Below are 51188 nucleotides of genomic sequence, written 5' to 3'. Positions count from 1 at the left end.
TCCCCTAGGGGGGGATGAAGGGCGCCGGAGGAGCAATCCTCCGGCGCCTTCTTTTTGATGTCAGTTCAGTCCACGGCCAGGATGACGTGGGACGCCTTGAACAGCGCCACCGCCTCGTCACCGGGGTTAAGGGCCAATTCGTCCGCAGCGTCGCGCGTGACCACCGCGGTGATGCTTTTGCCGTCGCCGATATCCAGGGTGAATTCGGAACTGACCGGCCCGTCTTCACGCCGACTGACCGTCCCCTGGATGCGGTTGCGGGCCGAGATCGCCAGTTTCTGCCCGGCGGGGGCCAACATCACGAATGACGACTTGACCAGGGCCATCACCTCGCGACCGGCGGCAACGCCAAGGTCGCGCACGCTCTCCCCCGTTATCACCGCCGTCAAGGTCGCGCTGGATGACAGGCGCATGATCACCTCGGCGTTGATGGAGCCCGAGCGCACTTCGTCCACCACACAGCGGAAGGCATTGCGGGCGCTGGTCTTCATCCCCAGGCTCCACAACAGGGACAGGGGATCGACGGTGCCGTTTCCGCCCCCCAGGGCCGAAGCGACACGGCCGAGACGGTCCTCCAGCAAACGAAAGGCCGCGATCAAGGCGCGGCCATCTTCGGTCAAGGTGGCGCCGCCACCATGGCGGCCACCGGTCTGGCTGGCGATCGCCGGGCGCGGCAACAGGTTGTTGACCGCATTCAACGCATCCCACGCCCCTTTATAGCTGAGGCCGACCGCCTTGGCGGCCTTGGTGATACTGCCATGCGCGGCAACCGCCTCAAGCAGGTCTATGCGGTCGCGGCCGACCAAGGGCCGCCCCTCGCGCCGCAAAGCCAGCATGGCATCGATCTTTATATCGGACATGGCAACACCCGCATCGTCATATAGTTTTGTTATATGACGATGCGGGTGCCCCTGTCAGCAAGCAAGGACTGTCGAGCTTACTTGGCGATCATGACCTCGGTCGACTTGACGATGGCCGAAACCTCGTCGCCGACCTTGAGATCCAGATCTTCGATGGCATCCACCGACACCAGAGAGGTGATGCTCTGGCCGCCCACGTCGACCTTCACCTTGGCCACGACCTGACCCTTGGTGATTTCCAGAACCTTGCCCTTGAGGGCATTGCGGGCACTGAGCTTCATTGCTGTCTCCATCGTCGAAATGAAAGGGGCGCGGGCCCGTTTACGTCTTGAATAATTAACCCGCGAACACAAACAGTCAATATCACGCCACAACACACAACGCAAACAAACGTTATATAACAATGTACCATACTGAAAATAGCGAACAAGTTAAAAACTTAAATACTTAATACAAAGTACACATCACGCGGAATAACGCCGGCATATGATGAGCATAATCCGATCATATTTTTTTTGATGAATGCGACGCCCCATGCGGTCCGCGTTCTTTTCCACGATACAACCCCAACGGCACAGTTTTTAGCCATGCCGCCAAGGCGGTTGCTTTTTGTGCATTCAGTGATGCCAGAGCCTTGCGTTATGTCGTAAAAATATATAACGCTAAGGGATCGCGCCGCCTTCCAATCACCAGCGGAGTAGTTCGCATGTTGAAGCGTTTTCTCGGAGCCTTTGCCGCTCTCGCTCTCGGCCTGTCGGCCACCGCCGCGCGGGCGGACGAAGTCATCGTCTTCGCCGCGGCCTCGCTGACCAACGCGCTTAACGAAGTCAGCGAATCGTTCACGGCCAAGACCGGCCACACCGTCAAGCCGTCCTACGCCGCCTCTTCCGCGCTGGCCAAGCAGGTCGAACAGGGCAGCCCGGCGGACGTCTTCGCCTCGGCCGACCTCAAGTGGATGGATTACCTGACCAAGGCCAAGCTGATCAATCCCGACACCCGCTTCAATCTGTTGGGCAACACGCTGGTGCTGATCGCGCCGCTGGATACCAAGGTGGAAAAGATCGAACTGGACGCCAAGACCGACATCGCCGCCCTGGCCGGTTCCGAGCGCATCGCCACCGGCAACCCCGACAGCGTGCCGGTCGGCCGCTATTTCAAGCAGGCCATGGAACGCTCGGGCCAGTGGCCAGCGGTTCAGGGCAAGATCGCCGGTACCGAATCGGTGCGCGCGGCGCTGGCCCTGGTCGAACGCGGTGAAGTGCCGTTCGGCGTGGTTTACGGCACCGACGCCGCCATTTCCAAGAAGGTCAAGACGGTCGGCACCTTCCCCGGCTCCATGCACGATCCCATCACCTATCCCTTCGGTCTGATCGCCGGACACGAAACTCCCGCCGCCAAGGCATTCCTGGAATTCGTGCGCACCGACGGCGCCAAGGGCATCTTCGCCAAGTACGGTTTCAAGGTGAACTGACCGGGCGCCCGGCCCCTTCGACCGGGGCCGGGCACCCCCTTCACGGAGGCAGACATGCGCGTCGCCATCGCCACACAGGACATGGCACGGGTCGACGCCCATCTTGGTTGGGCCCGTCATCTGATGGTCTACGACGTCTCGGCCGAAGGCTACCGCCATTTGCGCACCACGTCGTTCCATTCCGGCCTGAACCAGGACGGCGACCACGGCAAGCTTGAGGCCCGTTTCGAGGCCCTGACGGGCTGTTCCCTGGTCTTTGTCGCCGACGTCGGCCCCGATGGCGAACACGGTCTGGCGACGCGACGCATCGCCCCCATGCGCCAGTTCGCCGGCCAGCCCATCGCCCTGGCGCTGGACGCCCTGCGCGACAGCCTGCGCGGCACACCCAGCCGTTGGCTGCGGCGCGAGGAACAGCGCAGCCGTACGGAACCCTGAAAAGAATTTTGGATTTCAGCGCTGACGCAGCGCGGGGCCGTCAAGAACCGGAAGAACGCCGTCCGTCGACAACGGACCAAGGATACCGGCACGGCGTAACGCCGCCATGCGCCGGCTGACCGTTTCCAGGCGCAAGCCCAGGTGGTCGGCAATATCCAGCAGCCGCATGGGCAGAGCCATCTCGGCCGGCTGGTCCAGACGCCGCCACAGCCAGAACAGGAAATCGGAAACCCGCTCGCCGGCGGTCATCCGTCCCAACCGCACCATGTGTTCGAAAGTGTCCGCCATGCGGGCCTGGGCGATGGCGTGCATACGCACCGCCAGTTCCCCATCCTCCTCCAGCGCCGAAAGCGGAATGCGGCAGAAGCTGGAACGCCTGAGCGTGATCGCCGAACAACCATGGCTGTCGTCGGCGGAGAAACCGAAAGTGTCACCGGGAAACAGGAAAGACAGAACCTGACGCCGGCCATCGGGCATGCGGGTGGCCAACATCACCGCGCCTTGGCGCAATCCATAGACCGCGTCCGCCGGCGCGCCCTGACCGAACAGGACCTCTCCGGCCACCAGACGGGCATCCCCGGCCACGGCCCGCAACCGTCCCAGCGAGTGCGGCTCCAGGCAGGCACACAGCCGACCACGGGCCGAAGCGGTCGCATGACAGATGTCGAGCAGAGCCAGCATGGCGTTCCCTCCTGGCGGAAAAGAAAAAAGCCGGGGCCGGCAAGCCGGCCCCGGCTGGCACTTACTTACCGCCGCCCAGCGAGTGGACGTAGACGGTCAGCATCTTGATCGAGGTCTCGTCGAGACGCTCGGACCACGCCGGCATGGAGCCGTGTTGCGGGTTGGTGACCTGATTGATCACCAGTTGCTTCACCTGCTCCTTGCTGCCCTTGAACAACCAGATGTTGTTGTTCAGGGCCGGCGAGCCGACATCCTTCGAGCCCACGCCGCCGTCCTGGTGGCAGACGACGCACTGCTCGGCGAAGATCGCCTCGCCGGGCAGGCCAGCGGTCGAACCCTTGCTCGACAGGGCGACGACATAGTCGGCGACCTGGTTGATCTGCTCGGCGGTCAACAGACCGTCGGCACCGAACTTGGGCATCTCGCTCTGGCGCGAGTTCTCGTTGGTGTTGCGGACGCCGAACGAAATGGTCTGCTTGAGGTCGGCCAACTCGCCGCCCCAGATCCATTCGTCGTCGGCCAGGTTCGGGTAGGCGCCGGGAGCACCGACGCCGCCGGTGCCATGGCACGGCGCGCAATTGTCGTTGAACAGCACCTTGCCACCGGTCATGGCGAAGTTGCGCAGGTCCTTGTCCTTGACCACGTCGTCCACCGAAATGGCGGCGATCTTGGCCTCGAACTTGGAACGAGCCTGCTTCTGCGCCTTGATGTCGCTTTGCAGTTCGTTACGCGAGGAGTAGTTCAACACACCCCGCGTGTAATCGGTGATCCCGGGCCAGGCCGGCATGGCGATCATGTACGCCGCCGACCAGATGACACAGGCCCAGAACACGTACACCCACCATTTCGGCAACGGGGTATTCAACTCCCGGATGCCGTCCCACTCGTGACCGGTCGTGTACTGACCGGACACCGAGTCCTTTTCCATGGAAGCCATCTCAGCGCTCCTTGTCGTCGTCCCTGAACGGGATGTCTCCGTAGGATTCGAACCGGCCCTTGTTTTTGGGCCGGAACGCCCAGAAGACGATCCCGAGGAACAGAACCATCATCCACACCCCCCAGAAGGGGCGCAGAACGTGTTGGACGAAATCGGCGAACACCGCCGCCCCCTTAACGGGCCACCTTCTCCGGCTTCACCGTGGTGAAGTCGACGAAGGTGCCGAGAACCTGGAGGTACGCCACCAGGGCGTCCATCTCGGTTACTTCGGGGTTGTTGTCGAAATCGCCCATCGGCGCCTTCGGATAACGACGGGCGAAATCCGAGCTGGCGGTGGCGTCAACACCGGCCTGTGCGGCCAGGTCGGCCTTGGCGCTCTTGATCTGCTCGTCGGTGTAGGGAACACCCACGCCGCGCAGGGTCTTGAGATGCGCCTCGACGTCGTTGAACACCAGCTTGTGCTTGAGATGGGGGTAACCCGGCATGACGGATTCGGGAACCACGTCACGCGGATTGATCAGGTGACGGACGTGCCAGTCGTTGGTGTACTTGCCACCGACGCGGGCCAGATCCGGGCCAGTACGCTTGGAACCCCACTGGAAGGGGTGGTCGTACTTGGATTCCGCCGCCAGGCTGTAATGGCCGTAACGCTCGACCTCGTCCTTGAAGGGACGAACCATCTGGCTGTGGCACAGATAGCAGCCTTCGCGGACGTAGATGTTGCGCCCGGCCTGCTCCAGCGGGCTGTAGGGACGCACGCCGTCCACCTTCTCGATGGTGCTCTCGATGGTGAACAACGGCACGATCTCGACCAGGCCGCCGGTGATGACGGTCAGCAGGATGCCAACCGCCAACAGGAAGACGTTGGTCTCGAGTTTCTGGTGTTGCTTGAAAACGGACATGGTTCCCCCCTTAGCCACGAGCCGCGGCAGCCATCGGCTGCGCTTCGCCGGCGGCAACGTCGCCCCGGATGGTGCGGATCATGTTGTAGACCATAATCAGCCCACCCAGGACGAACAGCAGACCGCCCACGGCACGGATGATGTAATAGGGGTGCATGGCCTCGACCGTCTCGATGAACGAGTATTGGAGGAAGCCCAGGCTGTCATAGGCGCGCCACATCAGACCCTGCATGATGCCCGAGATCCACATGGCGGTGATGTAGAGCACCACGCCCACGGTGGAGACCCAGAAATGCAGGCCCACCAGCTTGAGCGAATAGAGCTCGCGACGGCCCCACAGCTTGGGGATCAGATAGTAGAACGAACCGAAGGTGACGAAAGCCACCCAGCCCAAGGCGCCCGAGTGCACGTGGCCGACGGTCCAGTCGGTGTAGTGCGACAGCGAGTTCACCGCCTTGATCGACATCATCGGACCTTCGAAGGTCGACATGCCGTAGAACGCCACCGAGGAGACCAGGAAGCGCATCACCGGGTCGGTGCGGAGCTTGTCCCAGGCGCCCGAGAGCGTCATCAGGCCGTTGATCATGCCACCCCAGGACGGCATCCACAGCATCACCGAGAAGGTCATGCCCAGGGTCTGCGCCCAATCCGGCAAGGCGGTGTAGTGCAGGTGGTGCGGACCGGCCCAGATGTACAGGAAGATCAGTGCCCAGAAGTGCACGATCGACAGACGGTAGGAATAGACCGGACGCTCGGCCCGCTTGGGCACGAAATAGTACATCATGGCCAGGAAGCCGGCGGTCAGGAAGAAGCCCACCGCGTTATGGCCGTACCACCACTGGGTCATGGCGTCCTGGACGCCAGCATACAGCGAATAGGACTTCCACCAGGATTCACCGCCGAAGAACACCACCGGCAGCGCCAGGTTGTTGCCCAGGTGCAGCATGGCGATGGTCAGGATGAAGGCCAGATAGAACCAGTTGGCCACATAGATGTGGGGTTCCTTGCGGCGCATGATCGTACCGGCGAAGGCGATCAGGTAGCACACCCAGATCACCGTCAGGTAGATGTCGAGCCACCATTCCAACTCGGCGTACTCACGCCCCTGCGAGCCGCCCAGCACATAGGACGACGCGGCCAGGACGATCAGCGACTGGAAGGTCCAGAAGATGAAGTTGCCGAAACCGGCGCCGCCGAACAGCGACGCGCGGCAGGTGCGCTGGACCACGTAGAACGAGGTGCCGATCAGCGCGTTGCCGCCAAAGGCGAAGATGACGGCGTTGGTGTGAACCGGACGGACACGCCCGAAGGTGGTCCATTCCAGGTCAAGGTTGAGGGCCGGGAAGGCGAGCTGCCAGGCGATGAAATCGCCCGCCAGGAAGCCCACAATCCCCCAAAAGACGGATGCCAGGACGAAATTCTTTACAACGCCGTCATAATACGGCGTCGCGTCCCCCTGGGTCCCGACAGCAGCGGTTGCAGCGGACATGCACGAACTCCTTTTAAGGTGTCGCGCCGACCGCCCGTGACCAGTCTCCCCCGATCCGGACGGCGGCCGTGCTCTCGTTCCAAGGAAGGGAACGAGCGCGCTGCCAGCCTAGGGGGCGAAAGGATTCCACTCATTGCAAAATGTCCATCCACACCTTATGCCGAATTGAGAATTGTCATTTTTCCGAAAGTTTGAGCAACATGGCGCGGCACCTGGACTTCGGTCGCCGCCACTGATAGACACTCGCATCGGGTTTGTGGATTGGAACGATGAAACGCACACAGATCGACGCGGCCTGGAAAGGCACCGCCAATTGCGAAGATTGCGGCATTCGCGACCTAGTGCTGTTCGCCGACCTGGCCGAACCGGATTTCAATCTGATCCATCTGCCCATCGACGAAATCGCCTTTGAACCGGGCGCCACCATCTACAGTTCGGGTGGCGACGGGGCGACGCTCTATACCATCCGCTCGGGTCTGGTGAAGCTGGTGCAGTATCTGCCCGACGGCACCCAGCGTATCGTGCGGCTGTTGCGCCATGGCGCCACCGCCGGGCTCGAAGCGACCTTGGGCCAGCCCTATGAACATACCGCCATCGCGCTCCACCCTACCCAGGTGTGCCGCATTCCCCGTCAGGTGGTCGAACGCCTGTCGCGTGAGACGCCGCGCCTGCATAGCCAGTTGATGCAACGCTGGCATGCGGCGTTGCGTCAGGCCGACGATTGGTTGACCGAATTGTCCACCGGCAAGGCGCCGCAACGTCTGGCACGGCTGATGCTGCAACTGGCGGACGGCGAAGGCCATGTGACCTTGTTCTCGCGCGAGGATGTGGGCTCGATGTTGGGCATCACCACCGAACACGCCAGCCGCACGGTGGCCGAGTTCAAGCGCAACGGCATCATCACCGAATTGTCGGCCAACCGCTATCGTTGCGACCTCGCACAATTGTCCTGCGTCGCCTCGGCCGAGTGCTGAGCCCCCACTGAAAAACAAAAAGCCGCCGGTCCCACTCAAGGGGCCGGCGGCTTCTTTATATGCACCCGCTCAGTGCTCGGGGATGCAGATTTCGTGACGGACCACAGCAAGCAGCGTGCGGGCCACGAGACCACCGACCAACAGCACCAGCAGAACGTAAAGCCCCTGGCCGGCCATGGTGTAGACCGGGTTCTGCACCCGCTCCCCCATGACCAGGGTAGCGATGGTGAAGGCCGCCAGCGGGAAGGAATAGGCCCACCACGACATGGCGAACGGCACCTGGGCGAATTTCGGCAGTTGGGTCAGCAGCAGCAGAAAGAAGAACACCGCCGCGAAATACAGGATGCGGGCGAAGGGATCGACCCCGCCGGTCAGCACCACCCACGAAATGAAGGCGACCGAAGGCGGTGCCAACAGAATGAACAAGGTGGGCACCATCTTGCCCGGCAGCGGCGGATGGAAGATCAGACGGTAGATGACGATGGTCAGCAAGACCACCCAGAACACCAGACCGATGGAAAAGAAGAACCACGACACGTCGGCGGGCGCGAACCGCATGCCGACGATGGGAACCAGCACGTTGCCGACCACCGGAATGAACCAGGCCGGATTGCTGTGCACCACCTCATAGCGGCTGTGGTCGATCCAGGAGCGCATGACCAACAAGGTCAGCACCAGGTGAAGCGCGGTACCCGCGCCCCACAACACGCGGGCAAGGTCGGCGTTGACCGACGAACCGGCGATGCCCAACAGGATCAGACCGATCGAGGACGCGGGAAAAAAGCTGATGCGAACAGGATGGTTCCATTCCGCCCGCACCGCCTCGGGATGCAACACCGCCTTGGCACCGTAAAGCACGGCGATCAGGCAGAACACCGCCAAGGTCACGGCGAACAACACGGTGGCCGCCCCATGCAGCCCCCAAAGCGTCTCGACCTTGTGGGTGGCGATGGTCAGTCCCGACAACCCCATGACGGTGGCGAAGAACGGCACCGGAAAGTTGACGAGACGGGCCGGATTGGTAGGCAGGGCGGTGCTGGCGGTCATGGAAGTCCTATTCAGTTCTTGCGGCGTGTCAACAGGAAGGCAAACAATCCAATGGTAATCACAACCGTGGCAACGAGAAAGCCCAGCGCGATATAGGCGTCAAGATCGAGATGCATGACATTCCCCCTTTTGTCCGCCGCCGCCCGGACGGACCGGCGGCAGGGAAAAAGCTAGCCGGGAGACACGGCTGGCGGCATTGACAATCCGCAATGATCGCGCTTTGCGCGCATGGCTCTCATTGATAATTCGCAATGCCAGCCGTTCGCCATAATTCTAAACTGTTCCTCAGGGCCGTGTTTCGCGGCCTTTTCCCTAATCCGCGATCCTAAGGTGGCCCAGGATGTCACACATGAAGGCTGAACCCGACAAGGCGTCCAAGCCCCATCATCAGGCCTATGCCAGTGCCGGAACCATTCACCCGCGCTCGGTGCGGGGGTTGTTCCGAAACCTCAAATGGTGGGCCATGGGGGTCCTGCTGGCGGTTTGGCACCTGTCGCCGTTCCTGCGCTGGGATCGCGGACCGGGCGCCCCGGACCAGGCCATCCTGATCGACCTGCCGGGTCGCCGCGCCTATTTCTTCTTCATCGAGATCTGGCCGCAAGAGGTCTACTACCTGACCGGCCTGTTGCTGTTCGCGGCCATCGCGCTGTTCTTCATGTCGGCGCTGGCCGGCCGTCTGTGGTGCGGCTTCCTGTGCTGGCAGACGGTCTATACCGACGTGTTCGTGCAGATCGAACGTCTGGTGATCGGTGAACGCAATGCCCGCATCGCGCTGGACAAGCAAAAGTGGGGCGGCGCCAAACTGGCGAAGAAGGTGATCGTGCACGGGCTGTGGCTGGCGGTGTCGGCGGCCTGCGGCATCGGTTTCACCCTTTATTTCGACAACGCCGTCGAACTGCTGCCGCAAATCCTGAGCGGTCAGGCCAGCTTCGCCATTTACGGCGCCATCGCCGTGGTCGGCGGCGGCTGTTACGTCATGGCGGGTCTAGCGCGCGAGCAGGTGTGCATCTACATGTGCCCCTATGCCCGCTTCCAGTCGGCCATGTTCGATGAACACTCGGCCATCATCAGCTACGAGGCATGGCGCGGCGAGAAGCGTGGCCCGGCCAAGGTCGGCGACGACTTCTCCAGCCGCGGCCATTGCGTGGATTGCAACATCTGCGTCCAGAGCTGCCCCACCGGTATCGACATCCGCAACGGCAACCAGTTGGCCTGCATCGGCTGCGGCCTGTGCATCGACGCCTGTAACACGGTCATGGACCGCTATGGCCTGCCGCATGGGCTGATCACCTATGATTCGGTGTCCAACCAGCAAGCCCGCGAACGAGGCGAAAAACATCCCAAGATCAAGCTTCTTCGCGCCCGCACCTTGGTCTACGTGGCGATCCTGTCGGTGATCGGCGGCGTGATGCTGTACGCGCTCGGCACTCGCAAGACCCTTGACGTCAACGTCTTGCACGAACGCAGCCCGCTTTACGTGGAGCTGTCGTCGGGCGACGTCCGCAACGGTTACACCTACAAGGTGCTCAACATGGTGCGCCAGGATCGCGACCTGACGCTGACGGTGTCCGGCATCGACGGTGCCCAGATCGAACTGGTGGGCGAAAACGGCACCGGTCCCACCGCCAAATTGCATGCGTCGGGCGACATGGTCGGCACCTTCCGCGTCTACGTCACCGCGCCGCGTGCTTCGGTCCCCGACGCCAAGACGTCGTTCGACTTCATCCTGACCGACGCCGCAGCCGGCGTGACGGTCCGCAGTTCGACAGTGTTCGCCGCGCCTGGCGAATAGGGGGATCTGTCCCCCTTCCTCCCTCACTCGACCCGCCGGGCAACCGGCGGGTCTTTTTTTATCCCCCTTTCAATAGGCGTAGGCACACTGTTGCAACCGGTCATACCAACGGCGCACACCTTAACCTTATTCCCAGGTGCAAATTGTGCGCCGCACGGCGATCATGGAAACGGATGCAGATGGGGTATGGCTGCATGACCGAAACATTCAAGACCGCCTTTTCCGCTTTGCCCACACCGTGCGCGGTGATCGGCGCCAACGGACAGCTGGATGCCGTGAACGACAGCTTCGCGGCGCTGCTGGGCTGTTCCGTCGGTTCCTTGACCGGTGTCGCCGCCGAGCAATTGCTGGAAGGCTTGCCGAGCGAACTTTCAATCCCTCATCACGGTGTCCTGGTGGACCTCAAGCTGGGCGGCACCTTTTCCGTCCGCATGGGATGTTCGCTGGCGCCGTTACCCGATGGCGGCGCCGTCGTCAGCCTGTGCCCCGCCCCCGAGATGGCCGGCTGGCCCTATCAGTTAATTGTCGAAGCGATCCAGGGCGGCATCACCATCCGCGACGAGGATGGCCGCATCATCGGCAGCAACGCCGCCGCACGCAAGCTTCTGGGCCACGGTTCATCCCCCGAATTCATCGGCAGGGACGGCGAACCCTTGGGCCCGCGCGAGCACCCGGCGTTCATGGCGCTGGACAGCGGCAATCCGGTAGCGGCGGTGATCGGTCTGCGCCAGGACCCCAACCACACCCGCTGGCTTCAGGTCCACAGCGCCCCCATCCGCCATCCTCTGGGCGGACGCGCCGTGGTCTCCAGCTTCTCGGAAATCAACCAACTGGTGGAAACCCAACGCCTGTTGGCCGACAGCGAGCGCCGTTTCCGCGCCATTTTCGAACATACTTTCGAATTTATCGGCCTGCTCGACACCCAAGGCCATCTGATCGAGGCCAACGCCACCGCGCTCGCCTTCATCGGCAAGAAGCTGGACGAGGTGGTCGGCCAGCATTTCGCCGACACCCCGTGGTGGAGCCATTCCGCCACCGAGCGCGCCACCTTGCGCGACGGCATCGAACAGGCGGCCCAGGGCCGTTTCGTACGCTTTGAAACCAGCCATCCCGGAGCGGATGGCAGCGTCGCCACCGTCGACTTCTCGCTCAAGCCGGTCTGCGACGAAACCGGCCAGGTGATCTACATCATCCCGGAAGGCCGCGACATTTCCCACCTGAAGCGGGCGGAAACCGAACTGACCACCGCCAAGCTTCAGGCGGAAGCCGCCAACCGGGCGAAATCCGCTTTCCTGGCCACCATGAGCCACGAATTGCGCACGCCGCTCAACGCGGTCATCGGCTTTTCCGAAACCATCATGGAACAGGTGTTCGGCCCCTTGGCCAACGCCCGCTATGGCGAATACGTGTCGTTGATCCACAGCGCCGGCTGCCATTTGCGCGACATCATCGAAGACGTTCTGGACGTCGCCCGTATCGAGATCGGCGAAATGTCGATCCAGGAAGATGCCATGGACCTGGCCCCGTGCCTGGAAAGCGCCCTGGCCATGATCCGCCCCAAGGCGGCGGAACGCCATGTCCGTCTGGACGTGTCGCTGCCGGCCGATCTGCCCCGGCTGCGCGCCGACGGCTTGCGGCTGCGTCAGATCGTCCTCAACCTGTTGTCGAACGCCGTCAAGTTCACCCCTCCCGGCGGCAGCGTCCGACTGGCGGCCAGAGCCGACGACAGCGGATTGTCCTTCAGCGTCGCCGACACCGGCATCGGCATCCGCCCCGAGGACATGGACGTCATCTGGACACCGTTTTTCCAGGTGGAAGGCGCATTGTCGCGCCAATTCGGCGGCACCGGCCTGGGTTTGCCCATCGTCCGCCATTACGTTGAACGCCACGGCGGCACCATCGTCGTCGACAGCACGCCCGGCCAAGGCAGCACCTTCACCGTCCGTCTTCCGCCCGAACGACTGATCCTGGCCGCCAACGACGCAGAGGGGACCGAGGAAGACGCGAAACGCGGTTGATCCGGGTTTCAGAAAAAGGCCAAGTGTCATGGTTGTGTAAACGGCCTTCCCCTCCTATGCTACGGCACCGGGACGTCATAGGGGGGGATACCTGGATGAACCTGAGCGCTAAGATCAATGTGTTCTTCGTCGCCATCGCGGCGGGACTGATCGTCATTCTGGTCGCCATCAGTCTGTACGCATTCCGCTCTTTTTCCATCGCATCATCGAGCGAACACATCCGCACCGCCGCCGAGATCGTGCGCGTGCACCTGACCGAATCCATGATCAACGGCGTGATCGACAAGCGCGAAAGCTTTCTGAAGCGCCTGATGGAGGTCCAGGGACTGTCCTCGGCCCGCGTGGTGCGTTCGCCTTTGGTGGTCCAGCAATTCGGAACCGGCCTGAGCGAGGAATCGCCCACCGACGACATCGAGGCCCAGGTCCTGCGCGAGGGACGGCCGCAATACGAGATCGTCGAAACCGCCGACGACACCTTGATTCGCGGCACCATTCCGTTCATCGCCACCAATCGCGGCTCACCCAACTGCCTGGAATGTCACAACGTCCAGGAAGGCATGGTGCTGGGCGCGGTGACCATGCAGGTGTCGATCGGCGCCTTGAAGCACAAGGCGATGATGACGGTCGCCGGCATCATCGGCGCGGTCGCCCTGTTCGCCGGCATCACCTTTTTCCTGATCCGCCGTACGGTCCAGCCCATCGCGGTGACCGCCCACAATGTGGAAGACGCCGTCCAGCGCGCCTTGCGCGGCGACTTCAAGGGCAAGGTCGAACAGATGACCGAGGACGAGATCGGCCAGATCGCCGGCGACATGAACCGCCTGCTCGGCTTCCTCGACGATGGTCTGACGCGCATCGGCGACAACGTGGCACGCCTGACCAACAAGACGACGGCTGCCGACGAGAACCAGTTGGACGCCACCATCGCCATGGTCGACGGGCTGACACGGGCCGCCCACTTCAAGCAGGCCATCGAGGAAGACGAGACCAAGGCGGAAATCCACCAGCGTCTGGCCCGCACCCTTGAACAGGAGTTCAAGATCGGCGAATACTCGTTGTACGAGATGGTGCCGAACAAGAACCAGATGGTGCCGTTGTTCGTCGACGGCAACCTGGACGGTTCGTGTCGCTGGTGCGACCCGCAAATCCTGGTCCGCAGCGAAGGCTGCCGGGCGCGCCGCACCGGCCACGTTGTGGACGGCGTCACCAACCCGGCCATCTGCTACGCCTTCCAACCGCCGAACGAGGCGCCGGAACGCAGCCACATCTGCCTGCCGATCATCCAGTCGGGGGCGGTGGCCAACGTGCTGCAACTGGTGGTTCGTCCCGGTGACGAGGCCCGGATTCAGTCGCTGATCCCTTACGTCAGCGTCTACCTGCGCGAGGCCGCGCCGGTGTTGGAAACCAAGCGGCTGATGGAGACGCTCAAGGAATCCAGCCTGCGCGACCCCATGACGGGCCTGAACAACCGCCGTTTCCTGGAAGAATACGTCGAGACCCTGATTGCCAACGTTCAACGCCGCAGCACCCAAGTCGCGGTGCTGATGCTGGATCTCGACTATTTCAAGATGGTCAACGACACCTACGGCCACGACGCCGGCGACGCCGTCATCAAGGCCCTGGCCAAGCTGTTGCGCCAAACAGTGCGTGCTTCGGACTTGGTGATCCGCTTCGGCGGCGAGGAATTCCTGGTGATCCTGGTGGACACGCCTCCCGAGAATGCCGACATGGTGGCGGAGAAAATCCGTGCCTCGGTCGAGCAACTGGAAGTCCAGGCCGGACATGTGGTGCTGAAGAAGACCATCTCCATCGGCATCGCCGACTTCCCGCACGACAGCGACACCTTCTGGCAGGCGGTGAAATTCGCCGACGTCGCCTTGTACCGCGCCAAGGAACAGGGCCGCAACCAGGTGGTGCGCTTCAACACCAGCATGTGGGGCGACGACAAGAAATATTGACCGGCTGACCTGAACTTTCCCAGTGGTCTGTTCCCCTGATTGATCCCGGTCAAAGGTTGATCCCAAATCGCGTTGATCTGAACCGGTCAACGCGATTTGGTATCCGTTCCAAAGGCTGGCGCGGGGCGGTAAAGTCGTTGCGCCAGAACGAACCCGGTTGGGATTGACCACATGAGCCGCAAGACCCCCGCCACCACCGCCATGGACCGGGCGAAAAAACCTTATGAACTGTTGGAATACCAATACGATCCCGACGCATCGTCGATCGGGCTGCATGCCGCGCAATCCATGGGCCTGCCGCCATCCCTGGTGTTCAAGACGCTGATGACCACCGCCGGCGACGAAGCCTTGATCGCGGTGGTGCCGTCGGATCACGAGTTGAACCTGAAGGCCCTGGCCCATGCGGCCGGCAAGAAATCGGTGGCGATGATGAAGATCCCCGACGCCGAGCGGCTGTCGGGGTACAAGGTGGGCGGCGTGTCTCCGCTAGGTCAGAAGAAGCGGCTGCGCACTTTCTTCGATGCCTCGGCCCTGACGTTGCCCTTCATCGTGGTCAACGGCGGTCAGCGTGGCTTGCAGATCAAGGCGACCGCCGCCGACCTGATCGAAGCGACCGGAGCCATGGTGGCGGATATCGCCACGCAATAACCCCGTTGACGGCAAAGCGAAGGAAAGGGCCTAATACGTCCACTTACAACTTTTATGCGAGGCCATTTCATGACGTTGCGTTCGCGGCCCGCCGCCGCCCTCCTCGCCTCGATCCTGTTGACAAGTCCGGCCTGGGCAGCCGATCCCATCGGTCTGGTCAAGACCCTGTCCGGCGACGCCACCGTCACCCGTGGCGAACAAGTGGTGCCCCTGACGGCGGGCGCCGACCTGTTTCGCGACGACATGGTGGCCACCGATGCCGATAGCAGCCTAGGCATCACCTTCCGCGACGACACCACCCTGTCCATGGGGCCGAAAAGCCGCGTCGCCCTGAACGACTTCGCCTTCGACCCGGCGCATGACGACGTCAAGCTGGGGGTGCACATGCAGAAAGGCACCTTTTCCATGACCAGCGGCCAGACCGCCAAGCTGGCCCCCGACAAGGTTTCGGTCACCACGCCGACCATGACCATCGGCATCCGTGGCACCAGCTTTCTGATCGAGGTAGCCGGCGATGAATAAGTTTTTCCTTCCCGCCCTTGGCCTTGCCATGATGGCCTTGGCCGCCTGTTCCGGCGGCGACCGCGTGGTGCTGATGGCCGACCCCGACGGCCATGTGGGCCGCATCCAGGTGTCCAGCGCCGGGGGCACCCAGGTACTGGACCAGGAAAAGACGGCGTCGAATGTCGCCACCGCCAAAAGCGCCCCCACTGCCGCCAAACCGGTGGAGGAACAGGAAATTCGCAAGGTGTGGGGCCGTGCCCTGGCGGCCATGCCGCCCCGCCCGCAAACCTTCCTGCTGTATTTCAAGACCGGCGGCAGCGATTTGCGTGACGAATCCAAGCCCGAGGTCACGCGCATCACCGACGTGCTGCGCGATTGGCCCCATCCCCACGTCCTGGTGGCCGGCCACGCCGACGGCACCGGCTCGGACGAGATCAACATCAAGGTTTCGCGCGAACGGGCCGACGCGGTGCGCGACATGCTGGTGAAGATGGGCGTGCCGTCCGACGCCATCGAAGCCACCTCGCACGGCAAGCGCAACCCGCTGGTCAAGGTTCCCGATGGCACCGCCGAGCCGCGCAACCGCCGGGTTTCGGTGACCATTCAATAGGCGGCCCACGACGTCAGAGGACTACTACGCCACTTCGTCCTCAAGGTCGGGATTGCCGGGCGCCGTCTGCCAGCCCAGCGACGGCAGGGAGATGACGCGGTCGCCATAGGCGTCGATGTCGACCACGATCAGCCCGGCATTGGCCATATGGTCCAGCAATCCCAGCGCCCGGCGTGGGCTGCGCGAACCCCGCGCGCGGGCGATCTGGGCGTTGGACGGGCACGGCGCCTTGTCGTGGGCGGCCCGCGCCAGCATCAGGAACACCGCCTGGATGTCCTCGGGCATGGCCGCCGAAAGCCCCAACGCCTGTTCCCATTCCGGGGTATCGGCGGCCTCGGCATCGACGCCGGCCCGCGCGGTCGCCATCTTGCGGCGGAACGCGGCCAGGTCGAGGATGCGGCCGTTGACTCCGTATTGCCGGCACCGCACCAGGAAATCCTGATAGACCTGGGCGACGTTGCGGTAAAGGGCGTCGGGATCGCCCAGCACCTCGCGCAGCACCTCGTCCAGCGACGGCTTGGGAGCAGAGGGTTCGCGGGCCGGAGCGGCCGACACCTCGGCCACCAGCGACAGGGCGGCCGGCGGCGGCGGCGGCGAACTGGCCGCCAACTGCGCCAGGATGTCGGCGGTGCTGGGGGCCGGACGCGCCATCACCCGCAACTGCTCGTTTTCGCCCGGCTTCATGATCAGGTCGCGGGCATCCTCGCGCGGGGTTTCCGGCAACGGCATCAGCCGGGCGTTGCCGGTGCGGCCGTCGGTCTGGACGTCGCCGATACGGATGGGCAGCGGCCGCCGCGCCAGGGCCGGGCCAAGCGCGATGAAATGGCCGCGGTTGAGGTCGCGGAACATCTCGGCCTGACGCCGTTCCATGCCAAGCAGGTCGGCGGCGCGGCTCATGTCGATATCGAGGAAGGTGCGGCCCATCAGGAAATTCGAGGCCTCGGCCGCCACGTTCTTGGCCAGCTTGGCCAGACGCTGGGTGGCGATGATGCCGGCCAGGCCGCGCTTGCGGCCACGGCACATCAGGTTGGTCATGGCGCCAAGCGACGCCTTGCGCGCCTCGTCCGACACCTCGCCGGCGGCGGCGGGGGCGAACAATTGCGCTTCGTCCACCACCACCAGCATGGGAAACCAATAATCGCGCTCGACGTCGAACAGCCCACCCAGGAAAGCCGCCGCATGGCGCATCTGGCGCTCGGTTTCCAAATTCTCCAGGTTCAGCACCACCGAGACGCGGTGCTGGCGCACCCGCGCCGCCACCTGCTGCAACGCCGCCTCGGTGTGGGCGCTGGCGTCCACCACCACATGGCCGAACATTTCCGCCAAGGTGACGAAGTCGCCTTCCGGGTCGATGATCGCCTGTTGCACCCATTGGGCGCTTTGTTCCACCAGCCGGCGCAACAGATGCGACTTGCCCGAGCCGGAATTGCCCTGGACCAAGAGACGGGTCGCCAGCAATTCCTCGAGATCAAGGGTCGCCGGCTGTCCCGCCGACGTGTTCCCCATCTCGATCGCAACCGTCATCCGCACCGCTCCTCTTGGCCCAAGGGGCTGACTCTCCCCATGGGGGGCCGCGAGTCAAGATTCTTCGACGCGGATGACCACTTGCTTGGTATGCGGCGCCAGCGCCAGCACCCGCCAGCCGATCCCGCTCTCGGCCACGAACTCGGCGAAAGCCTTGAATTCGTCCAGGGCCCACGTCCTGTTGCCGACGAATTCGTCGAACACCAGCACCGTTCCCGGCAAGATCCGCCCTTTCAGCCGCTCCAGCACGAAGCGGGCCGAAGCGTAGATGTCGCTGTCGACGTTGACCAGCCGCACCGGATCGGCATGGTCGGCCAGGAACGGCTCCAGCGTGTCCTCGAACCAGCCGGCATGCAAGGTGACGTTGTCGGGCACCGGCGGCAACTGGGCGCCACAGGTCAGCACGCCGGCCGGCTCGGCCCCCCAGGATTGCGGCAATCCCTCGAACGAATCGAAACCGTGCACCGCCTGCCCCGCCGCCTGGGCCAGGACGGTGACCGAAGTGCCGCGCCGCACCCCGAATTCCAGCACCAACCCTGGCAGGACCGCCTGTTCCAGGGCGAAACGCAACACCGATGCCGACAGTCCGAACAGACGCGGCGACCCGCCGCAATGAGGTAACAGAGCCCGTATCCCGTCGGCCAAAGCGCGGCGCGCGGGAAAAGGATCCACATGGTCGCGCAGCAAGGTTTCGGCCGCCGGATCGCCGGCCAGCAAAGCATAAGACGCCAGATAGCCCCAATATTTGCCGTTGGCGCCGACGCAAGCGGTGGCGCGGACCAGCCGGTGTCGCGCCTCGTCCAGGCCATGCACCTCCAGCGCCGGGGCGTGGCTGGCGAACCATGACGCCGCATGGTCGGGATCGGCGGCCAAGATGGCGTCCAGTTCCGTCAACGCCTCGGCCCCCCGGCCCAGCGCCAACAGGCTGAGCGCGCGTTCGAACCGACATTGCCGCCCATTCTGTCCTTCGGACGCCGCCAAGGCGTCGACATAGCGGGCGTCGCGCCGATAGGCGGCTGTCAACGCCTCGGCCAGGGCGGGAAAGGCCGGATCAAGCCTGCGCACGGTCTCGAACGCCGCCGCCGCGCTGAAGGCGTCGTTGCGTTTGAGCGCCGCGGCACCGTGCTTGAAGGCCTGGGCCGCGCCGCCGTCGTCGGGCAGGCCAGCGGCGGCGCGCAACACCGCGTCGAACCGCCCCGAAGCAGCCAGACGGACAAGACGGGCATGGATGTCGGACAAGATGGCCGCCGAAAACAGGAAACGAAGCCCCCTTCAATAGGCCGGCAGGGGACCTTGGGTCAACGCGGCGACGGCAAAATCAATCCTTTGCTCGCGATTGCTGTTGCGCTTCCGTCCCAGGCGGGGAAAATTGGCACGATCTTCGTTCCCGCCGAGGCCCCATGCCGTTCGTTCCGCGTAAAGTGCTGGTGATGGCGTTGCTGCCGGTCCTGGTTGGTTGCCAGAGGATGCAACTGGGCCTGGAAGCCATGGGCTCCGATCTCGACAAGGCCCAGGCCCGCGTCGAGGGGCGGCGCTATGTCCCCCCCGGCCTGAACCAGTTTTACGGCGACGCGCCGATGCCCCCGGCCGCCGACACGCCGATGGAGCCACCGCCGCCGCCGCCGACCGAATACGTCCCCTTCCCCGAGGGACGCCTGGCACCGGAACAGGCCGAGATTCTGTTGGCCGGCGACCCCATGGCCTTGCGTTTCCTGACGCTCAAGGCGCTGGCGCAACGCGGCCTGCTTCCGGTCGAGGAGGCCGGCCGGCGCAAGGACGCCAATCTGGCCGCCCTGTTGCCGCTCAGCGTGTCCCAGCCCGCCGCCGCCGGCCTTGAAGCCCCGATTCCGCCACTGCGGCAGATGGTCGACAAGTTCCAACGTCTGCACACCGGCCCCCAAAGCGCCGCCCTCATGCGCGAAGCCGAACGCGCCTTTCTGGCCGATGCCTTGCTGCCTGAACGGCCGACGCGACGCCAACCCTATTCACCGCCCGACATCGTCTCGGCCCGCAAGCTTCAGGACCGTCTGGGCCGGCTGGAGGATTCCGGCCTGATCACCCCGGAACAACGGGCCGGGGAAACGGCGGCCATCGACAAGCTGGTGGCCGGCGGCACCTTGCCCCAGGAATTGCTGCCGCCCCCGCCACCTGCCCCGCCCAAGCCAAAGCCCGTCACCGCCAAGGGACGCGGCAACCGCATGCCGGGAGGCGTTTCCGGGCGGCTGGAGATCATCCCCTCTCCGCCCGGCGTCGAGGCGCCGAAGCTGGCGGCCGGAGCCACCGTACCGGCCGGAATCCACCTGCTGTCCATGGGCAGCGCCGGCCACGGCGACAAGGCGTGGGAAGCCCTGGTCAAGGAACACCCGGAACTGACCGGATTGGGCCACACCGTCTCGCGCGCCGATCTGGGCGAATTGGGCGTCACCTATCGTCTGATCGCCGGACCGATGGAGCCGGCCAAGGCGGAAGTTCTGTGCGCGGCGCTCAAGACCCGTGGCCAGTCGTGCACCCCCACCCCGTTCCCCGCCGCCCCATGACGACCCCCGAAGAGATCGCCGCCCGTCTGCTTTATCGCGACGGCATGATGCTGGTCATCGACAAGCCCGCCGGTCTTGCGGTGCACGCTGGCCCCCCCAAGGACCGCCAGGGCGGCGGCCATCTGATGGACCTGCTCGACGGGCTGCGCTTCGGGTTGCCACGCGCGCCGGAACTGGCGCATCGGCTGGATCGCGACACTTCCGGCTGTCTGGTGCTGGGACGTCACCGCAAGGCGCTGGCCCGGCTGGGAGAGCTGTTCGCCTCGGGACAGGTGGAAAAGGTGTATTGGGCGGTGGTGGTGGGTGACCCGCCCACCGATGCCGGAACCATCGACAAACCACTGAAGAAACTGGAGAAACGCCACGGCTGGCGCATGATCGTGGATGCTGGCGGACAGCCATCGGTCACCGATTGGCGGGTCCTCGGCCGCAATGGCAGGCTAAGCTGGATCGAAGCTCGGCCACGCACCGGCCGCACCCACCAGATCCGCGTCCACCTGGCGTCCCAGGGATGGCCCATCGTCGGCGATTCCGTCTACGGCCGTGGCACCGCCGACCTGGTCTCTCCCCATCTGCATCTGCATGCCCGCCAAATCACCATGCCGTTCGCCAAGAACAAACCGCCGGTCACGGTCCAAGCGCCCGTACCGACACATATGCACGCCCTGCTGACCGCCTGCGGCTACCAGGAAGAATAAAAAGACTTCTCTAATCAATCAAAAGGGAAATGGCCGTCAACACATGACGATGCTGTGGGCGGCTTTGTGCCCCCTCCCGATATTGCATACAATTTGTCCGGCGGTTATTGTATGCAATCACACACTTTCGAGATGTCTCGCTATGACAACCAAAGGCAGCAAATACCGGGCGCGCACAGAAAGTGGCGATCCCGACCCCATTGACGTGCATGTTGGGGGGCGCCTGCGATTGCGCCGGACATTGATGGGACTAAGCCAAACCGATTTGGCCAGGTCGGTCGGTCTGACGTTCCAACAGGTTCAAAAATACGAAAGCGGTGCCAACCGCGTCAGCGCCAGCCGGCTTTTCCACATCGCCGAATCGCTGGATGTTCCGGTCAGCTTTTTCTTCGACGACATGCCACGGGAAGGCGGCTTGGAAGAACAGCCAAAAGTGGCGTTCGAGCCGGACCGGGAATTACTGGAACTGACCCGCAACTATCGCAGCATCGCTGACGCCGAAGTGCGTCGCGGCATTTATGAGCTGGTCAAGCGACTGGCCAACAAGGACGGCGCCACAGAATAATTGAGAAAATCCCCGGTTGCCACCCCGGCCGGGGAAACCATCCGACACGAGAAACGCAACAATTCAGGCTTGAAACCAAGCCCGTGGCGCGTGACGCGATAACCTGAAATTGCCGTGTGATGCGTTGGCCGGGGTTCCCGCGAAACGGGAACCCCGCGCCTTGCGGCCAGCACCCCTAGGGGGGGAGGGGGAACGGAGCACCGGCCAAAAGAAATCCGTTCAGATGGGGTATCCACCTGAGGAGCGGACCTTCTATCACGCACCCGCAGCAAATGCAAACGCGATGCGCACACAAAGTGGCATGGCATATATGCGTTCCTGAAACGCTCCGCCTTTGCCTAAATCACGTCTGCGGCACCGCCACACCATTGATCAACAGCCCCCCTTCGGCGGCCGACACGGTCACCGTGTCACCATCCTCGATTCGTCCTTCCAGGATCAGGCTGGCCAACGGGTTTTGCAGACTGCGCTGGATCACCCGCTTGAGCGGGCGGGCACCGTAGACGGGGTCGTAACCCTTTTCGCCCAGCCATTCCAACGCCGCGCCGTCAAGGACCAGGGAAATCTTGCGGTCCACCAGCAACTTGCGCAGCCGTCCCAACTGGATATCGACAATGCCGGTCATGTCGGAACGGTTCAGGCGATGGAACAGCAGAATTTCGTCCAGACGATTCAGGAACTCGGGACGGAAATTCATGCGAACAACTTCCATCACCTGTTCGCGCACCTCGGACGAATCGTGGCCGTCGGCCTGATGGGCCAGCACGTCCGAACCAAGATTGGAGGTCAGCACGATCAGCGTGTTGCGGAAATCCACCGTACGCCCCTGGCCGTCGGTCAGACGGCCATCGTCCAACACCTGAAGCAGCACGTTGAACACGTCCGGGTGGGCTTTTTCCACCTCGTCGAACAGGATCACCTGATAGGGACGGCGGCGCACCGCCTCGGTCAACGCCCCTCCTTCCTCGTAGCCCACATAGCCGGGCGGGGCGCCGATCAGGCGGGCCACCGAATGCTTTTCCATGTATTCCGACATGTCGACGCGCACCATGGCGGTTTCGTCGTCGAACAGGAACTCGGCCAACGCCTTGGTCAATTCGGTCTTGCCGACGCCGGTCGGCCCCAGGAACAGGAACGAACCGATGGGTCGGTTGGGGTCCTGAAGTCCGGCACGGGCCCGGCGCACGGCGTTGGAGACGGCAACCACCGCCTCTTCCTGGCCGACCACGCGGGTTTTCAGGCGGTTTTCCATGTCGAGCAGCTTTTCGCGCTCGCCGGCCAGCATCTTGTCCACCGGAATGCCGGTCCAACGCGACACCACGGCGGCGATCTGCTCCTCGGTCACCGCCTCGTTCAGCATGCCGGCTTGCTTGCCGTCGGCACGGGCCAACTTTTGCTCAAGGTCGGGAATGACGCCGTAAAGAAGCTCGCCGGCTTTTTCGTAACGGCCTTCGCGCTGGGCCTTCTCCGCCTCGATACGGGCTTGGTCCAACTGTTCCTTGATCTTGGTGGACGACGCCAGTTGATCCTTTTCCGCCCGCCAGGCGCTGGTGACCCGCTCGCTTTCCGCTTCCAGGTCGACCAGTTCCTCTTCCAGCTTTTCCAAACGGTCGCGACTGGCGCGGTCGGATTCCTTCTTCAGCGCCTCGCGCTCGATCTTGAGTTGGACGATCCGGCGGTCCAGTTCGTCCAGTTCCTCGGGCTTGGAATCCACTTCCATCCGCAGACGGCTCGCCGCCTCGTCCACCAGGTCGATGGCCTTGTCGGGCAGGAAACGGTCGGTGATGTAACGGTTGGACAGGGTCGCCGCCGACACCAGTGCCGAATCGCTGATGCGGACACCGTGATGCAGTTCATACTTTTCCTTGATGCCGCGCAGAATCGAGATGGTGTCCTCGACCGTGGGCTCGGACACGAACACCGGCTGGAACCGCCGCGCCAGCGCCGCGTCCTTCTCCACATGCTTGCGGTATTCGTTCAGCGTGGTGGCGCCGACGCAATGCAGTTCGCCGCGCGCCAAGGCCGGCTTGAGCAGGTTCGAGGCGTCCATGGCCCCTTCCGAGGCGCCGGCCCCCACCAGGGTATGCATCTCGTCGATGAACAAGATGATGTCGCCATTGGCCGACGCCACTTCGTTCAGCACCGCCTTCAAGCGTTCCTCGAATTCGCCGCGGAATTTGGCGCCGGCGATCAGCGAGCCCATGTCGAGCGACATCAAGCTTTTCATCTTGAGGTTTTCCGGCACGTCGCCGTTGACGATGCGGATGGCCAACCCCTCGACGATGGCGGTCTTGCCGACGCCGGGCTCGCCGATCAACACCGGATTGTTCTTGGTGCGGCGGCTCAACACCTGGATGGTGCGGCGGATTTCCTCGTCACGGCCGATTACCGGGTCCAGCTTGCCCTCACGCGCGGCGGCGGTCAGGTCACGGGCGTATTTCTTGAGCGCGTCATAGGAATCCTCGGCCGAGGCGGAATTGGCCTTGCGCCCCTTGCGTACCTCCTCGATCGCCCGGTTGAGCCCCTGGGGCGTAAGCCCGGCTTCCGACAGGATGCGGGCCGAGGGCGTTCCAGCGGCCATGGACAGCGCCAGGAACATGCGTTCGGCGGTCACATAGGAATCGCCGGCCTTTTGTGCCATCTGCTCGGCCTGCTCGAAGACGCGGGCCAGTTCGGTGCTGAGATGCAGGCCGCCGGCACCGGGGCCTTCCACCGTGGGTAACTTGTCCAACTCGGCATCAACGGCGGCCAAAGCCTTCTTGGGGTCTCCACCGGCGGCGCGCGTCAAATTGGCGGCCAGCCCTTCCTTGTCGTCCAACAAGACCTTAAGCAGGTGTTCGGGCAAAAGACGCTGGTGCCCCCGGCGTACGGCCAGGGTTTGCGCCGACTGCACGAACCCCTTGGAACGCTCGGTGTACTTCTCGAAATCCATCTCGACCTCCCAGGCGACAGGCCGGCACGTCCCAATCAACGGCAACGCACCCGGCCCTCACGGAACCGATGATAGATATGGAAGAAATTCAGCCGGCCGCAAGCGAGGAGAAATATGGACAAATAAAAACACCCTCCAGTTTTCACCGGAGGGTGTTCCCATTGAACGGAACCGACTCAAGCCGCCGTTTCGGGCACCGAAGCATCGCTCTCGGCGGCGGGCTGTGCGGCCTGACGCGGGGCCCGGCGACGCGGAGCCCGTTCCGGCTTGGCGCCTTCGGCGGGTTGCTGCACCACCTGCGCCGCTTCGGCTTCTGCCGGTTCGCGGGACTCTCGAGGCTCACGGGGTTCACGCTGCTCGCGCGGTTGGCGTTCCCCACGCGGCTGGCGTTCGCCGCGCGGCGCACGGTGCGGCCGTTCCGCAGCCTGCTGGGAAACCTCGGCCGACACGTCCTCGGGCTCGAATTCCGGTTGGGCCATTTGTTCGGCGGCAGATCCAGCGGCCAAAGCCTGCTGTTCACCCTCGCCCTCTCCCTCTCCCTCGCCGTCCTCGGATCCCAGGTCAGCCTGGTCCTCGGCCGGGGTCGGCAGGTTCTGCGGCCGGCGCTGGCCGTTGTTCTGGTTATAGGCGTTGATCAGGCGGAAATAATGCTCCGCATGCTGATAGAAGTTCTCGGCCGCCACCCGGTCGCCTTGGGACGAAGCGTCGCGGGCCAGGGCAAGATATTTTTCCATCACCTGATGGGCGTTGCCACGGATACGACCTTCGGGTCCGTTGGAATCGAACACCTGGGTGCGGACGTTGATGTGCCGGGGCGCGCCGCTATGGCCGCCGCCGCCGTTATAGTTGCCACGGTTGGGATTACCGCCGTTATTGCCACGGCCACGGGAGCGTTGCTTCGGGTTCACGGATCCTGCCTTCACCAGATACCAGTCGATGCACAAGTCTTAAGTCGATCCACCCGGCGTTCCGGGTCCGGCCATGACCTCGGATCACCGAGGTTGGGCAATGGAGGGATCGGTTGGCGCTGCGGTGAGGGGCGGAGCTGCCGGCTCTACGCGGTCCTCGGCTCGGTGGCGCTCGACGGGCGTCACCCTATCCGGGAAGCGCGTGCTTTCCAACTCTTTTTTCAGGGTCTTCGCCAACCTTTTGCGATCTTTTTTGCAAGGGCCCCTATCACTTGGTGGCGACCACGCAGCGTTCGACCCCGGCAAGATCGCGCGGCAGCGCCACCACCGTCAATCCGGCCTGCCGGAAAAGCGCGGCCACGTCGCTGCCCTGTCCCGCCCCCACCTCGACCGCGACCACGCCGCCGGGCACCGCCAGGGCCGCCATCTGCGGCACCAGGACGCGGTAACATTCCAGCCCGTCGGGTCCGCCCGCCAGGGCCAGACGGGGTTCGTACGTCGCCACCTCGGGTTCCAGGCGGTCGATATCGGAATCGGGAATATAAGGCGGGTTGGACACCACCACGTCGGCACTCCCCTCCACCGCCGCCGCCCAATCGGACAGCACGAAATCGACCCGCCCGGCCAGACCGTGGTTTTCGGCGTTTTCCCGTGCCACCGCCAATGCCGCAGGACTTTTGTCCACCGCCACGCCGCTGGCGTTGGGCAGTTCCGACAGCAAAGCCAAAAGGATTGCGCCGGTGCCGGTGCCGAAATCCATCACGCGCAGCGGTGCCGAACGGTCGGCGACACGCGCCAGAACCGCCTCGACCAGGGTCTCGGTGTCGCCACGCGGATCAAGGGTGTCGGCGGTGACCTTGAGCTCAAGCGTCCAAAAGCCGCGCCGGCCCAGAATATGGCTGATGGGTTCGCGCCGTTGGCGCCGAACCGCCAGATGCTCCAGCCGAGTCGCCTGCTCCGAGGTCAACGGCGTGTCGGGAGCCAACGCCACCCGGTCGGGGGCGATGCCCGCCACCTCGGCCACCAACAGCCGGGCGTCGAGACGGGCAGTATCGATGCCGGCGGCGACGAAACGTTGGGCGAGCGCACGGGCGGCGGCGCCGATCGTCTCCACCCTAGGCCATCTCCGCCAGACGCTCGGCTTGGTCGGCGGCGATCAGGGCCTCGACCACCTCTTCCAACGCGGTGCCGTTCATCACCTCGTCGATCTTATAGAGCGTCAGATTGATACGGTGGTCGGTGACCCGGCCCTGCGGGAAATTATAGGTGCGGATGCGCTCCGAACGGTCGCCCGACCCCACCTGGGACTTGCGGGCGGCTGCGCGTTCGGCATCCTTGGCCGCGCGCTCCATGTCATAGAGACGGGCCCGCAACAGCTTGAGCGCGGTGGCCTTGTTCTTGTGCTGGCTCTTTTCCTGTTGGCAGGCGACGGCCAAGCCGGTGGGAATGTGGGTGACGCGCACCGCCGAATCGGTGGTGTTGACCGACTGGCCGCCCGAACCTTGCGAGCGGTAGACGTCGAAACGCAGGTCGGAATCGTTCAACTGGACGTCCACCTCTTCGGCTTCGGGCATGATCGCCACCGTGGCGGCAGAGGTGTGGATGCGGCCACCGGCCTCGGTGGCGGGAACGCGCTGGACGCGATGCACCCCCGATTCGAACTTGAGACGCGCGAACACGCCACGGCCAGTGATGGTGGCGGTGGCTTCCTTCATGCCGCCGATGTCGGTCTCGTTGACGTCCATCACCTCGAAACGCCAGCCCTTGGTGGCGGCGTAGCGTTCGTACATGCGGAACAACTCGCCGGCGAACAGCGCCGCCTCCTCGCCGCCGGTGCCGGCCCGCACTTCCAAGATGGCGTTCTTTTCGTCGGCCTCGTCCTTGGGCAGCAGCATCAGCTGAACGTCGCGTTCCAGCCCCGGAAGACGGTCCTTGAGCTCGTAATATTCCGCCTCGGCCAGATCCTTCATCTCGGGATCGGCCATCATGGCCTCGGCCTCGGCCATGTCGGCGCGGGCCTTCTTCAGCGCCTGCACCGCCCCCACCACCGGCTCGATTTCCGAGAATTCCTTGGAAAGCCGGGCAAAGGAGGAACCGTCGGCCGACGACAGCAACTCGCGCAATTCGTCGTAACGGTAAAGGACCTTGTCCAGTTGGGCGTCGAGATTCATGCCTTGTCCATCAATCCAGGCGGAACAACGTCCGCAACGTCTTTTCCATGTGCTGCCAATCCGCGCCTTCGGCCGCCACCGATTTCATGGTCTCGCTGGGCGCGTGCAGCAGGCGGTGGATCAACAGGCGGGTGGCGGCGTCGGCGTCGCCGTGGCTTTCGGCCAGCACCGCCTCGCGGGTTTCCTCGAAGCGCTGACGCAAGGCGACGATGGCCGGAACGGCCACCCGCGCGGCGCGCCCGCGCAGGAACAGCGATACCTCGTCGTCCAGGATGGTCCAGGCGGACCGCGCCGCCTGTTCGCGGGTCGCGCGCCCTTCCAGCGCCACCTGCTCCAGGTCGTTGAGGTCGTAAAGGAAGGCGCCGTCGATGCGGTTGACCGCCGGTTCAATGTCGCCGGGAATGCCGGCGTCCACCAGGAAGATCGGCTTGCGCCGCCGTTTCTTGAGCGCGGCGGTGACCACCTCCGAGGTCACCAGGACGGCGCGCCCGCCCGAGGACGCCACCACCACGTCGGCCCCGGCCAGGGCCTCCCGCATGTTCTCGAACGCAACGACGTTGGCGTTGAGCGCGTGGGCCAGGGCCTCGGCCCGGCTGGCGCGCGGCGCGGTCACCGACAGCCGCCCCAGGCCGGCGGCCATCAGGCTTTCCGCCACCAGTTCGCCCATGTCGCCGGCCCCCAGCACCAGCCCCGAACAATGGGACAGGTCGCCGTGCAGGTCGCCCGCCAGTTGGACGGCGGCGGCGGCGATGGACACCGGTCCCTCGCCGATGTGGGTCTCGCTGCGAATGCGTTTGGCACAGGCGAAACCCGCCTGAAGCACCGCCTCGAGCTCGGGGCCGCAGGTTCCGGCGTCGCGGGCCAGACGGTGGGCCGCCTTGACCTGGCCGGCGACGTGCGGTTCGCCGATCACCAGGGAATCCATGGCGCTGGCCACGGCAAAGGCATGGCGCACCGCCGCCTCGCCCACATGGGTATAAAGCTGCCCGGCCAGAGCCGCCGGGGACAACCCGGCCCGCGCGCCATAGGCCTCGCAGATCAGGGACGTCGCCATGTCCCCGTCGTGATGGCCCGCCCACACCTCGACCCGGTCGCAGGTGGACAGCACCAGCACCTCATAAAGGCCGCGCGCCTTGAGCCCGACCAGAAAATCGGCAACCCCGGAATCGTCCACGAACAATTGGTCGCGCAGGCCCAGCGACGCCGACCGATGGTTGGCGCCGACCACGACGAAACGGGGCGAGGCGGAACTCATGGCCGCAGCAGCCGCTCCTCCAGCGCCGCCAGCGGCACCTCTTCCTGAGACCCGGAATCGAGGTCGCGCAAGGTGACCGCACCCCGCGCCGCCTCGTCATCGCCCAGGATCACCGCGAAACGGGCACGGGCCTTGTTGGCACGCGCCATGCGCTTCTTCATGTTGCCCGAAAAGCCAAGATCGACCGCCAAGCCAACCGCGCGCAGACGATCAGCCAGCACCATGGCTGCCTGGACGTCGCCCATGGGAATGATCGCGACGGGCCGCGCCGCTTCGGGCACGTCCTCGACCAGCATGGACAGGCGTTCGACACCCGCCGCCCAGCCAATGCCGGGGGTAGCGGGACCACCCATCTGACCGATCAACCCGTCATAGCGGCCACCGGCCAGCACCGTCCCCTGGGCGCCCAGCGCGGTGGTGATGAACTCGAAAGCGGTATGGCAGTAATAGTCGAGGCCGCGCACCAGCTTGGGGTTGACCACGAACGGCACCGCCAGCGCGGTCAGGCCGGCGCAGACCTCGTCGAAGAAGGCCCGCGCGCCCGGTGTCAGGCAATCCTGGATCAAGGGGGCGCCGGCGACGATGCGCTTGTCGCCCTCGTCCTTGGAATCGAGCACCCGCATGGGATTCTTGTCCAGCCGCGCCCGGCTGTCCTCGGACAGCGCGTCGCGGAAGGGTTCGAGATAGGCGATCAGCGCGTCGCGATAGGCGGTGCGGCTGTCGGCGTCGCCCAAGGTGTTGATCTCGAGTTGCACCGTGTCGCCCAGCCCCAGCGCCTGCAACATGCGAAAGGCCATGGACACCACTTCCACGTCGGCCTGGGGGCTGTCCACGCCCAAAAGCTCGACCCCCACCTGATGGAACTGGCGCAACCGCCCCTTCTGCGGGCGTTCGTGGCGGAACATCGGCCCGCGATAGAACAGCTTGAGCGGCAGGTTCTGCGACAGCCCGCCCGAGATGAAGGCACGGGCCACACCCGCCGTCCCCTCGGGACGCAGGGTGATGGAATCGCCCGAGCGGTCGGCGAAGGTGTACATCTCCTTGGTCACCACGTCCGAGGTCTCGCCCAGCGTACGCGAGAAGACTTCGGTGAACTCGAAGATGGGGGTGACGACCTCGCCATAACCGTAACGCTTCACCACCTCGAACGCGGTCTGCTCCACATGGCGGTGGCGGCGGGAATCGTCGGGCAACAGGTCGTGGGTGCCGCGGACAGGTTGCAGGCTGGACACGATAACTTATTCCTTCGCTTTGGCGGCTTCGATTTCCGCCGCCTTCTGTTCCACCAACTGGACGATGTGTTCGACCATGGCGTCGCCATCGATCTTGTGGTCGGGGGTGCCGGCAACATAGACCATGTGGTTGTCGCCGCCGCCGCCGGTCAACCCGATCATGGTCTCGCGCGCTTCGCCGGGACCGTTGACCACACAGCCGATGATCGACAGCGTCACCGGCGCGGTGACATGGGCCAAGCGCTTTTCCAGCAAGGCGACGGTATCCACCACGTTGAAGCCCTGGCGTGCGCAGGATGGGCACGACACGATGTTGACGCCGCGCGTGCGCAAGCCCAGCGACTTCAAAATCTCGAAGCCGACCTTGACCTCTTCCTCGGGCGGCGCCGACAGCGACACCCGGATGGTGTCGCCGATGCCACCCCACAACAGGTTGCCCATGCCGATGGCCGACTTCACCGTACCGCCGATCAGCCCGCCGGCCTCGGTGATACCCAGGTGCAAGGGATAGTCGCAGGCCTCGGCCAAGCCATGATAGGCCGCCACCGCCAGGAACACGTCGGACGCCTTGACGCTGATCTTGAACTCGCGGAAGTCGTTATCTTCCAAAATCTTGGCGTGTTCCAAGGCGCTTTCCACCATGGCCTCGGGACATGGCTCGCCATATTTTTCCAACAGATGCTTTTCCAACGACCCGGCGTTGACGCCAATGCGCATGGAACAGCCGTGATCCTTGGCCGCCTTGACCACCTCGCGCACCCGGTCGCTGGAGCCGATGTTGCCGGGATTGATGCGCAGGCAGGCGGCGCCCGCCTCGGCCGCCTCGATGGCGCGCCGGTAATGGAAATGGATGTCGGCCACCACCGGCACCGACACCTGGGCGACGATGTCCTTCAACGCGCGGGTGGAGTCTTCGTCCGGGCACGACACGCGGACGATGTCCACGCCCGCCGCCTCGGCCCGCTTGATCTGCGCCACCGTGGCCGCCACGTCGGATGTCAGCGTGTTGGTCATGGTCTGCACCGAGATGGGGGCATCGCCGCCCACCGGCACGGCCCCGACGTGGATCAACCGCGACTGACGACGTTGAATCTGGCGATAGGTTCGCACGCTCATGCTTGCACCGCGACCGTGAAAAGGACCCAATCCCCAGGAAACCGGGACCGGGGCCGATCATATAGCGCATTTGCCGCCAAGGTGTCACCCACGCAGGGCTTATTGCCAATCGCGCACGCCATAGCGGTCAAGAATGGCCTTGAGTTCGCCGCTGGCCCGCATCTCGGCCAAGCCGCGGTCGAACAGTCGGGCGTATTCGCGCGATTTCGGATGCTTGGGGGAAAAGGCGACGTAGATCGGCCCGCTTTCCGTCCCCCCGGCGAACTCCACCTGATCGGCAAGGCCCATCTCCTTGAGCTTGTACTCAAGGACCGCACGACTTTCCATGGTGGCATCGATGCGTCCACCCAACAATTTGCGCAGGTTGACGTCCAGGGGCGTCCGCCCCCCCACCAGATCGACACGGTCCCGCCGGTTGCGGTTGGCGTCCATATAGGACGCCACCGGCTCCATATAGATATAGCCGATGATGCCGCCCAGCTTGACCCGGCTCAGGCTGGCCACACCGTCGAACCGCCACGGATCGTTCCGGCGCACCAGGAAGGTGGTGTCCCACACGCCGATGGGAAGATGGGGAAACACCAGATCGGGACTGTCGACGGGAGCGGCGCCGATCACCGCCGTCACCGCGCCGCGCAGGCAATCCTCGAGCGAACGGCTCCACGGCGACAAGGCGAACTCCACCCGATGGCCGGCCTTGGCGAAAATCGCCTTGGTGACCTCGACCCCATAGCCTTCGGGTTGGCCGGAACAATCGAACGGGCACCATTCGTCGGCCCGCAAGGTGATCACGTCCGCCCGCGCGCCCCCTGCGGCCAAGGCCCACACCAAGACGAACAGCGCCGCCACCAGTTTGTTCATTCCCGGCATGCCCACCCCGCGCTGTCGTCCCGATACGACACAAGAACAGACACGTGATAGGCATGCGTCGGGGGCTGTCGCAAGGCTTAATTGCCGCCCGACGCAGCCAAATTCGACAAAGGCAATGTCAGGTGGAACACGCTGCCGACACCTTCGCGGGATTCAACCCAAACCCGGCCGCCATGCCGTTCGACGATGCGCCGCACCACCGCCAGACCGATGCCCGACCCTTCGTAGCGGTCGCGGGAATGCAGCCGCTGGAACACCTGAAAAATGCGTTCGAAACTGTCGGCGGGAATGCCGATGCCGTTGTCGGAAACCCGGAATTCGGCCATGCCGTCAAAGATGACGGCTGTGACCTGGATGTGTGGCGGCCTGTCGGGAGAGCGGAACTTGATGGCGTTGCCGACCAGATTCTGGAACAGCCGTTCCAGTTGGCTGGCATCGCCCATCACCGCGGGTAACGGTTTGTCCACCTGGATGTCGGCGCCCGAATCCTCGATCGCCACGGCCAGGTTGGCCAGGGCGTCGTCCACCACCTGGTTCACATCCACCTGGGACATGGGGCCGGCGCGGCTTTCGACGCGGGAAAACTCCACCAGATCGGCGATCATCCGGCTCATGCGGGCAGCGCCGTCCACGGCGAAGCCGATGAATTCGCGACAATCGCCATCCAAGCCGTCGCCCAGACGGCGGCTGAGCAGTTGCAGATAAGAGCCCACCATGCGCAACGGCTCTTGCAGATCATGGGACACGCTGTAGGCGAATTGCTGAAGGTCCTGGTTGCTTTGCGCCAGTTTCTCCATCAATTCGCGGCTGCGCCTTTCGCCTTCGAGACGCTCCGAGACGTCACGGAACACCACCACGGCGCCGACCGGCTGTCCTTCCTCGCTGACCGGGGAAACCGCCAGTTCGACCGGCACCAGGGTCCCATCCTTGCGCCGGAACATCTTGCCGATGCGCCCCGAATCGACCCCACCCAACAAAATGCGCCCCGGCTCGCCCGGCGGGTTGACGGTTTCGTGCAGATCGCGATCCAAAAGCTCTCCGGCGCCATAGCCCAAAATCGCCGCCGCCGCCGGGTTGGCGAACTTGACCGCGCCTTTCTGGTCCATGCCGACGATGCCGTCGCTGACCGCCCCCAGGACCAACTCCAACCGGTGATGAAGCACCGCTATGCGGGCCTGCTCGGCCACATCCTCTGCCGCCAGGGCGCGGAACCGCATGCCCACCAGCACGATCCCGCCAACCCCCACCAGCCAGATGACCGCGTGCGTCAGGGATTGGATGGCCATGGCGATACGGGCGGTGTGCTGATAGGGCGCCAAGGGCAGGGCGATGCCGACACCGCCACGCACGTCGCCCACCTCGTAGCCCTGGTGACCGTGACACTTCAGACAGCTTTGCTCGGTGATCATCGCCTGCATCAGGCGCAGATAGGGCTCGCCGTCGGTGGTCACGAACTCGAACACCTGCCGCTCTCCCGTTTCGAAACGCTTGAGGGCCATCTCCTCCCAAGGATCGGCGGCGTTGTCGGGATTGAGCGGCAACAGGCTGGTGATCCGGCCGCGAATGCCGTAAAGCCCGGCATAGTCGTCCATCACCTGACGCAGCATGTAGGCGGGGTTCATCAAGGTCAGATGGCGCCCCGACGGCGTGGTCAGGTCGCGTTCGGGAATATGCTCAAGCGCCGGATTGGGGGGCGTGTTGGCATCGACCTCCACATAGACGCCGCCGTGACGCGACGCCCAATAACGGATGGCCTGATCCTTGTTGAAATGGGCCACCGCCTCGCGGCGCGCCAGATCACGGCTGGTTTCCCAGGTGTTGTACAGGTTCCACGCCAGCGAGGCGATGACCACCACCGTCCACGCCATCACCGCCAGGACGGTGGCGCGGTCCAGACGCCGCAATCTGCCTCCGGCTCCGGGCTCAGGCATTTCTCGCCCTCCGCTGGGAAAACCCGTGTCCCAGCTTAGGCCGACGCCCGCCCGGCCGGAAGCGTTATCTACCGTCCCTATCCTTTTACGCCAAACAGCATGTAGTTAACGTCCAAGGAATCGGTCTCGCGCCAATCGTCGGCGAACGGCGCGTAGGCCAGGCCTTTCTGGTCGCGAACCTCGATCCCGGCGTCACGCAGCAAGGCCGCGAATTCCGACGGCTTGATGAACTTGCGCCAGTCATGGGTGCCGGCGGGCAGCCACCGCAGCACGTATTCGGCCCCCACCACCGCCAGGGCATAGGATTTCAAGGTGCGGTTCAAGGTGGCCCCCAGGAACACGCCGCCCGACCGCACCGCGCCGGCCGCCAACGAGATGAAGCGGGCGGGATCGGGCACATGCTCGATCACTTCCATGGACAGCACCACGTCGAAGGAATTGGCCTCGACGTCCTCGGGACCGCCGACACGGTAATCGACCGCGACCCCCGATTGTTCGGCGTGGATGCGGGCGACGCCGATGTTCTTTTCCCCGGCGTCGATACCGGTAACGGCGAAGCCCATGCGCGCCAGAGGCTCGGACAACAGACCGCCGCCGCAACCGACGTCAAGCAGACGCAGCCCCTCGAACGGCTGGACGGCATCAGCGTCGCGCCCGAAATGCTGGGCCAGCTTGCGCCGCATGAACGCCAGCCGCACCGGATTGAAGCGATGCAACGGCTTGAACTTGCCGGTCGGGTCCCACCACGCCTCGGCCATGGCGGTGAAGCGGGCCACCTCCTCGGCCGAGGAGGTGGCCTGGCGGGCGGGGGATTGGGGCTGAACGGGGCGCGCGGGCGCGTTGGCTTCGGACATGAAGGACTCCTCGTCGCGGCCGTCGGAACAGGGGGGCGGCCGCACTTGCTTCCAGATTGGCGACAGAGTATGAAGAGGCGCCCTCCGGGCGGCAACCGGGCAAACGAAAGATTCGTGGAACCGACCAGTGACCCCCATGGAATAGGGGGCAGGTCCAAAAGGAATTCCTCATGGCTCGCATCGTCATGAAGTTCGGCGGAACCTCCGTCGGCGACATCGACCGTATCAAGAACGTGGCCAAGCGCGTCAAGCGCGAGGTCGAGGCCGGCAATCAGGTCGCCGTGGTGGTGTCCGCCATGTCCGGCACCACCAATCAGTTGGTGGACTGGTGCAAACAGATGGCGCCGCTGCACGACGCGCGGGAATACGACCAGGTCGTCGCCACCGGCGAACAGGTGACCACCGGCCTGTTGGCCATCGGTCTTCAGGAACTGGGCGTCGAGGCGCGGTCCTGGTGCGGCTGGCAATTGCCGATCCGCACCGACGGCGTGCACGGCAAGGCCCGCATCATGACCATCGAGACCGAGGACATGATCCGCCGCATGGAACAAGGCCAGGTGGCGGTGGTCGCCGGCTTCCAGGGCCTGGGACCGGATAACCGCATCAGCACGCTGGGCCGCGGCGGCTCGGACACCTCGGCGGTGGCGCTGGCGGCGGCCTTGCATGCCGACCGTTGCGACATCTACACCGATGTGGACGGCGTTTACACCACCGATCCCCGGATCGTGAAATGCGCCAAGAAGCTCGATAAGATCACCTACGAGGAAATGCTGGAACTGGCCTCGGTCGGCGCCAAGGTGCTTCAGACCCGCTCGGTCGAGATGGCCATGAAGCACCGCGTGCGCGTCCAGGTGTTGTCCAGCTTCGAGGACAAGCCCGGTACTCTGGTTTGCGATGAGGATGAGATCGTGGAAAAGGAATTGGTGAGCGGCATCGCCTACAGCCGCGACGAAGCGAAGGTTACCCTGGTCAAGGTCTCCGACCGTCCGGGCGTGGCCGCGTCCATCTTCGGCCCGCTGGCCGACGCCGCCATCAACGTCGACATGATCGTCCAGAACGTGTCCGACGACGGCAAATCCACCGACCTGACCTTCACCGTGGGCAAGGCCGACCTTGACCGCGCCAAGAAGGTGGTGTCCGACGCCGGCCTCACGTTCGAGAAGCTGGTGGCCGACGCCAACGTGGTCAAGGTCTCGGTGATCGGCGTCGGCATGCGCAGCCATGCCGGCATCGCCCAGAAGATGTTCCAGACCCTGGCCGCCGAAGGCATCAACATCCAGGTCATCTCCACCTCCGAGATCAAGATTTCCGTCCTGATCGAGGAGAAGTACACTGAACTGGCGTTGCGTGCGCTCCATACCGCTTACGGCCTGGACGCGGCGTAAAGCCCGATTATCGAGGGGGAGAGGAAAGGAATGACCTTTCCGCGCGAACGCCTTGACCAGTTGTGGCAGCGCGGGCGCGAATTCCTGGGCACCGACGTCGCCATCCTTGGCGGCGCCATGTCCTGGATTTCCGAACGCCACCTGGTGGCCGCCATTTCCAACGCCGGCGGGTTCGGCGTCATCGCCTGTGGGTCGATGGCGCCTGACCGTCTGGCCGAGGAGATCGCCGCGACACAAACCCTGACCGCCAAACCCTTTGGCGTCAACCTGATCACCATGCATCCCGAACTGGACCGTCTGATCGACGTGTGCGGCGAGATGCGGGTCGGCCATATCGTGCTGGCCGGCGGCCTGCCGTCCGGCGCGGCCATCAAGCGGGCCAGGGAAACCGGGGCCAAGGTGGTGTGTTTCGCCCCCGCTTTGGTGCTGGCGAAAAAGTTGGTGCGCTCGGGCGCCGACGCCCTGGTGATCGAAGGAACCGAAGCCGGCGGCCATATCGGCCCGGTGGCGACCAGCGTGCTGGCCCAGGAAATCCTGCCCGAGATGGCGGCGCGCGTACCGGTGTTCGTGGCCGGCGGCATCGGCCGCGGCGAAGCCATCGTCAGCTATCTGGAGATGGGCGCCGTCGGCGTACAGTTGGGCACCCGCTTCGTCTGCGCCTCGGAATGCGTGGCGCACCCCAAGTTCAAGCAGGCGTTCATCCGCGCCGCCGCCCGCGACGCCGTGCCCACCGCCCAGGTGGACCCGGCCTTTCCGGTCATCCCGGTGCGGGCCTTGGCCAACGAAGGAACCAAGCGTTTCGTCGAGTTCCAGCACGAGGTCATCCACCGCTACCGCGCGGGGGAACTGGAGCAGAAGGAAGCTCAGTTGGAGATCGAGCATTTCTGGGCCGGCGCGCTCAGACGCGCGGTCATCGACGGCGACGTCGAGAACGGTTCGGTGATGGCCGGGCAAAGTGTCGGCCTGGTCACCCGTGAAGCGCCCTGCGCCGAAATCCTGGCGGAACTGGTGGATCAGGCGATCGCCGCGCTGACCCTGCGCACCGCCTCGCCGGAACGGGTGGCGTGATGCAGGCGGCGGCGCCTTCCGTCTCGCGCCGCCTGCTGGCCCGTCTGCGTGACGTCATGGCCGGCGGCGGCACCGCCGAGGAACGCCTGGACAAGGTGGTGACGCTGATCGCCGCCGACATGGTGGCCGAGGTGTGCTCGTGCTACGTCATGCGTGCCGGCGAAGTGCTGGAACTGTTCGCCACCGAAGGCCTGAAGAAGTCGGCGGTGCACAAGACCCGGCTCAGGGTCGGCGAAGGTCTGGTCGGCGACGTCGCCGCCCATGCCCGCCCGCTGGCGCTGGCCGACGCCCAGGCCCACCCCATGTTCGCCTATCGCCCGGAAACCGGCGAAGAAATCTTCCATTCGCTGATGGGTGTGCCGATCATCCGCGGCGGCCGGGTCATCGGCGTGCTGGTGGTGCAGAACCGCACCATGCGCCATTACACCGACGAGGAGATCGAGACCCTCGAGACGGTGGCCATGGTGCTGGCCGAGTTGGTGGCGTCGGGCGAACTGGTGGACCGCCAGGAACTGGTGGCGGTGGACGGCAACGCCCTGTTGCCGCTCAGGATCGAGGGCATCAAGCTGAACGCCGGCGTCGGCATCGGCGTCGCGGTGCTGCACCAGCCGCGCATCACCATCCGCCGACTGGTCGCCGAGGACCCCGAGGCCGAGATGGAACGGCTGCGTACCGCGCTGGCCGCCATCAAGAACGCCTTGGACGAATTGTTCTCACGCCCCGAGATGCGTGACGGCGAACATCGCGACGTCCTTGAGACCTATCGCATGTTCACCGAGGACAAGGGCTGGCTGGGCAAGATCGGCGAGGCCATCCGCTCGGGCCTGACCGCCGAAGGCGCCGTGCAGAAGGTGCACGACGACATGCGCGCACGCATGAGCCAGATCACCGACCCCTATTTGCGCGAACGCCTGCACGATTTCGAGGATCTGGCCAACCGTCTGCTGCAACACTTGTCGGAAGGCGAGGAAAAGGGCACGGGCGAGTTGCCCGACGACGCCATCCTGATCGCGCGGACCATGGGCCCCATGGACCTGTTCGACTACGACCCCAAGCGCCTGCGCGGCCTGGTGCTCGAGGAAGGCTCGCCCACCATGCATGTGGCCATCGTCGCCCGCGCGCTGGACATTCCGGTGGTGGGCCGCGCCAAGGAAGTGCTGGACAAGGTCGAGCCCCTGGACCCGGTCATCGTTGACGGCGACAACGGTCAGGTATTCGTGCGCCCCAGCGACGACATCCGCGACATTTTCGCCGACGCCATCAGCCTGCGCGCCGAACGCGCCGCCCAATACGCACGCTTGCGCGATCTGCCGGCGGTAACCGACGACCATGTCGCCATCAAGCTGATGATGAATGCCGGCCTGTTGCTGGACATGAGCCATCTGCGCGATTCGGGAGCCGATGGCGTCGGGCTTTACCGGACCGAACTGCCGTTCATGGCCCGCTCGGCGCTGCCCGACGTGGCGGCCCAGACCTTGCTGTACCGCAAGATCCTGGATCAGGCCGAGGGCAAGCCGGTGACGTTCCGCGCGTTGGACGTCGGCGGCGACAAGATCCTGCCTTATTGGAATCCATACGAAGAGGACAACCCGGCGCTGGGCTGGCGGTCGATCCGCATCACCCTGGACCGCCCGGCGGTGCTGCGCCATCAGTTGCGCGCCCTGCTGCGCGCCGCCAAGGGGCGCGAATTGCGGGTGATGTTCCCGATGATCGCCGAGGTGGCGGAACTGGTCCAAGCCCGCCACATCCTGAACCTGGAGATCGAACGCGAACGGGCGTTGGGGCACGATTTGCCGGCCGGGCTCAAGGTCGGCACCATGCTGGAAGTGCCGGCCTTGGCCTTCCAGTTGGACGCACTGTTGCCGCTGGTCGATTTCGTGTCCATCGGTTCGAACGACATGACCCAGTTCCTGTACGCGGTGGACCGGGGCAACCCGCGCATCGCCGAACGCTACGACCCCTTGGCACCGGGCATGCTGACCTTCATCCGCCATGTCGCCGGCAAGTGCGAAGCGGCGGGCGTGCCGTTGTCGGTTTGCGGCGAAATGGCCGGCCGGCCGCTCGAAGCCATGGCGCTGATCGCTTGCGGCGTACGCATGCTGTCGGTGGCGGCGCCCAGCATCGGCCCGGTCAAGACCATGATCCGCACTCTTCGGGTGGCGCCGGTCAAGGCCTATCTGGACAGTCTGTTGCAGGCGCCAGACCGCAGCTTGCGCGACAAGCTCAGAAGCTTCGCCATCGACCACGGCGTCACCCTGTAAAGGCACGGTCCTTTGAAACACCCCAAACCGGCCGAGGGGTGGTTGCCACCCCGCCCGGCAGTTTGCTACACAAGGAGCCTGCCGTTCGTTTCCCCCATTGCTTACGGGAAGGGTCGTTGAACGTGGCGAGCAACACGCAAGACAACGTGAATTTGGCGCAAGGTGTCCCCACCGTCGCCGTCGGGCAAAGTCTCAAGACCGCCCGCGAGCTGACCGGCAAGGGCCTGGGCGAGGTCGCCCAGCAATTGCGCATCCGCCAGCCCTTTCTGGAGGCGCTTGAAGAGGGACGCCACAAGGACTTGCCGGGTGGTGCCTATGCCATCGGCTTCTTGCGCACTTATGCCGAGTTCCTGAACCTCGACGGCGAAGAAATGGTCCGCCGCTTCCGGGCGGAAGCAGCCGGCGACCTCAATCCCCGTTCCGAACTGGTATTCCCCTCGCCGGTGTCCGAAGGACGCATTCCCGGCGGCGCGGTGCTGTTCCTCGGGTTGCTTCTGGCCGGCGTGGCCTATGGCGCGTGGTATTTCCTGTCGTCGTCCGGCCCCGACGTGGCCGAGATGGTGCCGCCCCTGCCCGACCGATTGGCCAGCGCCTTGAACCGCCCGGCCACCGTTACCGGCGACACCGCCAAGCCGGTCGAGGACGCCAAGGCCGAGGAATCCCCCGCCGCCGAAGCCAAGCCGGAAGAGACCGCGGACAAGGACCAGCCGGATCCGGCCACCCCCACGGCGGGAAATGCGGCCAAGGATGGCGAAGTGGTGCCCCCGACCGAGGAAGACGACACCAAGGCGCAGCAATCCGCCCCGGTCGCCGCCACCCCGTCCAATGCTCCCTCCGCCGACATCGGCAAGCTTGAGGCCGGCAAGGTGGAGCAGCCCAAGCCGATGGCCGCCACTCCTCCGGCGATACCGACGCCGCCTCCGGCAGCGACACCAACACCGCCTCCGGCAGCGACACAGCCGGCCTCCGCCGCCGTCGTCGAGCCTCCGCCTCCGGCCGCCGAACCGGCCCCGGCGGCAGAGGGCAAGGTCATCGGCCAGGAACACACCGATTCCCGCGTCCAGCTCAAGGCCGCCACCGACGATTGCTGGGTCCAGGTCCGCGAGATGGACGGCCAGTTGCTGTTGTCGCGCCTGTTGCGCAAGGGCGACAGCTATGTCGTCCCCAACCGCCCTGGCCTGACCTTGATGGTCGGCAACGCCGGGGCGCTGGAAGTCCTGGTGGACGGCAAGGCGGCGCCATCGCTCGGCAGTTCCGGCCAAGTCCGCCGCGACATCAAGCTGGACCCGGAAAAGCTGTTGGGATCGAACTGAAGGCCATCGGCACATTCAGTACAAAGCGAACCCCGTCCTTCGTGGCGGGGTTTCTTTTACCTTCCCTTCGGCAAGGGGCGTGAATCGAAAAGCCCCCGCCAAAAAGGCGAGGGCTTCTGCGATAACCGGAGGCCGCCCGTCGGATGGGGCCGCCTTCACCTTGTCCCGAAGGAAAAGGCTTACTTCTTGCCCAGCTTGGCGAAGGCGTCGCGCACTTCGTCCAGGTTCTGGGTGAAACGCTTGTTCAGCAGATCGAAAGCCTCGGAATTGGCCTTGGCGACCATTTCGGACAGTTCGCGCAGGTTGGCCAGCGAACGCTCGAAGGCGTCCTTGGCCAGTTCGGCCTGCTTGGCGGCCTTTTCCTGGGGATTGCCGGGCTCGGCGATGTCCTTGGTGGCCTGGGCGATCTCGTCCACGGTCTGGCGCAGGATTTCGGCCTGACGCTTGATCACGGCCTGGAAACCCTCATAGGCCAGCTTGTTGGCCTGGGTCAGGGCATCGATGTTCTTGCGCTGGCTGCTGACCAGGGTGTCGACGTCCACGCCGGGCACCTTGAAATCACCGAGGTACTTGCTGATATCGAACTTGCTGATATCGAAATCGAAGAATTGTTCCGCCTGCTGCTTGGTGGCCATAGGGGTCTTCCTCCAACCGGGGGCTGTTATTGCGGCGCAGCAAACATAATCCGGGCTGCGTATCGCGTCAACCGCTTGTGTGCGTCGCAACGTAATCCAAAAGTCGGAGACAGCCTACATCGCTTGGCAGGGTTCGGTATGGCGCAGGGTTTCGACACCAAAGCCATGTCCATGCGAAATAAAGGTCTCAAGGATCGTTGCCGGATATTCCGTATAAATACGCCCCATGTGGCCGATCGCTAAATTTCTTGATTCTGTAAAATTGCCCGGCGCACAACGACTGCTTCAAAGGGGGGGGCAATCCCCAAGACGCTTCCTGCAAAATCAAGGATCGCCCCTCAGGAAAAATCACGCGACGACAATTGGCGTCCGCGCGATTTTCGAATAAAACAAAATAGGGACGTTCGCACCGCCAAGGGGGGCGGCGCCGCGTGCCCCAGAGATGGAACCGGATGACGCTTTCCTGGCGCTTTCACACCTTGGCCCATCAGGCCCCCATGCTTTCGCAGGAGGAAGAACGGGAACTAGCCCGACGTGCCTGTTGCGGCGACGGTTCCGCCACCGAGCGTCTGATGGCAAGCCATTTTCGTTTCGTGCTGAAACTGGCGCAACGCTATCGTGCCTCGGGGGTGGCCATGGCCGACCTGATCCAGGAAGGCATGGTCGGATTGTCGCTGGCGGCGCGCAAATTCGATCCCGACGCCCACGACAACCGCTTTTCCACCTACGCCATGTGGTGGATTCGCGCCGCCATGCAAGACCACATGGTGCGCTCGTGGTCCTTGGTGCGGGTCGGCACCACCAACGCGCAGAAGGCGCTGTTCCTAGCGGTGCGCAAACGTCTGGCGGAAGGCGCCCCGGCCGAGGAATGGGCCGCCGCGTTGGCCGCGCGGTTCAAGACGCCACTGGCCGAGGTCAAGGCCCTGGCGGCGCGCGTCACCGGCCGCGACCTGACCCTGGACGCGGCCGAGCCCGGCGACGGCGCCTGGGTGGAGCGCCTGCCCGATCCCGGTCCCAATCCCGAGGAAGTGGCCTTGGCGCGTTCGGAACGGCGCGCCCGCGTCCGTTCGATTGCCGCCGCGATGGCGGCGCTCGACACGCGCGAGCGGCTGATCATCGTTCGCCGTCATTTTTCCGAGCTCAAGCCCTCGCTGGATTGCCTGGCCAAGGAGATGCAGCTTTCCAAGGAACGTGTCCGCGTTCTGGAAAAAAAGGCGCTGGACAAGCTTCGGGTACTGCTTCAGCCCCTGGTCCCGTCGTAAGTCTGGTTTGCGCGCATGGCCCTTGAAACGGCTGTTCGGCGCAAGTACCTTCCCCCTCTTGATTGCCAACACCTCTTTCGAGGACCAGATAAAATGTCCCTCATCGCAGACCGTCTGTCCGCCATCAAGCCGTCGCCGACCGTCGCGGTCACCCAGAAAGCCAACGAGCTTAAGGCCGCCGGGCACGACGTCATCGGCCTGGGCGCGGGCGAGCCGGATTTCGACACCCCCGCCAACATCCGCGAAGCCGGCAAGAAGGCCATCGACGAGGGCAAGACCCGCTACGTCGCCCCCGCCGGCACGCCCGAGCTGCGCAAGGCCATCGCCGCGAAGCTCAAGCGCGAGAACGGGCTGGACTACACCCCCGACCAGATCACCGTCGGCGTCGGCGGCAAGGGCACCATCTTCAACGCCTTCATGGCCACCATCAATCCCGGCGACGAAGTGATCGTGCCGGCGCCCTATTGGGTGTCGTACCCCGACATCGCCCTGATGTTCGGCGGCGTGCCGGTGTTCGTGGAATGCAAGGAGGAAGACGGCTTCAAGCTGCAAGCCGCCGATCTGGAAAAGGCCATCACCCCCAAGACCAAGTGGCTGGTGCTGAATTCGCCGTCCAACCCGACCGGCGCCGCCTATACCTGGGACGAGCTCAAGGCCCTGACCGACGTGCTGCTCAAGCACCCGCATGTGTGGATCATGTCGGACGACATGTACGAGCATCTGGTCTATGACGGCTTCAAGTTCGCCACCCCGGCCCAGGTCGAGCCCAAGCTCTATGACCGCACGCTGACCATGAACGGCGTGTCCAAGGCCTATGCCATGACCGGCTGGCGCGTCGGCTATGCCGCCGGTCCGCTGCCGATCATCAAGGCCATCAACATGATCCAGTCGCAGTCGGTGACCCACACCTCGTCGGTGTCGCAGGCCGCCGCCGTCGAGGCCCTGAACGGTCCGCAGGACTTCATCCCGACGAACGCCGAGGTGTTCAAGCGTCGCCGCGACCTGATCGTCGGCCTGCTGAACCAATGCCCCGGCATCACCTGCCGCACCCCCGAGGGCGCGTTCTACGTCTATCCGTCGTGTGCCGGCACCATCGGCAAGACCACGGCCAAGGGCAAGGTGATCAAGAACGACACCGACTTCGTCACCTACCTGCTGGAGGACGAGGGCGTCGCCGTGGTCCAGGGTGCGGCCTTTGGCCTGTCGCCCTATTTCCGCATTTCCTACGCCACCTCGGATGCGGCGCTGACCAAGGCCGCCGAGCGCATCAAGCGTTTCTGCGAAGGTCTGAAATAAGCTTTCTTCGTCCGAACAATGACAAACCCCGTCGCATCGCGGCGGGGTTTGTTGTTGGAAGGGCCGTGTTTTCCGCTCAGTTTTCCCTGAGCCAGGGAAGACGGGCGACGGCGATTCCTTCCGCCTCGAGCTCGCTCGCCTGTTCCGCCGACGCCTCGCCATAGATGGGACGTTCCTCGACGTCGCCGTAATGAATCTTGCGGGCCTCGTCGGCGAAATTGTCGCCCACGTAATCGCAAGTCTGTTCGACCGTCTGGCGCAGTTCGAGCAGCATGCGGCGCATTTCCTGCGCCGCCCCCTGGGCGTCCAGACTTTGGCCGGTGGCCTTGTTCAGGCGCGGCGCCATGATCGCCTTGGAGACCTGGGTGTCGCCGCACACCGGGCAGGCGATCTCGCCCGCCGCCGCCTGGGCGTCATAGGCGGCGCCGTCCTTGAACCAGCCCTCGAAATGATGGTCGCGCGCGCAGCGCAGTTCGAACAAGATCATGATCTGAACCCTTCCCGCCCCCCTTTATAGGAAAGCGGCGGACAAAGACAACCGGATGACACGCATGCCCGACCAAGCCTCGTCCTGGATCGCCCGTTTCACCCCCCTGGTGCGCCCCCGTGGCTCGGTGCTCGACGTGGCCTGCGGCGGTGGACGGCATGGCCGGTATTTCCTGGCATGCGGCCATACCGTCACCGGAATCGACCGCGACCTGAGCCGCACGACAGCCCCCGGCGCCGAACTGATCGCCGCCGACCTTGAGGACGGCACGCCATGGCCGCTGGGACCACGGCAATTCGACGCGGTGGTGGTCGCCAATTACCTGTGGCGGCCGTTGTTCCCGGCGCTGTGCGCGGCATTGGCGCCGGGCGGCGTGCTGCTTTACGAAACCTTCGCCGACGGCAACCAAGCCTTTGGCCGCCCCAGCCGCCCCGACTTCCTGTTGAAACGCGGCGAGTTGCTGGAACTGGCGGCGGGATTGACGGTGGTGGCCTATGAAGACGGCGTCATGGAAGGCCGGGCCGTCATCCAGCGCCTCTGCGCCGTCAACGGCCCAGGTCCCTTTCCCTTGCCTTAATCCTTGGGTGGCATGGCGAAGGGACGGTCGTGGTCCAGGCAGGGGATTTTCTTACGGGCGTCAGCCACCTTGCGCGGGTCGATGTCGGCGATGATCCACCCTGGCTGTTCCAGCGCGTCGGCCAGGATTTCCCCCCACGGCGAAACGATCAGGGCGTGACCATAGGTTTCGCGGTTGTTGGCATGGGTGCCGCATTGGGCAGGGGCGAAGACGTAACAGCCGGTCTCGATGGCGCGGGCCCGCAGCAGCACATGCCAATGGGCCTTGCCGGTAACCTTGGTGAAAGCCGCCGGCACCGCCAGGAAATCGCAGCCGGCCTTGGCCAGGGCGCGGAACAGGTGCGGGAAGCGCAGGTCGTAACACACCGACAGTCCCAGCTTGCCCCACGGCAGCCGCGCCGCCACCGCCCGGTCGCCGGGCTGGAAGGTGGTGCTTTCGCGGTACACCTCGCCCAAGCCAAGGTCCACGTCGAACATGTGGATCTTGTCGTACTTGGCGACCGCCACGCCATCGGGCCGCAACACATAGGTCCGGTTGGCGACCATGCCGCCATCCAACAGCACATGCAGCGTGCCGGTATGGATGTAGCAGTTCAGTTCCTTGGCCAACTCGCGAAAGGCCTTGAGCGCCAGATGATCATCCTCGGGCATGGCCTTGAGCACGATGTTCGAGCGCCCCCATTCCATCATCGCCACGTTTTCCGGCATCAGGATCAGCTCGGCGCCGGCGGCGCGGGCCTCGACCGCATAGCGCATGGCGGTGTCGAGATTGTGCTGAAGGTCGGTGGTGGCGTTGACCTGAAGACAGGCCGCCTTGAACGTCGGGTTCATGCGTCCACCCCCAGCTTGGAATCCAGGCCACCTTGGGCGTCGAGCGCGTAAAGGTCGTCGCAGCCGCCGACATGTTCGCCGTCGATGAAGATTTGCGGCACGGTACGCCGGCCGCCGGCCCGCGCGGTCATCGCCTCGCGCAGCCCGCCGTCGTGGGACACGTCGATTTCCCGATAAGTGACGCCCTTCTTGTCGAACAGCCTCTTCGCGCGGACGCAATAGGGACAGACCAGAGTGGTGTAGATTTCGATATCGGCCATCGAACGCTCCTGTTGAACATGGCCCTTAATATAGCGTTTCAATCGCCAAACACCACCCGCCCAAGCGTCAGCACGTCCACTCCCGCCGCCCCGGCCGCCAACAGCACGCGGGCACATTCCCCCACCGTCGCCCCGGTGGTCAGGACGTCGTCGACCAGAACCACCCGGCGCCCGGCCAGCCGGTCTTGTCTTTCCGGCATCACCGCAAAGGCGCCGGCCACGTTGCGCAACCGTTGTTCCCGGTCCATGTGACCTTGCGACGCCGTACGGCGCACGCGCACCAGGGCGTCGGGCACTACCGCCCGCCCGCTCAACCGTCCCACCGCCAGCGCCAGAACCGCCGATTGATTGTAACGCCGGGCCAACAGCCGCCAGCGATGCAACGGCACCGGCACCAGCACCTCGGCATCGGCCAGAAGGTCGGCGCCGGCACGGGCCATCCAGCGGGCGAAGGCCGGCGCCCCTTCCAGCCGGTCGGCATGCTTGAACCGCAGGATCAACGGCTTCGACGACTGGTCGTACCGCAGCACCGCCCGCGCCCGTCCCCAAGGTGGCGGTTTGGCGAGACACGGACCGCATAGCATCTGGTCGGCGGCGCCGCCGGGATCGACGTCGAACGGCCGACCACAGGCATGACACCAGGGCGGCGCCAGGAAACCCATCCCGGCCCAGCAATCGGGGCACAGGCTACCCGGTTCGGCGACCACCGCGCCGCAGGACAGGCACGGCAACACCGCGTCCACCATCCGCCGCAACAGAACCCTGCCCCGCATGATTCGATCTTCCCCCCGGCCACCCGACCATGCCATATAGCCTATATGCCCGACCCCATCAGAATCTTCGACCGCTCGTTGCTGCGCAAGCGCCGTGACCGTGCCGCCGACCGTTTCGCCGCCCACGATTTCCTGGTCCGCGAGGTGGCGGAGCGTTTGGCCGACCGCCTGAGCGACGTCACCCATCGCTTTCCGCTGGCCCTCGACCTTGGCTGCCACACCGGCGAGATCGCCGACACCCTGGGCGGGCGGGGCGGCATCGAGACGCTGGTGCAATGCGACCTCAGTCCGGCCATGGCGGCGCGTGCACGCGCCAACGGCCACCCGACCCTGGCGGCGGACGAGGAATGGCTGCCTTTCGCCGACGCCAGCTTCGATCTGGTGATTTCGTGCCTGTCGCTACATTGGGTCAACGACCTGCCCGGAACCTTGGTGCAAATCCGTCGGGTCCTGAAACCCGACGGCTTGTTCCTGGGCGCCATGCTGGGCGGCGAGACGCTCAAGGAACTGCGGCAATCGCTGGCCGAAGGCGAAATCGCCGAGGAAGGGGGCATGAGCCCCCGCGTCTCGCCCTTCGCCGACCTGCGCGACCTGGGCGGGCTGTTGCAACGCGCCGGCTTCGCCCTGCCGGTGGTGGATTGCGACGACATCGACGTTTCCTATGGCGATCCCATGCGGCTGTTGGCCGACCTGCGCGGCATGGGCGAAGCCAACGCCGTCGCCGAGCAGCGCAAGGGCATGACCCGGCGCCGCACCCTTCTGCACGGACTGGAACGCTATATCACCCAATTCGGCGACGGCGACGGGCGCGTTCCCGCCACCTTCCAGGTGCTGACCATGACCGCCTGGACCCCGCATTCCAGCCAGCCGCAGCCATTGCCCCCCGGTTCCGGCCAGCGCTCGCTGGTTCAGGAATTGTGCCAGCCCAGCTTCGACTGACCCCATGCGTTTCGCCCATCCCCTGGTGCACGGCACCCTGATCCGCCGCTACAAACGCTTCCTGGCCGACATCCGTCTTGACGACGGCCAGGAGGTCACCGCCCATCTGGCCAATTCCGGCGCCATGCTGGGCACCAGCACGCCGGGAATCGAGGTGTGGCTGTCGCCGGCCAACAGCCCGACGCGCAAGTTGGCCTGGAGCTGGGAATTGTGCCGCGTCGATGGTGCCTTGGTCGGCGTCAACACCGCATGGCCCAACCTGGTCGCCGCCGAAGGCGTGACAGAGGGAAGAATTCCCGAACTGGCCGGCTATGCCACCCTGCGGCGCGAGGTGAAGTACGGCCGCAATTCGCGGATCGACCTGTTGCTGGAAGCGCCCGACCGGCCGCCTTGCTACGTTGAAGTCAAGAACGTCCACCTGAAACGGGGAGATTGGGCGGAGTTCCCCGACGCCGTCACCGCACGCGGGGCCAAGCACCTGTTGGAACTGCGCGACCAGGTGGCGTTGGGCGCCCGTGCCGTCATGCTTTATCTGGTCCAGCGCGAGGATTGCATTGGGTTCCGCCCGGCGGCTGACATCGATCCGACCTATGCCGAAGGTCTGCGGGCAGCCAAGGGCGACGGCGTCGAGGCAATCTGCTATACCTGTTCCATGACATTGGACGGAATCACCATCAAGGAACGGCTGCCCATCGACCTGGGCGGCCTTGGGAACTGAGGCATATGGAAAGTGAGCGCGAGGCGGGGCGCATCCCGCTGCATGGTCTCGAAGATTTCGAAGGCATGCGCAAGGCCGGCCGTTTGGCCGCGGAAACCTTGGACTTCATCGGCCCCCACGTGGTGCCCGGCGTCACCACCGGCGAGTTGGACCGGCTGTGTTCGGAGTTCATCGCCGAACGCGGCGGCATCTCGGCGCCGCTGAACTATCGCGGCTACCCGAAATCCATCTGCACCTCGGTCAACCACGTGGTGTGCCACGGCATCCCCAGCGACAAGAAGTTGGAGGACGGCGACATCGTCAACATCGACGTCACCCCCATCGTCGATGGCTGGCACGGCGATTCCAGCCGCATGTATTATGTGGGAAAGCCCGGCGTGAAGGCCAAGCGGCTGGTCGAGGTCACGCACGAGGCCTTGATGCGCGGCATCGAGGTGGTGCGTCCCGGCGCCACCTTGGGCGACATCGGCTGGGCCATTCAATCCTTTGTCGAGAAGCAGCGTTTTTCCGTGGTGCGCGATTTCTGCGGCCATGGGCTGGGCCGTATCTTCCACGAACCGCCCAACGTCATGCATTACGGCCGCCCCGGCCATGGTCTGGTGCTGAAGGAAGGCATGTTCTTCACCATCGAGCCGATGGTCAACGCCGGCAAGGCCGACACCAAGATTTTGTCGGATGGCTGGACCGCGGTCACCAAGGACAAATCCCTGTCGGCGCAGTTCGAGCATTCCATCGGCGTCACCGCCCAGGGCTGCGAGATTTTCACCCTGTCGCCGGGCGGCGTGTTCTTCCCGTCGGCCTGAAACACCACGACATCGCCAAAGCCCCCGACCGTTTGGCCCAGGGGTTTACAATAAGTGTGGAGGGCGCCTTGCGAGAGTGATGCGCCTTCTCGCTTTTTGACGCTTTCAACCTGCGAAGAAATCTTCGAGCCCATAAACGTCATGGCCGGGCTTGGCCCGGCCAGCCATGTATTTGGGCATTGGCGCGAACGAATGGTCCCTTTGCGCCCATGTCGGCCGCTCGAGAGCAGGATCCCGGCACTCGAATGCAGACGTTGGTTCAGATTTTTTGCCCCAAGGTCGATGCGCTATAAATGCCGCACGCCCATCACAGCTTTAGAATCCAGCTTCCTTTGTATGGCGCACGGTCAGAACGACAACATCGCGCCCATCGTAATGATACCGCGCAACGTAGCCGCCATCGCCGAACTCAATCAGCCAATCACGGAATTGCGGCTCCATATCGTCAACGGGTCGGCCGATTTCAGGCTGCGCCGCCAATATTTTCACGCTGTCGCGGATCGCCCGCACCGCCCGAGACGCGGCCGCTTGGCTTTTCGGCCGTAGAAACGCGTGCAACCGTGCCACGTCCTGTACCGCCAGAGGCGACCAGATCAGCCGTGGCATTCAGGGGGCTCAACGTCCTCGCCTGCTTCAAGCTTGGCAAGCCAAGCATCGGCTTCGGTGGCCGTGATATGCAAGCCGGTCGTTTGATAATCGCTCCAGGCGGCGATGGCTGATTGGCGAAACTGTTCGCGCTTTTCCTCGCGTTCAACGTATTGCGCGATGGCTTCGCGCATGATCCAGTGCGGCGAACGGCGTTGAGCGACAGCCAGCCTCTGCACCTTGCCCTTTATCTCGTCGTCGAGTTTCAGGCTTGTCGTGGATGCTGCCACAATGCAGTGCTCCTAGGTGTTACCTTGGAGCACTATAGCGCTTTCCTATGGCCGATTTCAACGTCGCCGGGGGCGAAGGTTTCCGCTTGGCGGCCCTTTTGCCCCATTCCGCATCGCGCCCATTTCAGCCACCCTATCGGTCGGTACCAATTCCTCTTACCGGACCTTCCCCGCTTCTTCGGGCGGCCGGGGCTGCGGCCTAACGCTCATGCAAGAACAAAACGTGATTGACGGGGTGGTCGCCACTTTGCTATCTTGAGGTCATCAACCCCACAGCCACGCCCGAACGGTTTCCGCCGTCCGGGCTTTTTCATGCCCGCAATCCGCCCGGCGCCGGCAACGGCCCTGGGCTTTTTCGTGCTTGTTTGAAAGGAGCGTGACCGATGTTCGAAGACATCCAATCCTTCTTCACCACGCGACCGAAACGGCCGACCGCGTCGCTGGGGGCCGGCGCCTCGGCCGAGGACGATCCCGCCATGCCCACCTTCCAGAAGGCGTGGAAGGACGGCGCTCTGATCGAGGACCTGTTCGGCCCCAGCCCGTTCACCTTGCACGGCAGCGTCGGCCGCAGCGGTGCCGACAATTTCCGCCCCGACGTCGCCAAGGTGGAAACCCTCCTGGGCGACGCCGGCTATTACAAGCCGCTGACCAATGACGGCCCCAACGGCTGGCACAATTCCAACCTGGACGAGGCCATCCGCAGCTTCCAGAAGGACAAGGGGCTGGAGGTGGACGGCTTCCTCAAGCCGAACGGTCCCACCATCGGCAAGATCGGCAGCCTGTTGGG

The 51188-nt window shown here is 64.5% G+C and carries 50 protein-coding genes (1 of these 50 only partly in view); 23 read left to right on the top strand and 27 right to left on the bottom strand.

What is annotated here, in order from left to right; genetic code table 11:
• Nucleotides 1-65: 65 nt before the first annotated feature.
• Both G4223_RS17985 and G4223_RS17980 read right to left on the bottom strand, forming a co-directional pair.
• Nucleotides 66-860, bottom strand: a complete 795-nt coding sequence (locus tag G4223_RS17985; RefSeq protein ID WP_163682568.1) for a TOBE domain-containing protein — start codon at nucleotides 858-860, stop codon at nucleotides 66-68.
• A gap of 77 nt (nucleotides 861-937) precedes the next feature.
• Complete coding sequence (locus tag G4223_RS17980; protein ID WP_163682566.1) at nucleotides 938-1141, bottom strand: TOBE domain-containing protein; 204 nt, start codon at nucleotides 1139-1141, stop codon at nucleotides 938-940.
• Between the two features lie 425 nt (nucleotides 1142-1566).
• Here G4223_RS17980 and modA point away from each other — a divergent pair, with 425 nt between their 5' ends.
• Both modA and G4223_RS17970 read left to right on the top strand, forming a co-directional pair.
• On the top strand, nucleotides 1567-2331 hold the full coding sequence (modA, locus tag G4223_RS17975) for a molybdate ABC transporter substrate-binding protein (RefSeq protein ID WP_163682564.1): 765 nt from the start codon (nucleotides 1567-1569) through the stop codon (nucleotides 2329-2331).
• 54 nt (nucleotides 2332-2385) lie between these two features.
• On the top strand, nucleotides 2386-2766 hold the full coding sequence (locus G4223_RS17970) for a NifB/NifX family molybdenum-iron cluster-binding protein (RefSeq protein ID WP_163682562.1): 381 nt from the start codon (nucleotides 2386-2388) through the stop codon (nucleotides 2764-2766).
• 15 nt (nucleotides 2767-2781) lie between these two features.
• On the opposite strand, the gene G4223_RS17965 is transcribed toward G4223_RS17970, so the two are convergent.
• The 5 genes from G4223_RS17965 to ccoN all read right to left on the bottom strand — a co-directional run bounded on the left by G4223_RS17965 (nucleotide 2782) and on the right by ccoN (nucleotide 6775).
• Nucleotides 2782-3447 (bottom strand): Crp/Fnr family transcriptional regulator, encoded by a 666-nt coding sequence (locus G4223_RS17965; RefSeq protein WP_163682560.1) that lies wholly within the window; start codon nucleotides 3445-3447, stop codon nucleotides 2782-2784.
• A 61-nt stretch (nucleotides 3448-3508) separates the two neighbouring features.
• Entirely contained in the window at nucleotides 3509-4384 is an 876-nt protein-coding gene (ccoP, locus tag G4223_RS17960; RefSeq protein WP_163682558.1) for a cytochrome-c oxidase, cbb3-type subunit III, read from the bottom strand.
• Nucleotide 4385: 1 nt separating this feature from the next.
• On the bottom strand, nucleotides 4386-4547 hold the full coding sequence (locus G4223_RS17955; protein ID WP_163682556.1) for a CcoQ/FixQ family Cbb3-type cytochrome c oxidase assembly chaperone: 162 nt from the start codon (nucleotides 4545-4547) through the stop codon (nucleotides 4386-4388).
• Between the two features lie 10 nt (nucleotides 4548-4557).
• Nucleotides 4558-5286 carry a cytochrome-c oxidase, cbb3-type subunit II gene (ccoO, locus tag G4223_RS17950; protein ID WP_163682555.1) on the bottom strand — a complete coding sequence of 243 codons (729 nt, stop codon included), beginning with the start codon at nucleotides 5284-5286 and terminating at the stop codon, nucleotides 4558-4560.
• Nucleotides 5287-5296: 10 nt separating this feature from the next.
• Nucleotides 5297-6775 (bottom strand): cytochrome-c oxidase, cbb3-type subunit I, encoded by a 1479-nt coding sequence (gene ccoN, locus G4223_RS17945; RefSeq protein WP_163682552.1) that lies wholly within the window; start codon nucleotides 6773-6775, stop codon nucleotides 5297-5299.
• Between the two features lie 269 nt (nucleotides 6776-7044).
• On the opposite strand from ccoN, the gene G4223_RS17940 reads away from it, so the two are divergent.
• Entirely contained in the window at nucleotides 7045-7749 is a 705-nt protein-coding gene (locus tag G4223_RS17940) for a Crp/Fnr family transcriptional regulator (RefSeq protein WP_163682550.1), read from the top strand.
• A 69-nt stretch (nucleotides 7750-7818) separates the two neighbouring features.
• Here the strand turns inward: G4223_RS17940 and G4223_RS17935 are convergent, their stop codons facing one another.
• A complete protein-coding gene (locus tag G4223_RS17935) occupies nucleotides 7819-8796 on the bottom strand; it encodes an SLAC1 anion channel family protein (protein WP_163682547.1) in 978 nt (325 codons plus the stop codon).
• A 349-nt stretch (nucleotides 8797-9145) separates the two neighbouring features.
• On the opposite strand from G4223_RS17935, the gene ccoG reads away from it, so the two are divergent.
• The 6 genes from ccoG (at nucleotide 9146) to G4223_RS17905 (ending at nucleotide 16326) form a co-directional block, all read left to right on the top strand.
• Complete coding sequence (gene ccoG / locus G4223_RS17930) at nucleotides 9146-10588, top strand: cytochrome c oxidase accessory protein CcoG (RefSeq protein ID WP_241004200.1); 1443 nt, start codon at nucleotides 9146-9148, stop codon at nucleotides 10586-10588.
• Nucleotides 10589-10782: 194 nt separating this feature from the next.
• Complete coding sequence (locus tag G4223_RS17925) at nucleotides 10783-12606, top strand: PAS domain-containing sensor histidine kinase (RefSeq protein WP_163682543.1); 1824 nt, start codon at nucleotides 10783-10785, stop codon at nucleotides 12604-12606.
• A 95-nt stretch (nucleotides 12607-12701) separates the two neighbouring features.
• On the top strand, nucleotides 12702-14564 hold the full coding sequence (locus tag G4223_RS17920; protein WP_163682541.1) for a GGDEF domain-containing protein: 1863 nt from the start codon (nucleotides 12702-12704) through the stop codon (nucleotides 14562-14564).
• A 171-nt stretch (nucleotides 14565-14735) separates the two neighbouring features.
• Nucleotides 14736-15212, top strand: a complete 477-nt coding sequence (ybaK, locus tag G4223_RS17915) for a Cys-tRNA(Pro) deacylase (protein ID WP_163682538.1) — start codon at nucleotides 14736-14738, stop codon at nucleotides 15210-15212.
• A gap of 69 nt (nucleotides 15213-15281) precedes the next feature.
• Entirely contained in the window at nucleotides 15282-15734 is a 453-nt protein-coding gene (locus G4223_RS17910) for a FecR family protein (RefSeq protein ID WP_163682536.1), read from the top strand.
• Nucleotides 15727-16326 carry an OmpA family protein gene (locus tag G4223_RS17905; RefSeq protein ID WP_163682534.1) on the top strand — a complete coding sequence of 200 codons (600 nt, stop codon included), beginning with the start codon at nucleotides 15727-15729 and terminating at the stop codon, nucleotides 16324-16326. Before G4223_RS17910 ends, G4223_RS17905 begins: the two co-directional genes overlap by 8 nt.
• Before the next feature lie 24 nt (nucleotides 16327-16350).
• Here G4223_RS17905 and G4223_RS17900 read toward each other — a convergent pair whose 3' ends face one another.
• Nucleotides 16351-17850 carry a helicase HerA domain-containing protein gene (locus G4223_RS17900; RefSeq protein WP_163682532.1) on the bottom strand — a complete coding sequence of 500 codons (1500 nt, stop codon included), beginning with the start codon at nucleotides 17848-17850 and terminating at the stop codon, nucleotides 16351-16353.
• A 54-nt stretch (nucleotides 17851-17904) separates the two neighbouring features.
• On the bottom strand, nucleotides 17905-19089 hold the full coding sequence (locus G4223_RS17895) for a class I SAM-dependent methyltransferase (protein WP_163682530.1): 1185 nt from the start codon (nucleotides 19087-19089) through the stop codon (nucleotides 17905-17907).
• Nucleotides 19090-19250: 161 nt separating this feature from the next.
• Here G4223_RS17895 and G4223_RS17890 point away from each other — a divergent pair, with 161 nt between their 5' ends.
• From G4223_RS17890 to G4223_RS17880, 3 genes are all read left to right on the top strand, one after another.
• Nucleotides 19251-20387 carry an SPOR domain-containing protein gene (locus tag G4223_RS17890; protein ID WP_163682528.1) on the top strand — a complete coding sequence of 379 codons (1137 nt, stop codon included), beginning with the start codon at nucleotides 19251-19253 and terminating at the stop codon, nucleotides 20385-20387.
• Nucleotides 20384-21085, top strand: coding sequence for an RluA family pseudouridine synthase (locus G4223_RS17885; RefSeq protein WP_163682525.1), 702 nt, complete (start codon nucleotides 20384-20386; stop codon nucleotides 21083-21085). The genes G4223_RS17890 and G4223_RS17885 overlap by 4 nt, the downstream gene beginning before the upstream one ends.
• A 142-nt stretch (nucleotides 21086-21227) precedes the next feature.
• The gene (locus G4223_RS17880; RefSeq protein WP_163682522.1) at nucleotides 21228-21650 is read left to right on the top strand and encodes a helix-turn-helix domain-containing protein; all 423 of its coding nucleotides are present in this window, start codon (nucleotides 21228-21230) and stop codon (nucleotides 21648-21650) included.
• A 343-nt stretch (nucleotides 21651-21993) separates the two neighbouring features.
• Here the strand turns inward: G4223_RS17880 and clpB are convergent, their stop codons facing one another.
• From clpB to ubiG, 10 genes are all read right to left on the bottom strand, one after another.
• Complete coding sequence (gene clpB, locus G4223_RS17875) at nucleotides 21994-24582, bottom strand: ATP-dependent chaperone ClpB (protein ID WP_163682520.1); 2589 nt, start codon at nucleotides 24580-24582, stop codon at nucleotides 21994-21996.
• A 176-nt stretch (nucleotides 24583-24758) separates the two neighbouring features.
• On the bottom strand, nucleotides 24759-25490 hold the full coding sequence (locus tag G4223_RS20115) for a DUF4167 domain-containing protein (RefSeq protein ID WP_163682518.1): 732 nt from the start codon (nucleotides 25488-25490) through the stop codon (nucleotides 24759-24761).
• 268 nt (nucleotides 25491-25758) lie between these two features.
• Entirely contained in the window at nucleotides 25759-26604 is an 846-nt protein-coding gene (prmC, locus tag G4223_RS17865; protein WP_163682516.1) for a peptide chain release factor N(5)-glutamine methyltransferase, read from the bottom strand.
• 1 nt (nucleotide 26605) lies between these two features.
• Nucleotides 26606-27661 (bottom strand): peptide chain release factor 1, encoded by a 1056-nt coding sequence (prfA, locus tag G4223_RS17860; protein ID WP_163682514.1) that lies wholly within the window; start codon nucleotides 27659-27661, stop codon nucleotides 26606-26608.
• A gap of 10 nt (nucleotides 27662-27671) precedes the next feature.
• On the bottom strand, nucleotides 27672-28916 hold the full coding sequence (hemA, locus tag G4223_RS17855) for a glutamyl-tRNA reductase (protein WP_163682512.1): 1245 nt from the start codon (nucleotides 28914-28916) through the stop codon (nucleotides 27672-27674).
• The gene (gene hisS, locus G4223_RS17850) at nucleotides 28913-30148 is read right to left on the bottom strand and encodes a histidine--tRNA ligase (protein WP_163682510.1); all 1236 of its coding nucleotides are present in this window, start codon (nucleotides 30146-30148) and stop codon (nucleotides 28913-28915) included. Before hisS ends, hemA begins: the two co-directional genes overlap by 4 nt.
• Before the next feature lie 6 nt (nucleotides 30149-30154).
• Nucleotides 30155-31264: a flavodoxin-dependent (E)-4-hydroxy-3-methylbut-2-enyl-diphosphate synthase gene (gene ispG / locus G4223_RS17845; RefSeq protein WP_163682508.1), complete on the bottom strand. Its 1110-nt coding sequence runs from the start codon at nucleotides 31262-31264 to the stop codon at nucleotides 30155-30157.
• 99 nt (nucleotides 31265-31363) lie between these two features.
• Nucleotides 31364-32134 (bottom strand): substrate-binding periplasmic protein, encoded by a 771-nt coding sequence (locus G4223_RS17840; RefSeq protein ID WP_163682506.1) that lies wholly within the window; start codon nucleotides 32132-32134, stop codon nucleotides 31364-31366.
• Nucleotides 32135-32211: 77 nt separating this feature from the next.
• Nucleotides 32212-34065 carry an ATP-binding protein gene (locus tag G4223_RS17835; RefSeq protein ID WP_163682504.1) on the bottom strand — a complete coding sequence of 618 codons (1854 nt, stop codon included), beginning with the start codon at nucleotides 34063-34065 and terminating at the stop codon, nucleotides 32212-32214.
• Between the two features lie 77 nt (nucleotides 34066-34142).
• Complete coding sequence (ubiG, locus tag G4223_RS17830) at nucleotides 34143-34919, bottom strand: bifunctional 2-polyprenyl-6-hydroxyphenol methylase/3-demethylubiquinol 3-O-methyltransferase UbiG (protein ID WP_163682502.1); 777 nt, start codon at nucleotides 34917-34919, stop codon at nucleotides 34143-34145.
• A gap of 170 nt (nucleotides 34920-35089) precedes the next feature.
• Between ubiG and G4223_RS17825 the strand changes: the two genes are divergently transcribed.
• The 4 genes from G4223_RS17825 (at nucleotide 35090) to G4223_RS17810 (ending at nucleotide 40946) form a co-directional block, all read left to right on the top strand.
• Nucleotides 35090-36304 (top strand): aspartate kinase, encoded by a 1215-nt coding sequence (locus G4223_RS17825; RefSeq protein ID WP_163682500.1) that lies wholly within the window; start codon nucleotides 35090-35092, stop codon nucleotides 36302-36304.
• Between the two features lie 30 nt (nucleotides 36305-36334).
• Nucleotides 36335-37372 carry an NAD(P)H-dependent flavin oxidoreductase gene (locus tag G4223_RS17820; protein WP_163682498.1) on the top strand — a complete coding sequence of 346 codons (1038 nt, stop codon included), beginning with the start codon at nucleotides 36335-36337 and terminating at the stop codon, nucleotides 37370-37372.
• The gene (gene ptsP, locus G4223_RS17815; RefSeq protein WP_163682600.1) at nucleotides 37372-39633 is read left to right on the top strand and encodes a phosphoenolpyruvate--protein phosphotransferase; all 2262 of its coding nucleotides are present in this window, start codon (nucleotides 37372-37374) and stop codon (nucleotides 39631-39633) included. The genes G4223_RS17820 and ptsP overlap by 1 nt, the downstream gene beginning before the upstream one ends.
• A 122-nt stretch (nucleotides 39634-39755) precedes the next feature.
• Nucleotides 39756-40946 carry a helix-turn-helix domain-containing protein gene (locus G4223_RS17810; protein ID WP_338086919.1) on the top strand — a complete coding sequence of 397 codons (1191 nt, stop codon included), beginning with the start codon at nucleotides 39756-39758 and terminating at the stop codon, nucleotides 40944-40946.
• Nucleotides 40947-41125: 179 nt separating this feature from the next.
• On the opposite strand, the gene G4223_RS17805 is transcribed toward G4223_RS17810, so the two are convergent.
• Nucleotides 41126-41581, bottom strand: coding sequence for a phasin family protein (locus G4223_RS17805; protein WP_163682495.1), 456 nt, complete (start codon nucleotides 41579-41581; stop codon nucleotides 41126-41128).
• A 452-nt stretch (nucleotides 41582-42033) separates the two neighbouring features.
• On the opposite strand from G4223_RS17805, the gene G4223_RS17800 reads away from it, so the two are divergent.
• Both G4223_RS17800 and G4223_RS17795 read left to right on the top strand, forming a co-directional pair.
• Complete coding sequence (locus G4223_RS17800; protein ID WP_163682598.1) at nucleotides 42034-42843, top strand: sigma-70 family RNA polymerase sigma factor; 810 nt, start codon at nucleotides 42034-42036, stop codon at nucleotides 42841-42843.
• Nucleotides 42844-42936: 93 nt separating this feature from the next.
• A complete protein-coding gene (locus G4223_RS17795) occupies nucleotides 42937-44139 on the top strand; it encodes a pyridoxal phosphate-dependent aminotransferase (protein ID WP_163682493.1) in 1203 nt (400 codons plus the stop codon).
• 76 nt (nucleotides 44140-44215) lie between these two features.
• Here the strand turns inward: G4223_RS17795 and G4223_RS17790 are convergent, their stop codons facing one another.
• A complete protein-coding gene (locus G4223_RS17790; protein WP_163682491.1) occupies nucleotides 44216-44626 on the bottom strand; it encodes a DUF1178 family protein in 411 nt (136 codons plus the stop codon).
• Nucleotides 44627-44690: 64 nt separating this feature from the next.
• On the opposite strand from G4223_RS17790, the gene G4223_RS17785 reads away from it, so the two are divergent.
• On the top strand, nucleotides 44691-45203 hold the full coding sequence (locus G4223_RS17785) for a class I SAM-dependent methyltransferase (RefSeq protein ID WP_241004198.1): 513 nt from the start codon (nucleotides 44691-44693) through the stop codon (nucleotides 45201-45203).
• Here the strand turns inward: G4223_RS17785 and G4223_RS17780 are convergent.
• From G4223_RS17780 to G4223_RS17770, 3 genes are read right to left on the bottom strand one after another with little or no spacing between them, the layout of a single operon-like run.
• Complete coding sequence (locus G4223_RS17780) at nucleotides 45200-46033, bottom strand: carbon-nitrogen hydrolase family protein (protein ID WP_163682487.1); 834 nt, start codon at nucleotides 46031-46033, stop codon at nucleotides 45200-45202. The two genes, G4223_RS17785 and G4223_RS17780, sit on opposite strands and share 4 nt — an antisense overlap.
• The gene (gene grxC / locus G4223_RS17775; protein ID WP_163682485.1) at nucleotides 46030-46293 is read right to left on the bottom strand and encodes a glutaredoxin 3; all 264 of its coding nucleotides are present in this window, start codon (nucleotides 46291-46293) and stop codon (nucleotides 46030-46032) included. Before grxC ends, G4223_RS17780 begins: the two co-directional genes overlap by 4 nt.
• Before the next feature lie 38 nt (nucleotides 46294-46331).
• On the bottom strand, nucleotides 46332-47066 hold the full coding sequence (locus G4223_RS17770; RefSeq protein WP_163682484.1) for a ComF family protein: 735 nt from the start codon (nucleotides 47064-47066) through the stop codon (nucleotides 46332-46334).
• A 45-nt stretch (nucleotides 47067-47111) separates the two neighbouring features.
• Between G4223_RS17770 and G4223_RS17765 the strand changes: the two genes are divergently transcribed.
• Genes G4223_RS17765 through map form a run of 3 tightly spaced genes read left to right on the top strand, consistent with a single transcriptional unit; the run spans nucleotide 47112 to nucleotide 49526 of the window.
• Entirely contained in the window at nucleotides 47112-48005 is an 894-nt protein-coding gene (locus G4223_RS17765; protein ID WP_163682482.1) for a methyltransferase domain-containing protein, read from the top strand.
• A 4-nt stretch (nucleotides 48006-48009) separates the two neighbouring features.
• Nucleotides 48010-48723, top strand: a complete 714-nt coding sequence (gene sfsA, locus G4223_RS17760; protein ID WP_163682480.1) for a DNA/RNA nuclease SfsA — start codon at nucleotides 48010-48012, stop codon at nucleotides 48721-48723.
• Between the two features lie 5 nt (nucleotides 48724-48728).
• The gene (gene map, locus G4223_RS17755; protein ID WP_163682478.1) at nucleotides 48729-49526 is read left to right on the top strand and encodes a type I methionyl aminopeptidase; all 798 of its coding nucleotides are present in this window, start codon (nucleotides 48729-48731) and stop codon (nucleotides 49524-49526) included.
• A 315-nt stretch (nucleotides 49527-49841) separates the two neighbouring features.
• Here map and G4223_RS17750 read toward each other — a convergent pair whose 3' ends face one another.
• The gene (locus G4223_RS17750) at nucleotides 49842-50132 is read right to left on the bottom strand and encodes a type II toxin-antitoxin system RelE/ParE family toxin (RefSeq protein WP_163682476.1); all 291 of its coding nucleotides are present in this window, start codon (nucleotides 50130-50132) and stop codon (nucleotides 49842-49844) included.
• A complete protein-coding gene (locus G4223_RS17745; RefSeq protein WP_338086918.1) occupies nucleotides 50120-50401 on the bottom strand; it encodes a CopG family ribbon-helix-helix protein in 282 nt (93 codons plus the stop codon). Before G4223_RS17745 ends, G4223_RS17750 begins: the two co-directional genes overlap by 13 nt.
• A 383-nt stretch (nucleotides 50402-50784) precedes the next feature.
• Here G4223_RS17745 and G4223_RS17740 point away from each other — a divergent pair, with 383 nt between their 5' ends.
• Nucleotides 50785-51188, top strand: partial view of a L,D-transpeptidase family protein gene (locus G4223_RS17740; protein WP_163682474.1) — the start only. Its footprint extends 1789 nt past the window's final position; only the first 404 of its 2193 coding nucleotides appear in the window; the start codon lies at nucleotides 50785-50787; its stop codon lies beyond the right edge, outside the window.

Source organism: Magnetospirillum aberrantis SpK, from assembly GCF_011022235.1.
GTDB lineage: Bacteria > Pseudomonadota > Alphaproteobacteria > Rhodospirillales > Magnetospirillaceae > Magnetospirillum > Magnetospirillum aberrantis.
Note: the sequence above shows the minus strand (reverse complement) of the source record. Positions and strands in the feature narration are given on the sequence as shown.

Bases quoted from the DNA above. Each gene is read 5' to 3' on its own strand.
- G4223_RS17985 (WP_163682568.1), bottom strand. From the start codon at position 860: ATGTCCGATATAAAGATCGATGCCATGCTGGCTTTGCGGCGCGAGGGG.
- G4223_RS17980 (WP_163682566.1), bottom strand. From the start codon at position 1,141: ATGAAGCTCAGTGCCCGCAATGCCCTCAAGGGCAAGGTTCTGGAAATC.
- modA (WP_163682564.1), top strand. From the start codon at position 1,567: ATGTTGAAGCGTTTTCTCGGAGCCTTTGCCGCTCTCGCTCTCGGCCTG.
- G4223_RS17970 (WP_163682562.1), top strand. From the start codon at position 2,386: ATGCGCGTCGCCATCGCCACACAGGACATGGCACGGGTCGACGCCCAT.
- G4223_RS17965 (WP_163682560.1), bottom strand. From the start codon at position 3,447: ATGCTGGCTCTGCTCGACATCTGTCATGCGACCGCTTCGGCCCGTGGT.
- ccoP (WP_163682558.1), bottom strand. From the start codon at position 4,384: ATGGCTTCCATGGAAAAGGACTCGGTGTCCGGTCAGTACACGACCGGT.
- ccoO (WP_163682555.1), bottom strand. From the start codon at position 5,286: ATGTCCGTTTTCAAGCAACACCAGAAACTCGAGACCAACGTCTTCCTG.
- ccoN (WP_163682552.1), bottom strand. From the start codon at position 6,775: ATGTCCGCTGCAACCGCTGCTGTCGGGACCCAGGGGGACGCGACGCCG.
- G4223_RS17940 (WP_163682550.1), top strand. From the start codon at position 7,045: ATGAAACGCACACAGATCGACGCGGCCTGGAAAGGCACCGCCAATTGC.
- G4223_RS17935 (WP_163682547.1), bottom strand. From the start codon at position 8,796: ATGACCGCCAGCACCGCCCTGCCTACCAATCCGGCCCGTCTCGTCAAC.
- ccoG (WP_241004200.1), top strand. From the start codon at position 9,146: ATGAAGGCTGAACCCGACAAGGCGTCCAAGCCCCATCATCAGGCCTAT.
- G4223_RS17925 (WP_163682543.1), top strand. From the start codon at position 10,783: ATGACCGAAACATTCAAGACCGCCTTTTCCGCTTTGCCCACACCGTGC.
- G4223_RS17920 (WP_163682541.1), top strand. From the start codon at position 12,702: ATGAACCTGAGCGCTAAGATCAATGTGTTCTTCGTCGCCATCGCGGCG.
- ybaK (WP_163682538.1), top strand. From the start codon at position 14,736: ATGAGCCGCAAGACCCCCGCCACCACCGCCATGGACCGGGCGAAAAAA.
- G4223_RS17910 (WP_163682536.1), top strand. From the start codon at position 15,282: ATGACGTTGCGTTCGCGGCCCGCCGCCGCCCTCCTCGCCTCGATCCTG.
- G4223_RS17905 (WP_163682534.1), top strand. From the start codon at position 15,727: ATGAATAAGTTTTTCCTTCCCGCCCTTGGCCTTGCCATGATGGCCTTG.
- G4223_RS17900 (WP_163682532.1), bottom strand. From the start codon at position 17,850: ATGACGGTTGCGATCGAGATGGGGAACACGTCGGCGGGACAGCCGGCG.
- G4223_RS17890 (WP_163682528.1), top strand. From the start codon at position 19,251: ATGCCGTTCGTTCCGCGTAAAGTGCTGGTGATGGCGTTGCTGCCGGTC.
- G4223_RS17885 (WP_163682525.1), top strand. From the start codon at position 20,384: ATGACGACCCCCGAAGAGATCGCCGCCCGTCTGCTTTATCGCGACGGC.
- G4223_RS17880 (WP_163682522.1), top strand. From the start codon at position 21,228: ATGACAACCAAAGGCAGCAAATACCGGGCGCGCACAGAAAGTGGCGAT.
- clpB (WP_163682520.1), bottom strand. From the start codon at position 24,582: ATGGATTTCGAGAAGTACACCGAGCGTTCCAAGGGGTTCGTGCAGTCG.
- prfA (WP_163682514.1), bottom strand. From the start codon at position 27,661: ATGAATCTCGACGCCCAACTGGACAAGGTCCTTTACCGTTACGACGAA.
- hemA (WP_163682512.1), bottom strand. From the start codon at position 28,916: ATGAGTTCCGCCTCGCCCCGTTTCGTCGTGGTCGGCGCCAACCATCGG.
- ispG (WP_163682508.1), bottom strand. From the start codon at position 31,264: ATGAGCGTGCGAACCTATCGCCAGATTCAACGTCGTCAGTCGCGGTTG.
- G4223_RS17840 (WP_163682506.1), bottom strand. From the start codon at position 32,134: ATGCCGGGAATGAACAAACTGGTGGCGGCGCTGTTCGTCTTGGTGTGG.
- G4223_RS17835 (WP_163682504.1), bottom strand. From the start codon at position 34,065: ATGCCTGAGCCCGGAGCCGGAGGCAGATTGCGGCGTCTGGACCGCGCC.
- ubiG (WP_163682502.1), bottom strand. From the start codon at position 34,919: ATGTCCGAAGCCAACGCGCCCGCGCGCCCCGTTCAGCCCCAATCCCCC.
- G4223_RS17825 (WP_163682500.1), top strand. From the start codon at position 35,090: ATGGCTCGCATCGTCATGAAGTTCGGCGGAACCTCCGTCGGCGACATC.
- G4223_RS17820 (WP_163682498.1), top strand. From the start codon at position 36,335: ATGACCTTTCCGCGCGAACGCCTTGACCAGTTGTGGCAGCGCGGGCGC.
- ptsP (WP_163682600.1), top strand. From the start codon at position 37,372: ATGCAGGCGGCGGCGCCTTCCGTCTCGCGCCGCCTGCTGGCCCGTCTG.
- G4223_RS17805 (WP_163682495.1), bottom strand. From the start codon at position 41,581: ATGGCCACCAAGCAGCAGGCGGAACAATTCTTCGATTTCGATATCAGC.
- G4223_RS17800 (WP_163682598.1), top strand. From the start codon at position 42,034: ATGACGCTTTCCTGGCGCTTTCACACCTTGGCCCATCAGGCCCCCATG.
- G4223_RS17795 (WP_163682493.1), top strand. From the start codon at position 42,937: ATGTCCCTCATCGCAGACCGTCTGTCCGCCATCAAGCCGTCGCCGACC.
- G4223_RS17790 (WP_163682491.1), bottom strand. From the start codon at position 44,626: ATGATCTTGTTCGAACTGCGCTGCGCGCGCGACCATCATTTCGAGGGC.
- G4223_RS17785 (WP_241004198.1), top strand. From the start codon at position 44,691: ATGCCCGACCAAGCCTCGTCCTGGATCGCCCGTTTCACCCCCCTGGTG.
- G4223_RS17780 (WP_163682487.1), bottom strand. From the start codon at position 46,033: ATGAACCCGACGTTCAAGGCGGCCTGTCTTCAGGTCAACGCCACCACC.
- grxC (WP_163682485.1), bottom strand. From the start codon at position 46,293: ATGGCCGATATCGAAATCTACACCACTCTGGTCTGTCCCTATTGCGTC.
- G4223_RS17770 (WP_163682484.1), bottom strand. From the start codon at position 47,066: ATGCGGGGCAGGGTTCTGTTGCGGCGGATGGTGGACGCGGTGTTGCCG.
- G4223_RS17765 (WP_163682482.1), top strand. From the start codon at position 47,112: ATGCCCGACCCCATCAGAATCTTCGACCGCTCGTTGCTGCGCAAGCGC.
- sfsA (WP_163682480.1), top strand. From the start codon at position 48,010: ATGCGTTTCGCCCATCCCCTGGTGCACGGCACCCTGATCCGCCGCTAC.
- map (WP_163682478.1), top strand. From the start codon at position 48,729: ATGGAAAGTGAGCGCGAGGCGGGGCGCATCCCGCTGCATGGTCTCGAA.
- G4223_RS17750 (WP_163682476.1), bottom strand. From the start codon at position 50,132: ATGCCACGGCTGATCTGGTCGCCTCTGGCGGTACAGGACGTGGCACGG.